The sequence below is a fragment of the Bacillus sp. NMCC4 genome (assembly GCF_002998555.1).
Taxonomy (GTDB): domain Bacteria; phylum Bacillota; class Bacilli; order Bacillales; family Bacillaceae; genus Bacillus.
Map to the genome: position 1 here is coordinate 346,030 of NZ_PVRA01000004.1, position 41,295 is coordinate 387,324.

Sequence of the window (41,295 nt, forward strand, 5' to 3'; positions counted from 1 at the left end):
ACTAATGGAGAGCTATCAAAAGAAATCGATTCTGATAACATATCTCGTTTCTTACACAACAATTTGGTAGGTATAAGAGTACTAATAAAAACTGATTACAGTAAAAAAGAATTAGAAGGCATCATTTCTCTAGCACTTTCAGTGTTGGACTAGCTTTCTTTTTTTACCCTTTTTAGAATGTTCATTCTAAAATAAGCATGAAACAAACCATCATAATGCATAGTTATAAATCGTTTTTTAATTTCTAAGGAGGAACACAAAAATGAGAAATTTTAAAATACCAACAGAATCAGAATTTATTGAAGCAGAAGGAACTCGTTACGCATATAGGAGATTTGGTACAAAAGATGGTATACCAGTAGTATTTCTTGTTCACTTTAGAGGAACGTTGGAAAGCTGGGATCCAGACATGCTTGAACCTATTGCAAATAAACGCCCAGTAATCTTATTTGACAATAAAGGGGTTGGTGAGACCGATGGACTAACGCCTACTACAATTGCTGATATGGCAAAAGATACAGCAACATTTATAAAAGCACTTGGATTAGAACAAGTCGACATTCTTGGTTTTTCCATTGGTGGCATGGTTGCACAAGAGCTAGCTTTACAAGAAGGAGATTTAGTAAGAAAAATGATTTTGGCAGGTACTTCACCTGAATCTGGTATTAATCCAAATCCAGAGATTCTTGAAAGAATGAATCGTCACGGCGGAACGGAAGAAGATGGAATAAATGATTTTATGTTCTTTTTCTACGAACAAACCGAAACAAGTAAATCAGCAGGAATAGCTTCACTACAAAGAATTTTTAATCAGAAAAAAGTAAATAGTTCGGAACAAGTAAAAGAGGCACAATTACAAGCTATTGCAAAATGGGCTAAACAAAAATCTAATCATGATTATGAATGGTTACAAAACATCAAACACCCTGTACTTGTCACTAATGGTGTTAATGATGTGATGGTACCGACTAAAAACAGCTATATCTTAACAGAGAAATTACCCAAAGCACAGTTGATTATATATCCTGATTCTGGTCACGGGCATCTGTTTCAATTTCCAGAACTATTTGCAGAACACGTAAATTTATTTCTTGATTCTAATTCTTATTAAAAAGGAGTATTCATATGAGCAGATTATTTGAAAAAGTTCGTATCGGAAACATTGACTTAAAAAACCGCATAGGTATGGCTCCGATGACTAGAAATAGAGCTTTACCAGATGGTACGCCGAGCGATTTAGTAGCTGAGTACTATGGTCAGCGTGCTTCAGTCGGTTTAATTATAAGCGAAGGAACCCAACCTTCAGATGATGGGCAAGGTTACACGAATACACCTGGTATTTATACAGAAAATCATATTAGAGGGTGGAAAAAAGTAACTTCTAAAGTTCATAGTGAAGGCGGTCATATTTTTATTCAGCTTATGCATGTAGGACGTGTATCACACCCTGATAACACACCTCACCACCGCCAAGCAGTTGCACCGTCAGCTATTGCACCTGGTGTAGAAATTTTCACGGCAGAAGGAATGAAAGAAATTCCAACACCAAGAGAACTGAGTGAGCTTGAGATAAAAGATGTTATCAATGAGTTTCGTTTAGCAGCACGTTCAGCAATTGAAGCTGGTGCAGACGGAGTTGAAATTCACGGAGCGAATGGTTATCTGATCCAACAATTCCTTAGTGAAAACTCCAATCATCGTCAAGATGCATACGGTGGTACGATTGAGGGGCGTTCTCGATTCGCAATTGAAGTAGCTAAAGCAGTTGTTGATGAAATAGGAGCAGAAAGAACAGGCATCCGTTTTTCTCCTCAAGGAACACTGCAAGGCATTGATGAGGGGGAGAATAGCCTGGAGATGTATCGCTATTTAATAAGTGAATTAAATAAGCTTAACCTTGCTTATCTGCATTTAATGCACTTTGGAAACGAGCAATTCCTAAAAGATGTGCGTCAACTTTGGGACCAAGCACTTCTTGTTAACCGTCCAGGTCGTCCTCTAGATCAACTTTCGTCTGATGTAGATAATAATATTGCAGATGTTGTCACAGTAGGCACTTGGGTACTAGCTAATCCAGACTTTGTAGAACGGATTCATTCAGGTGCTCCTCTAAACGAACCTGATAAAAACACGCTCTATGCAGGAGGAAAAGAAGGCTATACAGATTATCCTTTCTTAAAATAATTTAATTAATTATGAATATCCCATCTAGGGATATTCATATCTTTTTTTCTTAGATTCTTTATAAATAGATACATGTGCGTTAAGTAAAAATGTGAAGGATTGTCATGAAAGTTTTAGCGATTGAAAACTACGGTGAAAAACCAAATTTTTTTAGACTTCCCTAAGCCCAAAATAAATAATGGCGAGGTCTCAGTTGAGATATATGCGGCAAGTATAAATCCTCTTATACAAAAATTACAATTATCGATAACCTACATCCATAGTAACAACTCGCAGTAAGAAACGCTGTAAAACGTTTTAAAGGTTTAATTAAACTAAAAATGGAGGTGTGCTGTAAAATGAAAAAAACTGTTCTTATCACCGGGGTATCGGGTGGAATTGGCAAAGAGTTGGCGGATCGTTTCGCCAAGGGAGGATATAATTTGGTGCTGGTGGCGCGTAGCGAGGGTAAGCTTTTGGAGCTCGCAAAGGAATATAGGAAAAGATATGGCAGTCAAGCGACGGTCATCGCAAAGGATGTGGCTTCACCCGGTGTGCCGAAAGAGATTTTTGCGGAGCTCAAGGAGAAGGGGATCGTCGTCGACTATCTTGTCAATAATGCCGGCTTCGGTTTGTACGGGACGTTCTTGGAGACGCAGTTAGAACAAGAGACGAATATGATTGACGTCAATATCAAGGCTCTGACTGTTATGACGAAACTGTTCTTGCCGGATATGGTCAAACGAGGCCAAGGAGGCGTGATGAATGTGGCTTCGTTGGTGGCTTTCTTCCCGGGACCTATGATGTCGGTTTACTACGCAACGAAGGCGTACGTGCTGTCGTTCACTGAGGCTTTGGAGAACGAACTGAGCGGTACAGGGGTGACTGTGACGGCACTATGTCCGGGACTGACGTCAACCGGCTTTGTTGAACGTTCGGGTATTGGGGAATCGAAGTTGTTCCAGAGTGGTGCTATCATGGAGGCCGGGCAGGTGGCTGAGGAAGGGTACCGAGGCTTCTTACGCGGCAAGACGTTCATAATGCCAGGGGCTCGAAACCGGTTCATGGCATTCCTTCCACGACTGATGCCGCGCAAAATGGTGACCCGTATGGTCAGATCCACACAGCAAAGAACAGGGCATTGACCTAATTGAGGGTGACCAGGTGGGAGTGGCAGTTGATTATGATCTGCCATCTAGCCAAGATCTCGTATTGGAATAAATCGTTCACTAAAAAAGTTACAGAGATTTTTATAAAGACGGAAACCTTCTTATTTGATCTACTGAAACATGGTCAAGAACAAGGAGAAATATTTTTAAGGAGAGAATAATATGAAGTACACAGTTATTACAGGAGCAAGCTCAGGTATCGGATATGAGACAGCATTAGCATTTGCTGCTCGTGGCAAAAACTTAATTATTGCAGCTAGAAGATTAGATAAATTAGAAGAACTTAAATCAACCATTCAGAATCTAAATCCTAGTTTAGATGTTATTATTCGGACAAGTGACCTATCTGTCAAAGATCAGGCATATACACTGTATAACAGTTTAAAGGAGTATCAAATTGAGACTTGGATTAATAATGCTGGTCTTGGTGAAACCTCTTCTGTCATAGATCAGAATTTAGATAAAGTAGAAACCATGTTACGCGTGAACATAGAATCCTTGACAATCCTTTCTACACTATTTGTAAGAGAATATGCTGATGTAGAGGGAACTCAATTAATTAACGTATCCTCAGCACTTGGATATGTAATTGCTGTTGGCAGTGTTGCTTACTCTGCTTCTAAATATTATGTTAGTGCCTTCACCGAAGGGCTTGCAAAAGAACTTGAACTGAAAGGTGCGAAAATGAAGGCAAAAGTTTTAGCACCAGCAATGACGGAAACAGAATTCGCAAAACATGCAAATGATATAAAAGAGTTTGATTACAAAGCAAATCTCCCTATGTACCACACAGCTAAGCAAATGGCAGGTTTTATGATGGAGGTTTATGACAAAGATGAAGTGGTTGGGGTTGTAGATGAAAACTATGAATTTAAGTTGAGAAAGCCGATCTTTCCAATACTAGAAAGCCTTTAAATCTAATTTTTATATATATGGTAACATAATCGTTTAGCGATGGCACCAATGACACGTAGCAGAGCGCAAGAGATAAGTATAACTTATGGCAAATATCAAGGTTCCACAAACAGTTTGGGACTGGGAAGTGACTCTCTATTTTTGTAACAAAAAAAAGGGAATGAAAAGTAGTTTTTAAATTGAACCTGCAAAATGGACAGTAATGCTTAAAAAAGGCATACAACTGAAAAATGCTTGACGCATGAATTGCGCTACACTGGCTGACGTGTACTGCATTCGAACGCTATGGGCTGATGAACTCTAACATCTGTTCTACTGATTGAGTGTGGGAACACCAGCTGTAATAATCTCAAGGAAGGATGCTAATGAAAAAATGAAAACACTCATGAAAGCAGCTCAGATCACCAAGTATTCAAAAAATATCCATGCCAAAGTCAATGACATTCCAATTCCAGAAATCGATGAAAACGAAGTCTTGGTAAAGGTCAAAGCTGCGGCAGTCAATCCACTCGAAATGTTAATTATTACAGGCAGCGTGAAACTGATTCAAGATTATGAATTCCCATTAACGCTTGGTAATGAATTGACAGGAGTTATCGAAAAAATCGGAAAAAATGTGACAGAATTTCACGTAGGAGATGCCATCTATACACGTCTTCCCCTTAAAAAAATTGGTGCTTTTGCGGAATATGCCGCAATTGATGCTGCCGCAATTGCACCCATGCCAAAAAATTTGTCTTACGTGGAAGCCGCTGCTGTACCACTGGCTGGACTCACAGCGTATCAAGGTCTACATGAAGAACTTGAGGCACAGTCAGGTAAATCTGTCTTCATTCCAGGTGGATCAGGCAGCTTTGGTCAAATGGCTGTACCAATAGCAAAGGAAATGGGCCTAAATGTCATTGTTAGTGGCAACTCAGAAGCGCGCGAACGCACTTTGGAAATGGGTGCAGACCAATATTTGGATTATGCAATAGAAAACTATGTTGACTTGTTGTCGAATGTGGATTACGTGATTGATACACTGGGACCTAAAGAATTTGACAGTGAATTGAGTATCATCAAACCGGGCGGAAGATTGCTCTCTCTCCGTACAGGACCAAATAAACGTTTCGGGAAATACCTAAATTCCCCATTGTGGAAACGAATATTATTTTCCCTTGCTGGCGCAAATTATGACCGCAAAGCTAAGAAACAAAACGTGGAATATCATTTTATTTTCGTTCGTTCTGACGGCGCACAACTTAAAGAGATTACCAAAATCATTGAAGAAAACAACATTGTTCCAGCAATTCATCCAATACTATTTACTATAGACAACGTAAATGAAGCGCTAGAACTAGTCGCAAATGGACGACCAAAAGGGAAAGTGATTATTAATTTTTAAGGGGAATATGAAGAAAGCAGTCAAAAAATTGAGATCATTTATGTAAAGGATTTTGAAAGGATAGAAAAACTTCAGCAAGCCGGAGTTCTGTATCAGTAATTATAAAACATGGAGAACTAGCCATCCAATTTTTCCTATAAAAAAGTTGGATTTAAGACAGGTGGTTACTTTAACAGACATGCCACGACATGGTAATTACTGTCTGTTTATAAAAAACACTATATTTAGACTAGAGATTAAAATTCTTAATCAATAAGATGAAAAAGTAAAGAACGATCCTTGTTTTGACTTACCATTTTAACCATAATTCACATAAACGTATAGAAACGATGGCAAATGAATATAAGGAGTGTAATGGAATTAAGCTCCATAACCAATGATATGGTTTTATTATGTTGAGTGCTTAGTGGAATGAAAAGAAGCCGGAATTTAGACCGGCTTCTTTGATATTATTTCCCCTTCTCCCGCTTCCGTTTCTCCTTCTCCGCCCGGTAAAATTCATGAAACATCTTCATCAGCGCCCGCTTCTCAATACGGGATACATAGCTCCGCGAAATCCCGAGCTCCTTTGCTATTTCCCGCTGCGTTTTTTCTTTCTTTAAATCAAGACCGAATCGGCCGACGATGACTTCTTTTTCTCGGCCGTCGAGAATGTCGATATACTCCTTTACTTTTTCAAGCTCCATGTTGAGCTGAATGGTATCGATCACATCTTCACTTTCTGATTTTAAGACATCAATTAAAGAAATTTCGTTGCCTTCTTTATCCTGACCGATGGGGTCATGTAAGGAGACATCCTTTTTAGTTTTTTTGAGTGCGCGTAAATGCATCAGAATTTCGTTTTCAATACACCGCGCCGCATACGTTGCCAGCTTTGTTCCTTTTCCAGAGGAATAGCTTTCGATGGCTTTAATGAGTCCGATCGTCCCGATGGAGATGAGGTCTTCAGCGTCTTCCCCGGTATTTTCAAATTTCTTGACAATATGGGCGACGAGCCGAAGGTTATGTTCAATCAGCATATTTCTCGCGTGTTCATCGCCCTGTGCCATAAGGGCTAAGTATTTTTTTTCATCATCTCCTGAAAGGGGCTGTGGAAAGGCATTGTTTTTGACATAGGACACTAAGAACACCAATTCTTTGACCATCAATCCCATCGCTGTAAATACTCCTGCCACGATTTTCACCTCCACCATGTTTAGGCCACTGCCTATATCCTCAAATGTATGTGAAGGGGGGATTGTCTGTGTCTGTACGATGAAAAAATCATCTTTTTCGAAAAAAACGGGCTTCTGTTCGTCTGTTTTTGCTGCCCTTCTCATATGTTTGCGGTTTCTTTGCGGTGCTTGGCGGTCAAGAAGCGTGCTAAAATATGTAATATTAGACCGAAAAGGAAGGGGTTTTTTCGGAACATGGGGAAGGTTCTTTCTTCACATGTAGGTATGAAAATTAATGAATGGTATCGAATGATACGGCAGTTCAGTGTTCCAGATGCGGAAATCCTGAAAGCAGAAGTAGAAGCGGAAATTGAACGGATGGAAGAGGACCAGCATTTACTGATTTATTATCAGCTCATGTGTTTTCGGCACCAAATCATGCTTGACTATATACACCCTTCAAAATATCAACCTTTCTCAGTATCTAATCTTGTCGATAAAATCGAAAATTCCAATCATGAGTTATCTGATATGCTGCATTATTACCATGCATTTTTTCGTGGCATGCATGAGTTTAGTCAAAAAGAATATTTAGAAGCCGTCAAATATTATCGAGTGGCAGAAAAACAGCTGTCCATGGTATTTGATGATATTGAGCAGGCTGAGTTTCATTTTAAAGTAGCAGAAGCCTACTATATAATGAAGCAAACGCATGTCTCGATGCATCATATTTTAAAGGCGCTGGAAATATACGATCAGCATGATGCCTACTCTATTCGCATCATTCAGTGCCTTTTTGTTATCTCAGGAAACTATCAAGATCTAAAACGAAAAGACCGGGCACTGCCTCATTTAAAAAAAGCAAAACAGCTCGCATCACAGATTGATCACCCGCGGATATACAGTTCAGCGCTTTATAATTTAGGAAAATGTTATGGGGAGCTGGGCTATAGAGAGGAAGCAGAACGCTATTTAACGGAATCGGCTGATATTGCCTGTAAAGAGCAGCTTCCCACGCTTCCGCATACGCTCTATACGCTGGCAAAACTGCTTTTTAGACAAAATGAACAAGTGGAAGCACGCCGCATATTAGAAGATGGAAAATTAGCTGCAAAGAAGCATGAAGACCAGCTGTTTTGTCATATGTTTGAGTATCTGGATGCTTTATATGTTCAAGGAATGAATGAAGAACAACTGCAAAAAACCATTGATTATTTGGAAAAACTTAGCCTATACTCTTATATAGAGGATATCTCACTAGAAATTGCGACAGCCTTAGAAGCCTCTCAACAATACCAGAAGTCCAACCAGTATTATCAGAAATTATTATGGGCTCAAAATCAAATCCAAGAAGGAGAGTGTCTGTATGAATTCTAAGCAACGTTCGACAGTTGAAGAGAGAAACCAAACGTGAAACAAAAAGCGGGCCTGATGGGCCGGCTTTTTTTATGTCAAAAAAGAAGTCAGAGATGCGGACCGTGACTATGAATGCTGAATGATTCATCAAAAAGCGGGCAATTTAATCTGTAAGAATGTTCTGTGGAGGCGGTCAAATGAGAGGGTTGCATGTCTTGATGTGTATATTACTGCTATGCACGTTTGTTCCTAATAAAATAGAGGCTCGAACATTAAAAAGGATCGACCTAGAAAAAACAGGACGAGCTTTTTGGGACATGAGACAGGAACGAAAAAAGATTGCACTGACCTTTGATGATGGACCTCATCCAGTGTACACGAATCAAGTATTGGATGTGCTGAAGGAGCATCAAGTGAATGCCAGCTTTTTTGTTGTAGGCAGCCGTATTCATACATATCCAGAGATTGCGGAACGAATCGTAGGCGAGGGAAATGAGCTTGGCAATCACACGATGAATCATACGTATTTTGACCTGTTATCATCAAAGGAGATCAAGCAGGAATTAAAAGAATCAGCGGCTCATATCGCTTCACTTCAGCCTGGCGGACCCTTATTATTTCGCCCCCCTGGTGGCCGCTTGACGATGACATCATTCCGCATTTTGTCAAAGCAAGGATATGATGTGGTCATGTGGTCCTTTACGCAAGATCCGAAGGACTGGTCAAGACCAGGCTCACGCAAAATTGCGAGCCGGATTATTGATCATATTCAAGGCGGCGATATCATTCTTTTGCATGATGGCGGGGGCAATCGGAAGCAGACGGTAGAAGCACTGAAACAAGTGATTCCTGAATTAAAGGATCGAGGCTATGAATTTGTCAAAGTGAGCGAACTGCTGCATCATGACAAAGCGTATGTACCTGTTCACCTGCAATAGGAAGCATTCGTCAAAAACAGTCATTCATTGAAACCAAAAGTCTTGTCGTTTACTATATGAAGAGGGCTTTTGGAGGTGAATGTTGTGAAGAAATGTGTTGTCCTTTTTATCCTGCTTTGTGTCGCTGCTGGGTGCTCAAAGCCAGAACAAGAAAGTGTCATTGCATTTGGCGACAGCAATACAAGGGGATCAAACTGGGACTTTCGAGATTATCCAACATCTGAAAAATGGGTGAATCTCATGAAAAACGTCGAGCGCGGCCAAATTCAAGTGAAGAATGCAGGCATTGGTGGGCAGACAACTGAAGACGCGAAGCTTCGCTTTGAGCAGGATATTTTAAAGCAGAAACCAACTTACGTCCTCATCATGTTCGGTACGAATGATGCGGCGATTTTAGATGGGAAACATCCCCGCGTGACGAAAAAACGATTTAAAGAAAATGTATCCTACTTCATTTCTGAAAGTAGAAAAGAAGGCATTACCCCGATTCTCATGACCTGTGTACCTGTTGTAGAAGGCGGAAAAAAGGGCTTGTATTACTACTCTAGGTATAAGTCATCTTATTTTGCTGAGAGAGGCGGGGCAAGAGCTTGGCAAAATTCCTATAATGACATTACGAGAGAAATAGCCAAGGATCAGCAAGTACCGCTTGTCGACAATTGGAAAGCGTTCATCCGAGAAGCTGGTGAAGATAGTGACAATGCGCTGATTCAATCAGGTTTGATCGACCCTTCTGGCAATCATATGACGCCAAAAGGGGCAAGAATTATTTATAACGAAATCAAAGAGCGTGATGTCATCAAACATTTTTAAATGATGGCCATCTGCCTAAACAAGACCATCCATCCAGCATAGTCTAACAGTATATCTTCCTAGAAGGAGGTAACTGATATGTGGGGATGCCCTTATCCTTACCCTGCGTGTTCACCTTATCCAGCTCAAGGAGCAGGAATCGGTTACGCTTTTCTTGTTGTGTTCCTTGTGGTCATTTTGGTCGTAGGCGGAGGGTTATGGTTTTGGAATGAACAGCCTTGCAAATAAGACACCTCTTCTTTGATGAGAAGGGGTGTTTTTTACGGAAAATAGTAGTAAGCCTATAGCGCAAGTGATATAATATCAGTCACCTGAGTTTAAAAAAGGAGAGTGCTCGGGAGGCATGGTTCCTGCGAAATGGAATTAAGAGGAAACAGAGAGCATATGCCCGAGCGAACGTCTTTTCATTTCTGTCTCAATTAATTCAATGAAGTCGCGATTTAAGTTCATTTCATTTGCTTTATAATACGATTCTATAAGTAAATCATCTGACAGCTTTTTCATACTAGAAACCCATATGATGGGAAAAACACCTCCCCTGAAAAAGTTGGCATAAAACTTAAGGAAAAGACATATCATCATAGGTTGATCGAATGTCTCTGAAGTACCTTTAATCTACCATGAATGGGAAACAAGAACAATCGTTCTGTTATCCACATGGTGAAGTGGATAACTTGTGGGTAGAGTGTTTATAATTGAATGAAAGCGTGATGAAATATAGGTGGATAATGTGTGTAAAATTATCCACACCTGTTGAAGGTCCTCATCATATGTCGAAAACTTTTTCATTGTATTCGATAGACAGACAAATTGTGATTTGATTCGACACAATCGCTGAAAAACCAATGGAAGAAAGGGTGCAAATTGTGCTAAAGAAGTATTTCTTACCGGATGAATTTGTGAAAAGCATTTTCCACATTTCACCGCAAAAACTAAAAGAACGAAATGTAAAAGGAATTATTACCGATTTAGATAACACACTAGTAGAATGGGACCGTCCAAGTGCGACGCCCCGCTTAATTGAATGGTTTCAAGAAATGAAGGATCACGGGATACAAGTGACGATTGTATCGAACAATAATGAAAAAAGGGTCAAGCTTTTTTCTGAACCAGTTCATATCCCGTTTATTTATAAAGCGAAAAAGCCTATGGGAAGAGCCTTTAATAAGGCAGTCTCTGATATGCAATTGAAAAAAGAAGATGTGGTGGTCATTGGGGATCAGCTCATGACCGATGTACTAGGCGGGAATCGTCATGGCTTCCATACGATTTTGGTCGTCCCTGTCGCTGCCTCGGACGGATTTTTCACCAAGTTTAACAGGCAGATTGAACGCAGAATTTTAGGAGCCTTAAAGCGTAAGGGCCACATTCAGTGGGAGGAAGAGTAATAATGGAAAAGGTTGTTTGTATTGGCTGCGGTGTAGCCATTCAGACGGAAGATAAAGATCAATTAGGATATGCGCCGGCAGCATCTCTATTGAAAGAAGATGTGATCTGTCAGCGCTGTTTTAGGTTAAAGAACTACAATGAAATACAAGATGTTTCTTTAACAGAAGACGACTTTTTAAATATATTGCACAGCATTGGAGAGACAGATTCTCTGATTGTAAAGGTCGTTGATATTTTTGACTTTAACGGAAGCTGGATCAATGGGCTGAGTCGTATTGTCGGTGGTAATCCGATTTTACTCGTCGGCAACAAAGTGGATATTTTACCGAAATCCGTGAAAAAGGATCGTCTGATTCATTGGATGAAACGGGAAGCAAAAGAAAATGGATTAAACCCGATCGATGTTTTCTTAATCAGTGCAAGCAGAGGTCAGGGTGTACCTGAGGTGATGGAAGCGATCGATCATTACCGTGAGGGAAGAAATGTCTATGTCGTCGGCTGTACGAATGTTGGAAAATCCACATTTATCAATCGAATCATCAAAGAAGTATCTGGCGAAGAGAACGTGATCACCACATCCCAATATCCAGGTACAACACTTGATGCCATTGAGATCCCGCTTGATGACGGATCTGCTCTATTTGATACGCCGGGCATTATCAACCGTCATCAGATGGCGCACTATGTCAGCAAAAATGACTTGAAGATCTTAGCGCCGAAAAAAGAATTGAAACCGAGAACGTTCCAATTAAATGAAGCACAAACACTTTATTTTGGCGGGCTTGCTCGATTTGATTATGTAAAAGGCGGCAGAACGTCATTTGTCTGTTATATGCCAAATGAGCTGAACATACACAGAACAAAGTTAGAGAACGCAGATGATTTATATGAAAAACATGCCGGGGAACTGCTATCACCGCCATCAAAAGAGGGGATGGAAGATTTCCCTCCGCTCGTTCCGCATACCTTTACGATTGATCAGCCGAAAATGGACATCGTCTTTTCAGGCTTAGGATGGGTAACGGCAAATGATGCAGGGAAGCAAATCAAAGTCTATGCGCCAAAAGGCGTTCATGTGTTTATGAGACGTTCGTTAATTTAAATGTTCAAAGGGGGAGAGACCTTGAAACCTTTATACGGATTAATCGGTAACCCTGTTGGTCATTCAATGTCTCCGGATATTCATAATGCAGCATTGAAGGATGCTGGGATTGATGGACATTATCATGGCTTTCAAGTAGAAGACGAAGACCTTAAAGATGCCATTCACGGTATGAAAGCCTTAGGAATCAGCGGCTTTAACGTCACTGTTCCGCACAAGGTAGACATTATGCAGTACCTTGATAAAATTGATGTGACAGCTGAACGCCTGCGTGCAGTCAATACGGTGCGGCTCGAAGGAGGTCAGCTCGTTGGGTACAACACAGATGGAGAGGGCTTTCTTCATTCATTGCTTGAAGCCTTGGATCAGCCATTATCAGAGCTGTCATTTCTTATGATTGGTGCTGGCGGAGCGGCAAGAGCGATTTATACGACAATCGCTGAGTATGCACCGAAAAGCTTTGATATCACCAACCGAACCATTGAAAAAGCTGAGGCTTTAATTGAAAGTGCAGATGGGAACATTACTTCTAGTGCCATTATTTTAAAGACAGCAGAAGAACGACTTGGGGAATATGATGTCATCATCCATACGACCTCAATCGGTATGTACCCGAATGTTGAAGAAACCCCGATTTCTTTAGCAAACGCAAAAAAAACAGCGGTCGTTTGTGATATTGTGTATAATCCAATAGAAACAAAGCTGCTCAAAGAAGCAGCCGGGTTAGGTTTGAAAACAGTAGATGGTGTCGGCATGTTTGTTGGACAAGCAGCAAGAGCCTTTGAACTGTGGACAGGCATCACGCCTGACGCCAGAAAAATGAAGTCAATTGTGATAGAGAAATTAGGAGGAACACCATGTTAAAAGGGAAACAAAAACGTTTTTTACGTGCAAAAGCACATCATTTATCACCTATTTTTCAAGTAGGAAAAGGCGGGGTAAATGACAATATGATCAAGCAAATTTCCGAGGCGCTTGAAGTAAGAGAACTGTTAAAGGTCAGCGTATTACAAAACTGCGACGAGGACAAAACGGAAGTTGCGAAAGCACTTGTAAAAGGTGCAAAAGCTGAACTTGTTCAAACGATCGGAAATGTGATTGTCCTTTATAAAGAATCAAAGGAAAATAAACAAATTAAGCTGCCGTAAAGGTGGATGTGATATGAAAAAAATAGGGTTGTTTGGCGGTACGTTTGATCCTCCTCATAATGGGCATTTGCTGATGGCGAATGAGGTGCGTTTTCAAGTAGGGCTTGATGAAATGTGGTTTATCCCAAATCACAAGCCCCCTCATAAAACAGACCGGAAACGAGCAGATAGTCGTCACCGGGTGAAAATGGTGGAAGCGGCGATCCAGTCAAATCCACATTTTCGGCTGGAGCTCATTGAAATGGAGCGAGAGGGTCCATCTTATACAGTGGATACGGTGGAGCTTTTAAAGAAGCGTCATCCTGAAGATGAGTTCTTTTTTATGATTGGAGCTGACATGGTCGAGTATTTGCCAAAATGGCATCGGATTGATGATTTGCTTCAGATGATCACCTTTATTGGGATGAAAAGACCGGGTTATGCCGGAAGTACGGCATATCCTCTTTTATTTGCAGATGTTCCAGCTTTTGATGTATCATCGACATTGATTAGGCAGCGAATAAAGCAGGAAAAACCTGTCGATTATTTGATACCGAAAGCTGTTGAGCGTTATATAAAGGAGCATCATTTATATGAATCGTGAAGAAGCATTGAACTGTGTCAAAGAGCAGTTAACAGAGCATAGATATACGCATACACTCGGGGTCATGAGTGCAGCCATTTCATTAGCGGAACGGTTCGGTGCAGATGTGAAAAAAGCAGAGATCGCCGCTATTTTTCATGATTATGCGAAATTTAGACCAAAGGAAGAAATGAAGGGAATTATCCAGAAGGAACAGATGAACCCTCTATTGCTTGAATATTCGCCTGAGCTTTGGCATGCCCCGGTTGGTGCTTATCTGGTTAAAAAGGAAGCAGGCATTGACGATCAAGACATTTTAACTGCCATTGAATTTCATACATCAGGCAGGCCAAACATGACATTACTTGAAAAGGTCATTTATGTCGCTGATTATATCGAACCAGGACGTCATTTCCCTGGTGTTGAAGAAGTAAGAGAGTTAGCAGAGCATGATTTGGATAGCGCGCTGGTTCAGTCACTAAAAAACACCATCAGCTTCTTATTGAAAAAGAATCAGCCAGTCTTTCCAGATACATTGGCTACTTACAACTCGCTTGTGCATAAGAACAATTAAGGAGGTATTTGGATGGATTCATCATCAATTTTAAACGTCGCGGCAGGAGCATGCGATGATAAACGGGCTGAGGATATTATTGCCCTTAATATGCAAGGAATCTCACTTGTTGCCGATTATTTTCTCATTTGTCACGGGAACTCTGATAAGCAAGTGCAGGCCATTGCAAGAGAAGTAAAACATCTTGCAGAGGAAAGTGGAATCGAAGTGAAGAAGATGGAAGGCTTTGATGAAGCAAGATGGGTATTGATTGATCTTGGTGATGTCATTGCTCATGTGTTCCACAAAGAAGAAAGAGGATACTACAACCTAGAGAAGCTATGGGGAGATGCGCCGAGAGAAACGCTTTCACTTGGCATTAACTCATGATTTATCAAGGGTTTGCAGGTGTGTATGACGAGCTCATGACACATGCACCTTATGATGAATGGGTTCAGTGGATCCAGCAGTACATCAAACCGAATGCTGCCATTATTGATGTTGGCTGTGGAACTGGAGAAATTTCTCTTCGGTTAGCTGAAAAGGGCCACGCAGTCACAGGAATTGACCTCAGTGAAGAAATGCTGGCCTTCGCGCAGCAAAAAGCACAGGCGAAAAGGCAGTCAATTCAATTTTTACTCCAAGATATGAGAGAGCTTACGGGTTTTGAGCAAGTCTTTCAAGCAGCGGTTATTTGCTGTGATTCCTTGAATTACTTAAAAAACGAAAATGACGTCAAAAAAACCTTTAAAAACATGTTTCAGCTTTTAGAGGCAGATGGGGTTTTACTCTTTGATGTTCATACACCTTATAAAATGGAAGAGGTATTCCCAGGTTCGACTTATGCCGATCAAGATGAAGAGATCAGCTATATTTGGCAGAGTGATAAAGGGGATGACGTGTATTCGGTCATTCACGATTTAAGCTTTTTTGTAAAGGACGGAGACGTGTATCAGCGTTATGATGAGACACATGAACAGCGTACATTTCCATTTGAGACATATGCGGCGTTCCTTGAGTCCGCTGGCTTTGAACAGATAGAAGTGACTGCTGATTTTACAAATGAAGCGCCCGGGGAGTTTGCCGAAAGATATTTCATTTCAGCTAAGAAACCAAAAACCATCGTTTAATGGAACGATGGTTTTTTAAAACCCTTTTTTCGCTTGTTGCAGAGATGATTAATTTCTGCGATCATCAGTAAACACACTTGGCGGGTATTGATGCGCAACCGCTTCAAGGTCTTCATCGAATTTTTCATGGGTGTTTTGAAAGAGGCGGTGAAACATATCTTGAACACCTGCTTCAAGTGCTTTAATCCCTTCACCAGTGACGCCGCCTTTAACACACACTTTGTCTTGCAGTGTCGGAAGGGTATAGACTCTTTTTTCAATCAAACGGCCAAGTCCTACAAGCATATCTTCTGATAAGGTGGTGGCTTCTTCTTTAGAAATATCTGTTTCTTCGACAGCTGCTTCAATCATTTTCTGAACGAGAAAGCTGATAAAGGCAGGACCGCAGCTGACGATATCTGACGCCGCTCTTGTAATCGAATGATGAATCTCAACGGGTGTTGAAATGCAGGAAGCTAACTGTCTTAACGCTGTTTTCGTCGCGACATTGCATGACGATCCAAATGTTAAAAGTGACGCCCCTGATAAAGCGCGGTTCGTAATGCTTGGAATCAGCCGTGCTGTTTGACAAGGAACGATATCCTGAAGCTGTTCAGGATGTACCGGGCTTGTGATGATGACAATGGTTTGGTGCTCTGTTAAAAGAGGGCTCAGCTCTTTTAAAAGTGGATAAATATCAAGCGGTTTGACACAAACAAAGATAAAATCTTTATTCGTGACAGCTCCTGTAAGCTGTTTCGTAACTTCAAGCTCTGGGTGGTTCTTTTTTATATTGAACGCTTTTTCAATGGTCCGGTTTGTGATGGTGATGGATGAGGGATTGACTGCCTTTGATTCAATAAATGCCTCAGTAAGTATGGTACCCATGTTTCCTGTACCGATTATCCCTATATTCAAACGTTCTCCCTCCTTAGACGCATAGGATCTGTTATCTTCTAAACAGTATGTTGAGCAATAGAAAAATATGATTGAAAGAAGCGTGAGCACGTGAAGCGACTCATTCCATTGAAAAAATACAGTCTTTATATCGGAGCTGGGCTCATGGTCGTGATCATCATCACTTTCTTCCTTTTCGCAGGAAATAGGGAGAGCAGCAGAGAGCCAAGTGTATTGAAGGAAGATAAAGACATACAAGTCACATTAGAAGACAAACGAGAAAAGACCGATCATGAATCATCTCCCATTTTTGTAGAGGTCAAAGGAGCTGTGAAAAAGCCAGGGGTTTATACGTTTCAATCTGATGCACGGGTAGAAGAAGCGGTTCGGAGAGCAGGGGGCTTTACTAGTAAAGCAGACACGGTTGAAATCAATCAAGCAGCAAAATTAGAGGACAGTATGATGATTTATGTCCGGAAGCAGGGAGAAGCGGAGAGGCAGACACAAATATCAGCTGCTGACGCTCCATCGGGTAATGAAAAGAGTCAAGGTGTCAATGTCAATCAGGCTGATGCGGCGGAATTGCAAACCATTAACGGAATAGGGCCAGCTAAAGCAGAAGCCATCATTACGTACAGAGAGGAACACGGAGAATTTCAACAAATTGAAGATTTGCGGAACATTTCAGGTTTTGGGGAGAAGACCATTGAACGGCTGAAAAGTGAATTGACCGTTAAGTAGAATTGACGGTATAGAAGGAAGGCATGTACACTTAATACCAATCATCATTCTGGAGGGATCAGCTCGTGGAAAGAATTTCATGGAATCAATATTTTATGGCACAAAGCCATTTGCTTGCTTTACGAAGCACCTGTGAGCGGTTAGCTGTTGGGGCGACCATCGTCAGAGACAAGCGTATCATTGCAGGGGGATATAATGGCTCAATTGCTGGTGATGTCCACTGTGCAGATGTGGGATGCTATGTCATTGATCATCACTGCGTTCGCACCATCCATGCGGAAATGAACGCTATTTTACAATGTGCCAAATTTGGTGCACCTACAGCGGATGCTGAAATATATGTCACGCATTTTCCTTGTTTGCAGTGCTGTAAAGCCATTATTCAAGCAGGTATTCGAACCGTGTACTATGCAAAGGATTATAATAATCACCCATATGCCGTTGATTTATTTGAGCAGGCAGGTGTTCAAACGGAACAAGTTGAACTGGATGAAATGATCATCGACTTAAAAAATCAAGAAAAATTGGCCTTTGTTGCAGATTTAATTGGCAAGCTAAGTGAATCAGGACTTAGTGAAACAGAAATTCGCGTTATGCATGAGAAGGCGAATCAATTATTTACTTCCTATGTTTAATTATTTGCCGTTTTGGGCAATTTCAGCAGCTGTTGGAATTGCTCTGGCTGCATATCATCTTCATATGTATTTCCTTCTCTTTCTTCTCATCATATTACTTCTCAGCCTACTGAAAAAAATTCCCCGGCTCTTTCTGATGGTCAGCCTATGTGGAGCTGTTTATACTCTTATTTTTATGGTTCATGAGTTTTTTGAAACGGATCAACCTGTACAAGAAAAATTTCTTTCCGGCTCCGTTGTGATTGAAAGTATTCCGAAAACAGATGGCAATCGTTTTTCAGCAACTGTGTCAACAGAACATGAACGGCTAGCCGCTTTCTATACCATTCAAACAGAGCGTGAAAAAGAGGCGCTAAAAGATGTAGAGCCAGGTATGAGCTGTCATATGACAGGTGATGTTCGGCCGCCTAAACACGCAACCATTCCTAACGGGTTTCAATACGATCAATTTCTAAAATCAAAAGGCATTAGCGCCATTTTCTTACCGCAGTCAATCAAAGGCTGTACAAAAAAAGACAGACCTTCCTATTATCTTCAAGCGATGAGACAAAAGGGCTTAAAATTCTTAGAAGATCATGTGCCGAAAAACTCTGTAGGCATTGTACAGGCCCTTATTTTTGGTGATCGTGAGTTGATTGATCCTGACACATTAAGAGACTATCAAATGCTCGGCATTATTCATCTGTTAGCGATCTCAGGACTGCATGTGCAAACGCTTCTTGCCTGTTTATTTTGGTGTCTGCTTCGTGCCGGTGTGACAAGAGAGACAGCACGTATTCTTCTATTATTCTTTCTTCCTGTTTATGCTTGTTTGACTGGTGCTGCACCATCGGTTTTAAGAGCTTGTCTCATGGCAGGAATCTATTTAGTGATGACGGGCCTGCCGAAAGAAATGAAACAGCCTTCTGCTGTCGTATTAAGCGCAACGTTTTTACTCTTATTAGCGATTCATCCTCTATATCTATTTGATATCGGATTTCAGCTTTCATTCGTGGTAACGTTCTTTATTTTGTTATCGACCAAAATCTTATCACAAGCGAAAAGTGCAGTGATGCAGTTATTCCTTATATCCTTTGTTGCGCAGCTTGCCTCACTTCCTGTTCTTTTATATCATTTTCAGCAATTTTCTTTGCTGAGCATCCCATTGAATATGATGTTTGTCCCTTTTTATACGACGGTTGTCCTGCCTCTGTCCTTACTCTTTTTTCTTTTGTCCATCATTTATCTCCCTTTTGGACAAGCATTGTTCCAGCTGCTTGATTCGGTCATCCAGCTAAGTCATCAGTTGTCAGCACATATGGCAGTTTTTGATGGGTTTAACTTGATTTTTATGAAATCTACTTGGTGGCATATTCTTCTGGAAGTGAGTGCCATTGTTTTTCTGCTGTTTGTGATGGAGTGCAAAGCTTCTGTGAAATCCTATTCTGTGCCAATTCTTTTTTTCATTGGTGTTTTGAGTGTACACTTTTTTACTCCGAACTTTCTCCAAAAAGGGGAGGTCACGATGCTGGATGTAGGGCAGGGGGATAGTTTGTTTATTCAACTGCCCTATCGAAAGGGGCATCTGCTTGTGGATACAGGGGGCAGACTTTCTTTTGAAGAGGAACCGTGGAAAAAAAGACGTAAAGTATCTACGATCGGTGATCAAACGCTGATCCCGTTTCTGCATTCTAAAGGTATAGCAAAACTTGATGTGCTGATTCTCACGCATGCTGATCAAGATCACATGGGAGAAGCGGTTCGTTTAATCAACCGAAATAAAGTAAAGCGGCTGGCCATACCAAAAGGCTTTGCCCGAAGTCCAGAGGACGCAAAGCTGCTAAAAGAAGCAGCTAAAAAAGGGATATTTATTGATGAATTAGAAAGAGGAGATCAGCTCCGAGTTGGAGAGCACATATTTGAGGTTCTGCACCCTTTGCAAGACCGAGTGACAAGTAAGAACAATGATTCACTCGTTCTGGCTTTTACTCTTGGCGGAAAACGTTTTCTGTTCACTGGAGACCTTGAACAAGAAGGGGAACGAGACATCATAGAAGCCTATCCCCACCTGCGAGCGGATGTCTTAAAGGTTGGGCATCATGGGAGTAAAGGGTCAACAAGTGAGGAGTGGCTTCGACATCTGGAGCCGTCCTATGCACTCATTTCGGCTGGTGAACGCAATCGTTATCAGCATCCTCATCAGGAAGTTTTGAAAAAACTAAAGGATCATCAAATGGAGGTGTACCGCACAGATCGAGACGGTAGTGTGACCTATGAATTTCTTGAGAAGAAAGGAACGTTTTACACGCAACCTCCATATGATATCTTACAAAATCAATAAAAAAACTGCCTAAACGGCAGTCATTTAGCAATCATGAAGTTAAGATCCAACGAGGTGTATAATTGTTGCCAAAATAAACATTGAGGCGAAAAATCCGAATGTGACGATAAAACCAACGGCTGAGTCGGTCACATCATTCCGCTTGCTTTGAACATTTTTTTCAAATTCATTCATTTTCATCCCTCCTGGCTAATTTTAGTATACTTGAACTCATTTGGAATTGCTAGAAGGTAAAGTAACCGTTTTCCATTTTCATGATCATTTTATGAATATCGTCTGACAGCGAGCTGACCCGGGAGCTTGCACCAGACGTTTACTATAAATGAGGAGGCGGCACTTTCAGCTTCCTCTTTACTAATGTCTTCACACACTTTAGGATAGAGGAGGAAGTGAAAGAGAGGGATTCAATTTATGGTCTTTGAAGTTTGGAACAATTTAAAAAGAGGGGATATCCATCCCGTTTATTGCTTATATGGAAAAGAAACGTATTTACTGCAAGAAACAGCAGCTAAATTAAGACAAGCTGTAGTAGACGAGGAGACGAAGGATTTTAATTACTCCGTCTTTGATATGGAAGAGGTGCCGCTTGAACAGGCTGTGACGGATGCAGAAACCTTTCCGTTTATGGGAGAAAGACGGCTCGTTGTGATCAAGAATCCTTATTTTCTTACAGCGGAAAAGAAAAAGGAGAAGATTGAGCATGAGCTTTCTGTGTTAGAAGCTTATTTAGAAAAGCCGGCGCCTTATACCATTCTCGTGTTATTAGCACCATATGAAAAGCTGGATGAACGGAAGAAAATCACCAAATTGCTAAAAAAGAAAGCGGCTATGGTTGAGGCAAAAGAGTTAAACCCAAAAGAAACAACGGATTTCACCATTACACTGGTGAAAACAGAAGGAAAGGCGATGACATCTGAAGCGGCTGAGCAGCTTGTGATGCTATGCGGTGGGAGTCTATCCTCATTGTTTCAAGAGGTCAGGAAGCTGAGTACATATATTGGAGAACGAGAAGAAATTGAATTAGCGGATGTCAATCAGCTCGTTGCAAGAAGCTTAGAGCAGAATATTTTCGAATTAATTAACCAAATTGTCAACAGACGCCGCTCTGAGGCCATGCAGATGTTTTATGATTTGCTGAAACAAAATGAGGAACCCATTAAAATATTAGCACTCATATCAACTCAATTTCGATTGATTTTGCAGACGAAGTATTTCGCTCAGCAAGGATATGGGCAAAAACAAATTGCTTCAAATCTAAAAGTCCACCCATTCCGCGTCAAACTTGCTATGGATCAGGCAAGGCTGTTTTCAGAAGAAGAGCTCAAGCAGATTGTCAAAGAGCTATCAACGATCGATTATGAAATGAAAACCGGTAAAAAGGACAAGCAGCTATTGTTAGAATTGTTCCTGCTTCGACTATTGGGCGCTTGAACATAAAAAAACGACCTTCTAAAAAGAGGGTCGTTTTTGTTTAGATGTATAATTGCCAGTCTGTCCTAATGGCTGAGCCGGTCAGGACGGACGTACAGTTAAACAGTTGCCTCATCACTGAGGCGTTGCAAGCATTATGCAGAAAGTCCGTTTACTTGTTTAGCAAGTCTTGACTTGTAACGCGCAGCTGCGTTTTTGTGTACAAGACCAGTTTTAACGGCTTTGTCAATGCGTTTTGCAGCAGAAGAAAGAGCAGCTTTTGCTTGCTCAGCATCGTTGTTAGCTACAGAAACTTCAACTTGTTTAATCGCAGTACGCATCGCAGACTTGATTGTTGCGTTGTGTGCACGGCGTTCGTTATTCGTTTTTGTACGTTTGATCGCTGATTTAATATTTGGCATGTGTTTCACCTCCTAAGATACAACCTAAACACAATTGTCTTAAGGTTAAATCTTCACAATAGAACAAGTTGTATTCTATCAAACACACCTTTAGAATGCAATATAAATGTAAAGTATTTTTCATTGATGAAGCGCTCGAATGTTTCTTTAAAGAGATGGAAAGACTACTGTTAATTACTTGGTGGAAGGAGTCTTTTTATGGAGAAACAGAAACTTGATTTAAGTGCTTATCAAATCCGGACAGACTTGGCTGTTGAAACAAAAGAGATACTAGAACAAGAGAACGATCCGAATGTCGTCAAAAAGGACGGAATTCAAGGGATTGTCGAAAAGGAAAAAGAGGAGCACGGCATCCGTATACGCACAGTGGAGATCACGAAAGAAGGGGAGGAGCTGACCAGCAAAAAGGCAGGAACATACTTGACGCTTGAGGCGCAGGGCATTCGGGAGAAAGATTCTGAGATGCAGGAAAAAGTCGTCGAAGTATTTGCGCGTCATTTTGCTCAGTTTTTAAAAGACCGAGGCATTCAGGCTGATGCGAGCTGTCTTGTAGTAGGACTAGGAAACTGGAATGTCACGCCAGATGCGCTAGGCCCGCTCACGGTTGAAAGCCTGCTTGTGACCCGGCATCTCTTTGAATTGCAGCCGGAAAATGTACAGGAAGGGTATCGCCCAGTGTCCTCTTTATCACCGGGAGTGATGGGACTGACCGGTATTGAAACAAGCGACATTATACAAGGTGTAATCGAGCGGTCCAAACCTGATTTTGTCATTGCAATCGATGCTCTTGCTGCTCGTGCAGTGGAACGGGTGAATACCACGATTCAAATCTCTGATACAGGCATCCATCCCGGTTCAGGTGTAGGGAATAAGCGGAAAGAATTAAGCAAAGAAACGTTGGGAATTCCAGTGATTGCGATTGGCGTTCCAACAGTGGTAGATGCAGTAACCATTGCAAGTGACACAATTGATTATGTCTTAAAGCATTTTGGTAGAGAACTGAAAGATGACCGGCCGTCCCGCTCTCTTGTGCCGGCTGGTTTGACTTTTGGGAAGAAAAAAGTGCTAAACGAAGAAGACTTACCAGATGAGGAAACGCGTCAATCATTTTTAGGTATCGTAGGGACTCTTCCGGAAGAAGAGAAACGGCAGCTGATCCATGAAGTACTTGCGCCGCTAGGGCAAAATTTAATGGTCACGCCTAAGGAAGTGGATACATTCATTGATGATATGGCAAACGTACTCGCCAATGGATTAAATACAGCACTCCATCAAAAAATCTCTCAAGATAACATGGGTTCTTATAATCATTAATCGGTTCTACTTTCTCTAGCTCGCTCATAGTGTAATTACTAGAAAGCGTGCTGGAGGGAGTAAATCATGAAAAAAAGACCCCGCCGTCCTCGACAGTTGGTCGTTGCGATTAATGGAACAAAAGTAGTGAAAAGCATTTTCTTATTTATAGCCTCGCTTGTTGTGGTGTTTGTGATGTCAGGGGCGTTGACATCTTTAAAGCCAGAGCTGAGGCCGCAAGCCTCACTATATGGTGTAGCAGATGAGCTTTCCGGAGCGTTCTTCGCTACATTAATGGGTATGGAAAATCAATATTTCGCCTCAGCAGTCCCGAAAGATCAAAAAGGGTTTCATTTCTCTGGACTGTCACTCAAGCTTGCGACTAGTATCAATTTAGAAGACCCGCGTAGTTTTCTAGGGAGAGAACTCCCAGGTTTTGAACATTTTGATACAAAAATCATCTTAGCGGGTGAAGGAACAGACTATACCAACATGCCAATGGAATCGCCGCCGCCAAGTGAAGTCATCCAAGATGAAAAAGAAGCAAATTTGGCAGAGCTGGACAAGCTCGACAAAGATGTGCCGAAAAAGCCTGCGAAAGAGCCGGACCGGTCGACAGGAAAACGAAAAGCCGTGTACATTTACCACACGCATAATACGGAATCATATTTACCATTTTTAAAAGGAGAAACGAATCCAAACAATGCACGGCACTCAAAAGTGAATGTCACCCTTGTCGGCGACATGTTCGGAAAGGCGCTTGATCAGCAAGGCATCGGGAATACGGTCGACAAAACGGAAGTTGAAAAAAGGCTCCTGCAAAAAGGATTAAAGTATCCCCAGTCTTATAATGAATCAAGATTGGTCGTAAAAGAAGCCTTAGCGAAAAATGATGACCTCGAATACTTAATTGATATCCACCGTGACTCAAGAAGAAAGAAAGACACCACTGTCGAGATCAAAGGGAAAAAATATGCGAGAATTGCGTTTGTTGTAGGGAAGAAGAATCAAAGCTATGAGAAAAACCTCAAGCTTGCGACGGAGTTCCACCATTTGATGGAGAAAAAATATAAAGGGCTCAGTGTCGGTGTGTTTGCCAAAGGAGAAATTGGCGATAATGGAATTTATAATCAAGATTTATCCGACAAAGCCCTTCTTTTAGAATTTGGCGGAGTGGATAATAATATGGAAGAATTGAAAAATGCATCCAATGCAGCAGCTGATGTCTTCAGCGACATTTTCTGGGACGCGGAAAAGGTAAACGGCAAAGCAAAGGATGAGAAAAAACGCTCTTAAGGTGGTGACGGTGCATGGGATCATTTATTGGAAAAACCATTATTTTAGGACTAGTCTTGCTGTTTGGCGTCTTTTTAGGAATGCAGCAGGCGAATAATGGCATGCTGCAAATGAAGGGTTACCATGACCCGCAATTAAAAGGCGCGTTCTCCATCCAAATGAACGAAGATGAAGAACGAGAAGCCTCTATCTTAGGAACGGCTGTTACAGAAAAGGATCTTGCCGAAAAACAAAAGCAGCTTGAGGAAATAGAGAGCTTTAATGCCTTCTCCAAGGCAGGAAAAGCGCTGTCTGATGGCATGACACATGCAGCCCGTTCTCTTTATGATTGGATGAATGGGAAATAAACAAATCAACACTATATGACTAAAGCCGCTGACCGATGAGCGGCTTTTCTTGATTTCGATTGAATCTTTACAGCCCTATTGATATAATCTAAGCTAGCGCAACCCGCGTTTTATAGTAGGAGTGATAGATTGTGACAGATAAAGAAAAACGATTAGAACGGCAATCAAGAATTCGAAATTTCTCCATTATCGCCCATATTGACCATGGGAAATCCACATTGGCGGACCGTATTTTGGAAAAAACAGCGGCGATTACTCAGCGAGAAATGAAAGAACAATTACTTGATTCCATGGACTTAGAGCGTGAACGCGGCATAACGATTAAATTAAACTCTGTCCAGCTGAAATATAAGGCGAAGGATGGAGAAGAATATATTATGCACCTGATTGATACACCAGGGCATGTCGACTTCACCTATGAGGTATCTCGAAGCCTAGCTGCCTGTGAAGGTGCAATTCTTGTAGTAGATGCAGCACAAGGAATTGAAGCACAGACACTTGCGAACGTTTATTTAGCTCTTGATAACAACTTAGAGATTCTTCCGATTATCAATAAAATCGATCTGCCAAGTGCAGAGCCTGAGCGTGTAAGAGAAGAAATTGAAGATGTCATCGGGTTGGATGCGTCTGAAGCTGTTCTCACCTCTGCTAAGGCGGGTATTGGGATCGAAGATATTTTAGAACAAATCGTCGAAAAGGTCCCGGCACCTGCTGGAGACCCAGAAGCACCGCTTCAAGCTCTTATTTTTGATTCTCTCTACGATGCGTATCGCGGCGTTATTGCGTACATACGGATTGTTGAAGGAACCGTCAGACCAGGTCAGAAAATCAAAATGATGGCGACGGGCAAAGAATTTGAAGTGCTTGAAGTCGGCGTATTCACACCAAAAGCGATGCCGACAGATGAACTCACTGTTGGAGATGTTGGCTACTTAACAGCAGCGATTAAAAATGTCGGTGATACACGTGTGGGGGATACGATCACAAGTGCGGAGAACCCAGCGAAAGAAGCGCTGCCAGGATACAGAAAGCTGAACCCAATGGTGTACTGCGGACTTTATCCAATTGACACAGCGAAATATAATGACTTACGTGAAGCCTTAGAAAAGCTTGAATTAAATGATTCTTCCCTTCAATATGAGGCAGAGACGTCCCAAGCACTTGGCTTCGGTTTCCGCTGCGGCTTTCTTGGAATGCTTCATATGGAAATCATCCAAGAACGGATTGAACGTGAATTCAAAATCGATCTTATTACGACAGCACCAAGTGTTATTTACGATGTGTATATGACAGACGGAGAAAAAATCGTCGTAGATAACCCGTCGAATCTGCCTGATCCGCAAAAGATTGAGAAAATTGAAGAACCATACGTGAAAGCAACAATGATGGTGCCCAATGACTATGTAGGCTCTGTCATGGAGCTTTGCCAAGGAAAGCGCGGCAATTTCATTGATATGCAATACCTTGATGCAAACCGAGTGAGCATTGTGTATGAAATTCCTTTGGCGGAGATCGTGTACGAATTCTTTGATCAGCTAAAGTCCAACACAAAAGGCTATGCGTCCTTTGACTATGAGCTGATTGGCTATCGCCCATCTACTCTAGTGAAAATGGATATCATGCTGAATGGCGAAAAAATCGATGCCCTTTCCTTTATTGTTCACCGTGATTACGCATATGAACGAGGCAAGATCATCGTAGAAAAGCTGAAAGAACTCATTCCACGCCAGCATTTTGAAGTACCAGTTCAAGCAGCGATTGGACAAAAAATCGTGGCTCGTTCTACCATTAAAGCGATGCGTAAAAACGTACTTGCTAAATGTTATGGTGGAGACATTTCCCGGAAAAGGAAGCTTCTTGAGAAGCAAAAAGAAGGGAAAAAGCGCATGAAGCAAGTGGGCTCTGTTGAAGTCCCGCAAGAAGCATTTATGGCTGTGCTGAAGATGGACGACAGCACACCGAAAAAATAACATCCTCCTCAAGGCAACCTGCTTTACAATGTCAGCCTTGGCGTTTATAGTCGAAAACAAACAAAGGTGCCGCAGCGATAAACTGCGGCTCTTTACCTGTAAAGAAGGTGTCATCAAATGAAAGCAGCATACATTCACATTCCATTTTGTGAGCACATTTGCCACTATTGTGATTTCAATAAATTTTTCATTAAAACGCAGCCAGTCGATGAATACTTAGCGGCTCTTGAAAAAGAGATGCAGCACACGATCGAGCAAAAGGGCGAGCAAGAACTAAAGACGATCTTTATTGGCGGGGGAACGCCGACATCACTGACCGTCAGCCAGCTAGACCAGCTCATGAACAGCATTCACCGAGTGTTAAAACCGGCAAAACATCTGGTTGAATTTGCAGTGGAAGCAAACCCAGATGAATTATCACTCGAGAAGCTGCATGTGTTAAAAGCAGCCGGCGTCAATCGGCTAAGCTTTGGGGTGCAAACCTTTGAAGACGATTTACTCAAAAAAATCGGACGAGTTCATCAAAAGAAAGATGTCTTCACGTCTTTCCAGCGAGCAAGAGCCGTTGGATTTGACAACATTAGCCTCGACCTCATGTTTGGATTGCCGCATCAAGAAAAGCATCATGTGATGAATTCACTTGAGACAGCTTTCTCATTAGGGGCAGAGCATTATTCTGTCTACTCACTGATAGTGGAGCCGAAAACAGTTTTTTACAACTTAATGCAAAAAGGCAAACTGCATTTACCGCCGCAAGAACGTGAGGCTGAAATGTATGAGCTTGTGATGGATGAAATGGAGCGACATGGATTAAAGCAATACGAAATTAGCAATTACGCAAAACCTGGCTTTGAAAGCCAGCATAACCTGACCTATTGGAGCAATGAAGACTACTTCGGTTTCGGTGCAGGAGCACACGGGTATGTAGATGGCATCCGAAATGTGAACGCAGGGCCTGTGAAGCATTACTTGGAACTGATTGAGCAAACTGGGTTCCCGTATAAGGAAACTCATCAGGTCACAAAAGCAGAGCAGATAGAAGAAGAAATGTTCTTAGGCCTTCGAAAGATCGAAGGGGTGAAAAGTGCCGACTTCCAAGCCAAATATGGTGCTGCACCAGAAGCTCTTTTTTCCACTGTTCTTGAAGAATTAGAAGAAAAAGGTCTCATTGTAAAAGATGACATCGGCATTCGTTTAACAAGAAAAGGGAAATTGTTAGGAAATGAAGTATTTCAAGCGTTTCTCGGTGAGTTATAATTGACATTTTAATTTGAGTTTGGTAATTTTGTTTATACAATTAGCACTCGTTGAAAGAGAGTGCTAACAGGGGTGATGATGATGTTAACAAATCGTCAGCTTTTGATTCTGCAAGTCATCATTAATGACTTTATTCGTTCGGCGCAGCCAGTTGGGTCAAGGACTCTTTCTAAAAAAGAGGACATCACATTCAGCTCTGCGACGATTAGAAACGAAATGGCTGATTTGGAGGAACTTGGTTTTATTGAAAAGACCCATTCTTCATCTGGAAGAATTCCTTCAGAAAAAGGATATCGTTATTATGTAGATCATTTGCTCTCTCCGCGAAAACTGTCGTCTAAAGAACTTGTGCTCATCCAGTCGGCTTTTCAGGAGAAAATTTTTGAGCTGGAAAAAACAGTTCAAAAATCGGCGGAAATTTTATCAGATCTCACAAACTATACATCGATTGTGCTTGGTCCAAAGCTGAGTGAAAATCGATTAAAGCAAATTCAACTTGTCCCCGTTCAGCCAAACAAAGCAGTAGCGATCATGATTACAGATAGCGGGCATGTTGAAAACAAAACCATTACCTTCTCTGAGCATCTCGATGTCTCCGATATTGAGAAGCTGATGAATATTTTGAATAGCCGATTAGCTGGCGTTCCAATGGACCAGCTGAAGGACAGGATGTATAAAGAAGTGGTCATGCTTCTGCGCACACATTTAAAAGATTATGATCACATTTTAGATGCGCTGGGCAGCACATTTACATCGACACAAAATGAATCAAAACTTTTCTTTGGCGGGAAGATTAATATGTTGAATCAGCCAGAGTTTCATGACATCGACCGCATTCGCTCACTCATGATGCTGATTGAGCAAAAGAATGATGTCATGCAGCTGTTTCATCCAAATCAGCAAGGAATCACCATTAAAATCGGTTCAGAAAACAATTTGGAAGCAATGGAGAACTGCAGTTTGATCACAGCCACTTATTCGATTGATCAAAAATCACTTGGCTCCATTGCCATCATCGGTCCAACCCGCATGGATTACGGGCGAGTCGTTAGTCTTTTGCATCATGTATCAAAAGACTTGTCAAACGCACTTTCCAATTTGTATGATGAGTAGGGTGATAAAAGATAGGGGCATTGCCCCTTCGTATTCTTGAATCTTTTGAGGGAGGTGAACACAATGTCAGAAGAAAAACAGACACCTGAGCAAGAAGCAGAGGTTGAAGCACAAGAAGAAGCAGTTCAAGCAGATACTGAGGAAGTAACACATGATGAACAGTCTGCCTTCCAAGAGAAAATCGATGAATTGCAGCAGCTTCTAGATGAAAAAGAAAACAAAATTCTGCGTGTTCAAGCAGATTTTGAAAACTATAAACGCCGTGCTCGAACTGAAGTGGAGACCGTGCAAAAATATCGTTCTCAACATGTTGTCAGCGATCTTCTCCCAGCTCTTGACAACTTTGAAAGAGCGCTTGGAATTGATCCAGACAATGAGCAGACGAAAAGTTTGTTAGAAGGAATGCAAATGGTTTACCGCCAGCTGGTAGAAGCGTTGAAAAATGAAGGCGTTGAACCGATTGAAGCTGTCGGCAAAGAGTTCGATCCAAACCTTCATCAAGCCGTCATGCAAGTTGAAGATGAAAATGTCGATTCAAATATCGTAGTAGAAGAATTGCAAAAGGGCTATAAACTCAAAGACCGAGTTATTCGTCCATCAATGGTAAAAGTAAATCAATAACTACATAATGGGAGGTCATCGATTATGAGTAAAATCATTGGGATTGACTTAGGAACAACAAACTCATGTGTTGCAGTACTTGAAGGCGGAGAGCCAAAAGTTATTGCAAACGCTGAAGGAGCACGTACAACACCATCTGTTGTCGCTTTTAAAAACGGAGAGCGCCAAGTTGGTGAAGTAGCGAAACGTCAATCAATTACAAACCCGAACACGATCATGTCTGTTAAAAGACATATGGGTACAGATTATAAAGTAGAAGTTGAAGGCAAGAACTATACACCGCAGGAAATCTCTGCAATCATTCTTCAACACCTTAAATCTTATGCTGAAGGCTATCTTGGCGAAGAAGTAACAAAAGCTGTTATCACAGTTCCTGCTTACTTCAACGATGCAGAACGCCAAGCGACAAAAGATGCTGGTAAAATTGCTGGTCTTGAAGTAGAACGTATCATCAACGAACCAACAGCAGCTGCACTTGCGTATGGTTTAGATAAAACAGAAGAAGATCAAACGATTCTTGTATACGACCTTGGCGGCGGTACATTTGACGTATCAATCCTTGAGCTTGGAGACGGGGTCTTTGAAGTACGCTCAACTGCTGGTGACAACCGTCTTGGTGGAGACGATTTTGACCAAGTCATCATTGATCACCTAGTAGCTGAATTCAAAAAAGAAAATGGTATTGACCTTTCTAAAGATAAAATGGCGCTTCAGCGTTTAAAAGATGCTGCTGAAAAAGCGAAAAAAGATCTTTCAGGTGTATCTTCTACACAAATCTCATTGCCATTTATCACAGCTGGAGAAGCAGGTCCTCTTCACCTTGAATTAACGCTGACGCGTGCTAAATTCGAAGAGCTTTCTGCAGATCTTGTAGAGCGCACAATGACACCTGTACGTCAATCTTTGAAAGATGCTGGTTTATCTGCTAGCGAGATTGATAAAGTCATCCTTGTTGGTGGATCAACTCGTATTCCTGCAGTACAAGAAGCAATCAAAAAAGAAACAGGCAAAGAGCCTCATAAAGGTGTAAACCCTGATGAAGTGGTTGCTCTTGGTGCGGCGATCCAAGGTGGAGTCATCACAGGAGATGTCAAAGACGTTGTTCTTCTTGACGTAACACCACTTTCTTTAGGAATTGAAACAATGGGCGGCGTATTCACGAAGCTGATTGAACGTAATACAACCATTCCAACAAGTAAATCTCAAGTATTCTCAACGGCTGCTGACAACCAAACAGCGGTAGACATCCATGTCCTGCAAGGTGAGCGCCCAATGGCAGCAGATAACAAAACATTAGGCCGTTTCCAATTGACTGACATCCCGCCAGCACCACGCGGCGTACCACAAATCGAAGTATCTTTTGATATCGATAAAAACGGTATTGTCAACGTACGTGCGAAAGATATGGGTACAGGCAAAGAGCAAAACATCACAATCAAATCTTCTTCAGGTCTTTCTGATGATGAGATCGAAAAAATGGTAAAAGAAGCAGAAGAAAATGCTGAAGCAGATGCGAAGAAAAAAGAAGAAATCGAAGTGCGCAATGAAGCAGATCAATTAGTGTTTACAACTGAAAAAACATTAAAAGATCTAGAAGGCAAAATCGATGAAGAGCAAGTGAAAAAAGCAAACGACGCGAAAGATGCACTAAAAGCTGCGATCGAAAAAGGCGAGCTTGAAGACATCAAAGCGAAAAAAGATGAGCTGCAAACAATCGTTCAAGAACTAACGACAAAGCTCTATGAAGAAGCTGCAAAACAAGCACAAGCTCAGCAAGAAGGCGGCGCTGAAGGTGCTCAAAAAGCAGATGACAATGTAGTGGATGCAGAATACGAAGAAGTAAACGACGATCAAGAGAAAAAATAATCACCTTTACTTTTGAAAAAGACTGCTGAAACGTACTCGTCAGAAAGTCAAAGTCAGGATCTCTTGGCTTTGACTTTTTTTCTTTCCAATGATGAAAGCAATTGAAAAAGGTCAAATCAAAATGATACAATCGTATTTATGTGAGAAATCGGGAGTGTGAAGAGATGAGTAAGCGTGATTACTATGAAGTGCTTGGCGTGAGTAAGAGCGCCTCAAAAGACGAGATCAAAAAGGCATACCGCAAGCTTTCAAAAAAGTATCACCCTGATATTAATAAAGAAGCTGGCTCAGATGAGAAATTCAAAGAAGTAAAAGAAGCCTATGAAACCCTTTCTGACGATCAAAAACGTTCGCAATATGACCAGTTCGGTCATACCGATCCAAACCAAGGCTTTGGCGGCGGCGGTTTTGGCGGAGGAGGAGACTTTGGCGGCTTCGGCGGCTTTGATGACATTTTCTCTAGTATTTTTGGCGGCGGAGCCAGAAGAAGAGATCCAAATGCACCGCGTCAAGGAGCAGACTTGCAATATACAATGACGCTTTCATTTGAAGAAGCAGCATTTGGGAAAGAAGCAACGATTGAAATCCCTCGCGAGGAATCATGTGAAACATGTCATGGATCAGGGGCAAAGCCTGGGACAGAAGCAAAGACTTGTTCACATTGCGGCGGCTCTGGTCAATTAAATGTTGAGCAGTCAACTCCGTTTGGTAAAGTGGTCAATCGCAGAGTATGTAACTACTGCAGCGGAACAGGAAAACAAATCGATCACAAATGTTCTACATGTGGCGGCTCTGGTAAAGTGCGTAAGCGTAAGAAAATCAATGTGACGATTCCAGCAGGAGTTGACGATGGTCAGCAGCTCAGAGTGTCTGGTCAAGGGGAACCAGGTGTAAATGGAGGGCCTCCAGGCGATCTATTTGTTGTGTTCCATGTGCGTTCGCATGAATTCTTCGAACGTGACGGAGATGACATTTACTGCGAAATGCCGCTAACCTTTGCACAGGCTGCATTAGGTGACGAAATTGAAGTGCCGACATTACACGGTAAAGTAAAATTGAAAGTCCCTGCTGGCACGCAAACTGGCACGAAGTTTAGACTCAAAGGAAAAGGTGTGAAAAATGTACGCGGCTATGGCCAAGGCGATCAGCATATCGTTGTACGAGTCGTCACACCGACAAATTTAACGGACAATCAAAAAGATATCATTAGAAAATTTGCTGAAGTGAGCGGAAATAAACCGGACGAACAAGAAATGAGCTTCTTCGATAAGGTGAAACGCGCATTTAAAGGCGAGTAAGACGGATAAGGAGTTGGTAGTATTGAAGTGGTCAGAAATTAGCGTCCATACAACAAATGAAGCGGTGGAACCGATCACCAATATTTTGCATGAAGCAGGTGCAAGTGGTGTCGTGATTGAGGACCCGCTTGATTTAGTCAAGGAACGTGAAAATGTATACGGTGAGATCTACCAGCTCGATCCGAATGACTATCCTGATGAAGGGGTCATCGTCAAAGCCTATCTTCCAATGAACAGCTTTTTGATGGAAACGGTAGATGAGATCAAAGAAGCCATCAACAATCTTCTTCTATACGATATTGACCTTGGACGAAACACGCTGTCTATTTGTGAAGTAAATGAAGAGGAATGGGCCACCGCATGGAAGAAATACTATCATCCTGTGAAAATCTCTGAAAAATTCACCATCGTTCCAACATGGGAAGAATATACTCCGGTTCATTCTGATGAACTGATTATTGAAATGGACCCAGGAATGGCATTTGGAACAGGGACACATCCAACAACCGTTCTTTGTATTCAGGCGCTTGAGCGCTATGTGAAGGAAAACGATACGGTGATTGATGTTGGAACAGGCTCTGGGATTTTAAGTGTGGCAGCAGCGATGGTTGGTGCAAAGGACATTCAAGCCTTTGATCTCGACACCGTTGCGGTTGAAAGTGCGAAGCAAAACATCGAACTAAATGGTGTAAGCGAACAAGTGACGGTCAAGCAAAACAACTTACTTGATGGGATTTCAGGTGAACGTGATGTGATCGTCGCCAACATTCTCGCAGAAGTGATTTTGCGCTTTACAGATCAAGCCTATGACTTATTGAAGAAAGATGGCTATTTCATTACATCAGGCATCATTGGACAAAAGAAATTACAAGTCAAAACAGCACTAGAAGAAGCAGGTTTTGACATTGTTGAAGTGCTGTCAATGGAAGATTGGGTCAGCATTATAGCGAAAAAATAAAGCGAGTAGGTGTCAGGACACGTATGCAACGATATTTTATCGACCTCACGAAAGAAGAAGTGATCGCAAAGGGATCTATCGTCATAAAAGGTGAAGATGTACATCACCTTTCCAACGTCATGCGCATGAAAGCAGGGCAGGAAATCCTTTGCTTAACGACAGACGGCTTTGAAGCGCTCAGTAAAATTGATACAATAACAAAGGAAGAAGTCATTTGTCACGTTGAAGGCTGGACAAATCAGGACAGAGAGCTTCCGGTAAAAGTAACAATTGCGAGCGGTCTCCCAAAAGGAGATAAGCTTGAGCTGATTATCCAAAAAGGCACAGAGCTTGGCGCAAGTGCATTTATCCCGTTTCAAGCGGCTCGTTCCATTACAAAGCTTGACCAAAAGAAGTCACATAAAAAACGAGAACGCTGGGAGAAAATCGCGAAAGAAGCAGCTGAGCAGTCCTACCGGAATATCATTCCTCGTGTTGATCCAGTATCAACGTTTAAAGAGCTGACTCAATTAGCTGGTGAATTCGATAAATGTGTCGTTGCATACGAAGAATCATCGAAAGAAGGAGAGCAAAGCCGCTTTCAAACTGTGCTCCAACAGATGAAAGGCGGACAAACCTTACTCGTGGTTTTTGGCCCTGAAGGCGGTTTGGCAGAAAAGGAGATTGACGAGCTTGAAACGCTTGGTGCAGTCATTTGCGGGCTCGGACCACGCATTTTAAGAACGGAAACAGCTCCTCTTTACGCGCTTTCTGCTATATCTTATCAAACAGAGTTATTAAGAGGTGAATCATGATGGGAACAGTAGCGTTCCATACACTTGGCTGTAAGGTCAATCACTATGAAACAGAAGCGATCTGGCAGCTGTTTAAAGAAGCAGGCTATGAAAGAAAAGAGTATGAATCAAAAGCAGACGTATATGTCATTAATACATGTACGGTCACGAATACAGGCGATAAGAAAAGCCGCCAAGTTATTAGAAGAGCCATTCGTCATAACCCGGATGGTGTCATTTGTGTAACAGGCTGTTATGCGCAAACATCTCCAGCAGAAATTATGGCGATTCCTGGTGTTGATATTGTCGTTGGAACACAAGACAGACATAAATTACTCGGTTACATTGAAGAATATCGCAGAGAAAGACAGCCGATTAATGGGGTTGGCAATATCATGAAAGCACGTGTGTTTGAAGAACTCGATGTTCCTGCATTTACAGACAGAACACGCGCTTCATTAAAAATCCAAGAAGGCTGTAACAATTTCTGTACATTCTGCATTATTCCTTGGGCTCGCGGACTTCTTCGTTCTCGTAATCCAGAAGAGGTCATCAACCAAGCGCAGCAGCTTGTGGATGCCGGCTATAAAGAAATTGTATTAACAGGTATTCACACAGGCGGATACGGAGAAGACTTAAAGGATTATAACTTTGCAAAGCTTCTGAAAGAATTAGATGAACGTGTCATCGGTTTAAAACGAATCCGTATTTCATCTATCGAAGCAAGCCAAATTACAGATGAAGTGATTGAAGTGCTTGATCAGTCAGATAAGATTGTCAGACACTTGCACATCCCGCTTCAATCTGGCTCGAATACAGTCCTGAAAAGAATGCGCCGTAAATATACGATGGAATTCTTTGCAGAGCGTTTAACAAAGCTGAAAAAAGCATTGCCAGGCCTTGCTGTCACCTCTGATGTGATTGTTGGATTCCCTGGGGAAACAGAGGAAGAGTTTTTGGAAACGTACAATTTTGTCAAAGACCATCAATTCTCTGAACTACACGTATTCCCTTACAGCAAACGTACAGGTACGCCAGCTGCAAGGATGGAAGATCAAGTGGATGAAAATGTGAAAAACGAACGCGTCCACCGCTTGATTGCTCTTTCTGACCAGCTTGCGAAAGAATATGCATCAGCTTATGAAGGAGATGTCCTAGAGATTATTCCGGAAGAATCCTTCAAAGAACAAGAAGGAAAGCACAATCTTTATGTGGGATATACGGATAACTATATGAAGGTTGTTTTTGAAGGAACAGAGGACATGATCGGCCGTTTGGTCAAAGTGAAAATCATGAAAGCGGGTTATCCTTATAACGAAGGACAATTCGTTCGTATCAGTGATGATGTGCAAACAGACAAAGTGAGAATGACCTCATAATAGATAAAAAAACCGGCTGCCAAAAGGGCAAGCTGGTTTTTTTATTTTGACTGATTTGGTAAAAGACATAAGATCAATGTGTGAAATGGATGAATGAACGGGAAGAAAAGCAAAGAGCTTGCCACATTAAACAGCAGGCTGAAGTGCGCAATTTGCTGGGCTGGAGCGTTTGCAAGAAGGGCGACGAATTCCGTCATCATGGCGAGAAATGGGAGACATAAAAGCACGCCGAGCACATTAAACAAAACGTGTGCATAAGCCGTTTGACGTGCTGCATAGCCGCCAGATATGGCAGCCATTACGGCTGTAATACATGTCCCGATATTTGACCCTAACACAAAGCTTATGCCTTCCTGAAGCCCAACAGTTCCTTCATTCATAAACCCCATTAAAATGCCGATACAGACGGAGCTCGAATGAACAATCGCTGTGAAAATGGTACCCGAAAGCAGCGCCGTCCAGTCAGAATGCTGCATCATTTCAAGAAAGCGCAATGTCTCAGGCTGACTTGTCATCATACCTGCAATTTTAGAAAAGCCTTGAATGCAGAAAAAGATCATCCCGAGCCCAAATATACTTTTTCCTGCATGCCTAAAAGATTTTCTGCCAAACATGATGCATATTAGACCAGCTAGGATTAAGACCCACATGAAAACATCCATTTTAATGGCGATAAATTCTGTTGTAAACGTGGAGCCAATATTGGTGCCAAGAATCATTGGAATGGATTTTTTAAAAGAGAGAATGCCTGTACTGACAAAGCCGATCACGATGACCATAAACGCTGAACTGCTTTGAAGAATCCCTGTAAATACGATGCTGACCAAGAATGCTTTTATTGGGTGATCTGTAAAGAGAAGAAGTGATTTCTCAATACGAGACGACGCAAGCGCCATTAATCCTTTTCTCAGCAAACCCATTGACCATAAAAAAATGAAAATAAGTGCACAAAAATAAATGATCGCCATCATAGAAAAGTCCTCCTCTTACCAATGAATATATGGACTTGTCTACCTGCTCATGACGAAAATATATTTCCAAATCACTTAGTTGACCTCACACTAGGCTTATATTATAATGTCTAGGTACATGTTTTGCATGTATATCTTTTTTTAATGCAGTCGATTGGTGTATTCGGAGGGAGGGAAAGAGAATGTCAAAAACGGTCGTTAGAAAAAACGAATCGCTTGAAGATGCTCTTCGTCGCTTTAAACGCAGTGTATCCAAAACTGGAACATTGCAAGAAGCAAGAAAGCGTGAATTTTATGAAAAGCCTAGCGTAAAGCGCAAGAAAAAGTCTGAAGCTGCTAGAAAACGTAAATTCTAAAGAGGGTGGATTTTATGAGTCTTCTTGAGCAATTAAATACTGATATGAAGCTTTTTATGAAAAACCGTGAGAAAGACAAGCTTGTTGTCATTCGTATGGTAAAGGCTTCGCTCCAAAATGAAGCAATTAAGCTTAAGAAAGACAGTTTGACCGGCGATGAGGAACTAACCGTCCTTTCCCGCGAGATTAAGCAACGTAAAGACTCCCTCCATGAATTTTCGAAAGCTAATCGCTTAGATTTAGTAGATAAAGTTCAAAAAGAGATTGACATCTTAGACGTTTATTTACCTGAACAGTTTTCTGAAGAAGAACTGCAAACGATCGTGAAAGAAACGATCGCTGAAACAGGTGCTTCATCGAAGGCTGATATGGGTAAAGTCATGAGCGCTATTATGCCAAAAGTAAAAGGTAAAGCTGATGGTGCTGTCATTAACAGACTTGTCAGCGAGCAGCTGTCTCAATAAAAAAGTATCCTTCTATTGTTAGAAGGGTACTTTTTTTATACCTTCATCATTCTGTCATATAAAAATGAAACCTATGATACATTTGTAACGTATGTAAAGGAACGGTAAAATGGAAGATAGAGAGGAGGGATCACCAAATAGATGAAAAAAATAAAAATTTCTATTGCTCTCTTCAGTTGTTTTATAATATGCTTGTTTTTAGGGGTTCAATTGACCGCGAAATCAGTAGATCAGAAAGTTCATGTTATCCCAATTGAAGATACAGTAGAAAAAGGACTTTCTAAATTTATTGAACGATCATTTGAGCAGGCAAAGTCCGAACGAGCGAAACATATCATTCTAGACATCAATACACCAGGTGGTGCAGTCGATGCGGCGCTTGAGATTGCAGATACCATTCGTGCGTCTGATATCCCTGTGACAGCATTTGTGAATCATAGAGCGCTTTCAGCCGGGGCATTCCTTGCACTAAATGCCGACGAGATTTATATGACCCCAAATGGAAAGATGGGAGCTGCTGCGATCATTGATGGGGAAGGCAATGCTGCCGATCAAAAATCTGAATCGCTATGGCTTGCTGAAATGAGTGATGCTGCCGAAAAGCAGGGGCGTGATCCGAAATATGCGCTTGCGATGGCTGATCCAGACATAGATGCGAAGAATGCTGGTGCACCAAAAGGAGAACTGCTCACCTTTAATACGGATCGAGCGCTTCAATTTGGTTACGCAGAAGGTGAAGCGAAGAATTTAGATGACTTGCTTCAGAAGCTGAAATTAGCAGACGCTTCTGTTCAATACGATGAAGTGAGCTTTGCTGAAAAGGTTGCGCGCTTTCTCACGCACCCAATCGTCATTCCAATCCTTTTATCCATCGCAAGCTTAGGGTTAATTGTTGAGCTCTATTCTCCTGGCTTTGGGGTTCCAGGCACCATGGGAGTGACAGCGCTTCTTTTATTCTTTTATGGACATCTCGTGGCTGGTTTTGCAGGATATGAGACGTTGTTCCTGTTCTTAGCAGGGATATTGCTCATTATTCTGGAATTGTTTTTGCCGGGGGGAATCGTAGGTGTCATTGGACTGATCTGTGTTGTTGCCAGCTTATTTTTAGCAGCTGGAAGCTTTACAGAAATGGCGATTTCCATCTTGATTGCCACTGCTGTTTCAATCATAGCAGTTATTTTATTGACAAAGGTGTTGGGGAAACGTATGAAATTTTTTAAAAAGTTCATTTTAACCGATTCAACCAATAAAGAAAGCGGTTATGTCTCAAATGAAACAAGAGAGGATCTTGTTGGACAGATCGCTGTTACATTAACAGCGCTTCGCCCATCTGGGACGGCTGTACTCGGAGATGAGCGCATTGACGTTGTGTCAGAAGGTGCGTTTATTGACAAGGATGAACAGGTTAAAATCGTCAAAGCGGAAGGCTCACGCATTGTCGTGAGGAAAGTATAGATAACTGATTTTATAGGAGGAATAAAATGGATCCATCTACTTTACTATTATTTGTGATTATCGCAGCAGGTCTGATCGTTCTATCGATCTTCTTCACCTTTGTACCGGTGATGCTGTGGATTTCTGCCTTAGCGGCTGGCGTAAGAGTGAGCATTTTTACACTTGTAGGAATGAGACTTCGCCGAGTCATTCCAAACCGAGTGGTCAATCCGCTCATCAAAGCACATAAAGCAGGTCTTGATGTGACGATTAACCAATTAGAAAGTCACTACCTGGCAGGTGGTAACGTTGACCGTGTTGTGAACGCATTAATCGCAGCTCAACGTGCGAATATCGAATTGAACTTTGCACGTTGTGCAGCGATCGACCTAGCAGGCCGTGACGTACTTGAAGCTGTACAAATGAGTGTAAATCCTAAAGTCATTGAAACACCATTTATCTCTGGTGTGGCAATGGACGGGATTGAAGTAAAAGCCAAAGCACGTATTACAGTTCGCGCAAACATCGAACGACTTGTCGGTGGTGCAGGGGAAGAAACAATCATTGCTCGTGTAGGTGAAGGAATTGTCTCTACAATCGGTTCATCAAATAATCATAAAAAGGTTTTAGAAAATCCAGATATGATTTCTCAAACGGTTCTTGGTAAAGGATTAGATTCAGGTACTGCGTTTGAAATTCTCTCGATTGATATCGCAGATGTGGATATCGGTAAGAACATCGGGGCGATTCTGCAAACGGACCAAGCAGAAGCAGACAAAAACATCGCACAAGCGAAAGCGGAAGAACGCCGCGCAATGGCTGTTGCCCAAGAACAAGAAATGCGTGCAAGAGTTGAAGAAATGCGCGCGAAAGTCGTAGAAGCAGAGGCTGAAGTACCACTTGCAATGGCTGAAGCATTACGCGAAGGTAATATTGGAGTCATGGACTACATGAACATTAAGAATATCGATGCTGATACGGATATGAGAGATTCATTTGGTAAAATGACAAAAGGTCCATCTGATAATGAAAACAAATAAGCATCCTCTCACGCTTTAAGGAGGGAGCCCAATGGACATTCTATTTGAAAATCCGTTACTAATTGCGATTATCATCGGTATCATCTCTGCTGTATTTGGGAAAATCGGCAAACAAGAGGAGAAGGAACAAAACAACCAGCAACATAAGCCGGCTCCTCAGAATAAGCCTATGCCTCAAAAGAAAGCAGAACAAACCAGCCCGAACCCAGTCAAAACAGACCAGTTGGACGATTTCGGCGATGTACATGATCATGGCGGGATGAAGAAACAAGGTTCACAGTCCTTACAGGATCGTTATACCGCTACACTAGCTGAAATGGAAGAAAGAAAAAGCGAGCTGAATAAAGAGTTCAAATCTCTTGAAAGGCAGCTGACCAGACCGAAAGCTTCTGCTGCGGAAATGAAGCCGCACGTCATTAACAGGCTTAACCAAAATACTGTTGTTCAAGGCATGCTTCTTGGAGAAGTATTTGGAGAGCCGCGCGCGAAAAAGCCGCACAGAACGATGAAACGGCCATATAAAAGATAAAGAAGAAAGTCCCTTTATATGGGACTGACCCCATAAGATGAGACAAATAAAAAACACCTTCAAGTTTGAAAATGGATCGTTGTGATCCGAAATAAAACATGGAGGTGTTTTTTCTATGGGGACAAGAGTGAGTTATCCGGTTGAAGT

45 protein-coding genes (1 of these 45 only partly in view) are annotated in these 41,295 nt (G+C 41.7%); 39 read left to right on the plus strand and 6 right to left on the minus strand.

From position 1 onward, the window contains the following. From C6Y02_RS11455 to C6Y02_RS11480, 6 genes are all read left to right on the plus strand, one after another. A protein-coding gene (locus C6Y02_RS11455) for a TetR/AcrR family transcriptional regulator (RefSeq protein WP_003217451.1) crosses the window boundary here: on the plus strand, positions 1 to 153 show its end. 423 nt of this gene lie to the left of the window's left edge; only the last 153 of its 576 coding nucleotides appear in the window; its start codon lies beyond the left edge, outside the window; it ends in the stop codon at positions 151 to 153. Between the two features lie 109 nt (positions 154 to 262). Then, the gene (locus C6Y02_RS11460) at positions 263 to 1,111 is read left to right on the plus strand and encodes an alpha/beta fold hydrolase (RefSeq protein ID WP_106031282.1); all 849 of its coding nucleotides are present in this window, start codon (positions 263 to 265) and stop codon (positions 1,109 to 1,111) included. A gap of 14 nt (positions 1,112 to 1,125) precedes the next feature. Next, positions 1,126 to 2,184 (plus strand): alkene reductase, encoded by a 1,059-nt coding sequence (locus C6Y02_RS11465; RefSeq protein WP_106031283.1) that lies wholly within the window; start codon positions 1,126 to 1,128, stop codon positions 2,182 to 2,184. Between the two features lie 338 nt (positions 2,185 to 2,522). Continuing rightward, a complete protein-coding gene (locus tag C6Y02_RS11470; protein ID WP_003217300.1) occupies positions 2,523 to 3,308 on the plus strand; it encodes an SDR family NAD(P)-dependent oxidoreductase in 786 nt (261 codons plus the stop codon). A 186-nt stretch (positions 3,309 to 3,494) separates the two neighbouring features. Then, positions 3,495 to 4,247, plus strand: coding sequence for an SDR family NAD(P)-dependent oxidoreductase (locus C6Y02_RS11475; protein ID WP_106031284.1), 753 nt, complete (start codon positions 3,495 to 3,497; stop codon positions 4,245 to 4,247). A 373-nt stretch (positions 4,248 to 4,620) separates the two neighbouring features. Then, positions 4,621 to 5,634, plus strand: a complete 1,014-nt coding sequence (locus C6Y02_RS11480) for an NADP-dependent oxidoreductase (protein WP_003217281.1) — start codon at positions 4,621 to 4,623, stop codon at positions 5,632 to 5,634. 449 nt (positions 5,635 to 6,083) lie between these two features. Here C6Y02_RS11480 and sigK read toward each other — a convergent pair whose 3' ends face one another. Continuing rightward, on the minus strand, positions 6,084 to 6,809 hold the full coding sequence (gene sigK, locus C6Y02_RS11485; RefSeq protein ID WP_034620857.1) for an RNA polymerase sporulation sigma factor SigK: 726 nt from the start codon (positions 6,807 to 6,809) through the stop codon (positions 6,084 to 6,086). Positions 6,810 to 7,043: 234 nt separating this feature from the next. Between sigK and C6Y02_RS11490 the strand changes: the two genes are divergently transcribed. The 4 genes from C6Y02_RS11490 (at position 7,044) to C6Y02_RS19335 (ending at position 10,123) form a co-directional block, all read left to right on the plus strand. Beyond that, positions 7,044 to 8,165, plus strand: coding sequence for a Rap family tetratricopeptide repeat protein (locus C6Y02_RS11490; RefSeq protein ID WP_034661385.1), 1,122 nt, complete (start codon positions 7,044 to 7,046; stop codon positions 8,163 to 8,165). A gap of 176 nt (positions 8,166 to 8,341) precedes the next feature. Next, the gene (locus C6Y02_RS11495; protein ID WP_106031285.1) at positions 8,342 to 9,082 is read left to right on the plus strand and encodes a polysaccharide deacetylase family protein; all 741 of its coding nucleotides are present in this window, start codon (positions 8,342 to 8,344) and stop codon (positions 9,080 to 9,082) included. A gap of 84 nt (positions 9,083 to 9,166) precedes the next feature. After that, entirely contained in the window at positions 9,167 to 9,895 is a 729-nt protein-coding gene (locus C6Y02_RS11500; RefSeq protein WP_223249890.1) for an SGNH/GDSL hydrolase family protein, read from the plus strand. Between the two features lie 78 nt (positions 9,896 to 9,973). Then, complete coding sequence (locus tag C6Y02_RS19335) at positions 9,974 to 10,123, plus strand: hypothetical protein (RefSeq protein ID WP_003217499.1); 150 nt, start codon at positions 9,974 to 9,976, stop codon at positions 10,121 to 10,123. 135 nt (positions 10,124 to 10,258) lie between these two features. Here the strand turns inward: C6Y02_RS19335 and C6Y02_RS11505 are convergent, their stop codons facing one another. Next, on the minus strand, positions 10,259 to 10,399 hold the full coding sequence (locus C6Y02_RS11505; RefSeq protein ID WP_003217327.1) for a sporulation histidine kinase inhibitor Sda: 141 nt from the start codon (positions 10,397 to 10,399) through the stop codon (positions 10,259 to 10,261). Between the two features lie 362 nt (positions 10,400 to 10,761). Between C6Y02_RS11505 and C6Y02_RS11510 the strand changes: the two genes are divergently transcribed. Genes C6Y02_RS11510 through C6Y02_RS11545 form a run of 8 tightly spaced genes read left to right on the plus strand, consistent with a single transcriptional unit; the run spans position 10,762 to position 15,779 of the window. After that, entirely contained in the window at positions 10,762 to 11,283 is a 522-nt protein-coding gene (locus C6Y02_RS11510) for a YqeG family HAD IIIA-type phosphatase (RefSeq protein ID WP_034662006.1), read from the plus strand. A 2-nt stretch (positions 11,284 to 11,285) separates the two neighbouring features. Then, positions 11,286 to 12,386, plus strand: a complete 1,101-nt coding sequence (gene yqeH / locus C6Y02_RS11515) for a ribosome biogenesis GTPase YqeH (RefSeq protein WP_106031286.1) — start codon at positions 11,286 to 11,288, stop codon at positions 12,384 to 12,386. A 21-nt stretch (positions 12,387 to 12,407) separates the two neighbouring features. Further along, complete coding sequence (gene aroE, locus C6Y02_RS11520) at positions 12,408 to 13,250, plus strand: shikimate dehydrogenase (RefSeq protein ID WP_106031287.1); 843 nt, start codon at positions 12,408 to 12,410, stop codon at positions 13,248 to 13,250. Beyond that, complete coding sequence (gene yhbY / locus C6Y02_RS11525; RefSeq protein ID WP_034661378.1) at positions 13,244 to 13,534, plus strand: ribosome assembly RNA-binding protein YhbY; 291 nt, start codon at positions 13,244 to 13,246, stop codon at positions 13,532 to 13,534. The genes aroE and yhbY overlap by 7 nt, the downstream gene beginning before the upstream one ends. Before the next feature lie 13 nt (positions 13,535 to 13,547). Continuing rightward, complete coding sequence (locus tag C6Y02_RS11530) at positions 13,548 to 14,117, plus strand: nicotinate-nucleotide adenylyltransferase (RefSeq protein ID WP_060596641.1); 570 nt, start codon at positions 13,548 to 13,550, stop codon at positions 14,115 to 14,117. Continuing rightward, positions 14,107 to 14,670 (plus strand): bis(5'-nucleosyl)-tetraphosphatase (symmetrical) YqeK, encoded by a 564-nt coding sequence (gene yqeK / locus C6Y02_RS11535; protein WP_034661375.1) that lies wholly within the window; start codon positions 14,107 to 14,109, stop codon positions 14,668 to 14,670. Before C6Y02_RS11530 ends, yqeK begins: the two co-directional genes overlap by 11 nt. Before the next feature lie 12 nt (positions 14,671 to 14,682). Further along, positions 14,683 to 15,039, plus strand: a complete 357-nt coding sequence (gene rsfS / locus C6Y02_RS11540) for a ribosome silencing factor (RefSeq protein ID WP_003217467.1) — start codon at positions 14,683 to 14,685, stop codon at positions 15,037 to 15,039. Beyond that, a complete protein-coding gene (locus C6Y02_RS11545; protein WP_106031288.1) occupies positions 15,036 to 15,779 on the plus strand; it encodes a class I SAM-dependent DNA methyltransferase in 744 nt (247 codons plus the stop codon). The genes rsfS and C6Y02_RS11545 overlap by 4 nt, the downstream gene beginning before the upstream one ends. 48 nt (positions 15,780 to 15,827) lie before the next feature. Here C6Y02_RS11545 and comER read toward each other — a convergent pair whose 3' ends face one another. Next, a complete protein-coding gene (comER, locus tag C6Y02_RS11550; RefSeq protein WP_060596644.1) occupies positions 15,828 to 16,676 on the minus strand; it encodes a late competence protein ComER in 849 nt (282 codons plus the stop codon). Between the two features lie 90 nt (positions 16,677 to 16,766). On the opposite strand from comER, the gene C6Y02_RS11555 reads away from it, so the two are divergent. The 3 genes from C6Y02_RS11555 (at position 16,767) to C6Y02_RS11565 (ending at position 20,351) form a co-directional block, all read left to right on the plus strand. After that, the gene (locus C6Y02_RS11555) at positions 16,767 to 17,396 is read left to right on the plus strand and encodes a helix-hairpin-helix domain-containing protein (RefSeq protein ID WP_106031289.1); all 630 of its coding nucleotides are present in this window, start codon (positions 16,767 to 16,769) and stop codon (positions 17,394 to 17,396) included. Between the two features lie 65 nt (positions 17,397 to 17,461). Next, positions 17,462 to 18,031, plus strand: coding sequence for a ComE operon protein 2 (locus tag C6Y02_RS11560; RefSeq protein ID WP_106031290.1), 570 nt, complete (start codon positions 17,462 to 17,464; stop codon positions 18,029 to 18,031). Next, a complete protein-coding gene (locus C6Y02_RS11565) occupies positions 18,024 to 20,351 on the plus strand; it encodes a DNA internalization-related competence protein ComEC/Rec2 (protein ID WP_106031291.1) in 2,328 nt (775 codons plus the stop codon). Before C6Y02_RS11560 ends, C6Y02_RS11565 begins: the two co-directional genes overlap by 8 nt. Positions 20,352 to 20,390: 39 nt before the next feature. Here C6Y02_RS11565 and C6Y02_RS11570 read toward each other — a convergent pair whose 3' ends face one another. Then, complete coding sequence (locus C6Y02_RS11570) at positions 20,391 to 20,525, minus strand: YqzM family protein (protein ID WP_012010638.1); 135 nt, start codon at positions 20,523 to 20,525, stop codon at positions 20,391 to 20,393. Positions 20,526 to 20,762: 237 nt separating this feature from the next. On the opposite strand from C6Y02_RS11570, the gene holA reads away from it, so the two are divergent. After that, positions 20,763 to 21,782, plus strand: a complete 1,020-nt coding sequence (holA, locus tag C6Y02_RS11575; protein ID WP_060596647.1) for a DNA polymerase III subunit delta — start codon at positions 20,763 to 20,765, stop codon at positions 21,780 to 21,782. Between the two features lie 134 nt (positions 21,783 to 21,916). Here the strand turns inward: holA and rpsT are convergent, their stop codons facing one another. Further along, entirely contained in the window at positions 21,917 to 22,183 is a 267-nt protein-coding gene (gene rpsT / locus C6Y02_RS11580) for a 30S ribosomal protein S20 (protein ID WP_008342485.1), read from the minus strand. A gap of 198 nt (positions 22,184 to 22,381) precedes the next feature. On the opposite strand from rpsT, the gene gpr reads away from it, so the two are divergent. The 12 genes from gpr (at position 22,382) to mtaB (ending at position 36,354) form a co-directional block, all read left to right on the plus strand. Beyond that, the gene (gpr, locus tag C6Y02_RS11585; RefSeq protein WP_034661368.1) at positions 22,382 to 23,497 is read left to right on the plus strand and encodes a GPR endopeptidase; all 1,116 of its coding nucleotides are present in this window, start codon (positions 22,382 to 22,384) and stop codon (positions 23,495 to 23,497) included. A 66-nt stretch (positions 23,498 to 23,563) separates the two neighbouring features. Further along, the gene (locus C6Y02_RS11590; protein WP_034661367.1) at positions 23,564 to 24,772 is read left to right on the plus strand and encodes a stage II sporulation protein P; all 1,209 of its coding nucleotides are present in this window, start codon (positions 23,564 to 23,566) and stop codon (positions 24,770 to 24,772) included. Positions 24,773 to 24,786: 14 nt separating this feature from the next. After that, positions 24,787 to 25,119: a YqxA family protein gene (locus tag C6Y02_RS11595; RefSeq protein WP_060596648.1), complete on the plus strand. Its 333-nt coding sequence runs from the start codon at positions 24,787 to 24,789 to the stop codon at positions 25,117 to 25,119. Between the two features lie 131 nt (positions 25,120 to 25,250). Then, positions 25,251 to 27,089: a translation elongation factor 4 gene (gene lepA / locus C6Y02_RS11600; protein WP_060596649.1), complete on the plus strand. Its 1,839-nt coding sequence runs from the start codon at positions 25,251 to 25,253 to the stop codon at positions 27,087 to 27,089. Positions 27,090 to 27,206: 117 nt separating this feature from the next. After that, entirely contained in the window at positions 27,207 to 28,346 is a 1,140-nt protein-coding gene (hemW, locus tag C6Y02_RS11605) for a radical SAM family heme chaperone HemW (protein ID WP_106031292.1), read from the plus strand. A gap of 81 nt (positions 28,347 to 28,427) precedes the next feature. Then, positions 28,428 to 29,459: a heat-inducible transcriptional repressor HrcA gene (gene hrcA / locus C6Y02_RS11610; protein WP_034661363.1), complete on the plus strand. Its 1,032-nt coding sequence runs from the start codon at positions 28,428 to 28,430 to the stop codon at positions 29,457 to 29,459. A gap of 63 nt (positions 29,460 to 29,522) precedes the next feature. Beyond that, positions 29,523 to 30,080, plus strand: coding sequence for a nucleotide exchange factor GrpE (gene grpE, locus C6Y02_RS11615; RefSeq protein WP_034661362.1), 558 nt, complete (start codon positions 29,523 to 29,525; stop codon positions 30,078 to 30,080). A gap of 24 nt (positions 30,081 to 30,104) precedes the next feature. Continuing rightward, entirely contained in the window at positions 30,105 to 31,946 is a 1,842-nt protein-coding gene (gene dnaK / locus C6Y02_RS11620) for a molecular chaperone DnaK (protein ID WP_034661361.1), read from the plus strand. A gap of 164 nt (positions 31,947 to 32,110) precedes the next feature. Beyond that, a complete protein-coding gene (gene dnaJ, locus C6Y02_RS11625) occupies positions 32,111 to 33,244 on the plus strand; it encodes a molecular chaperone DnaJ (RefSeq protein WP_003217525.1) in 1,134 nt (377 codons plus the stop codon). A gap of 22 nt (positions 33,245 to 33,266) precedes the next feature. Next, a complete protein-coding gene (gene prmA / locus C6Y02_RS11630; protein WP_060596652.1) occupies positions 33,267 to 34,202 on the plus strand; it encodes a 50S ribosomal protein L11 methyltransferase in 936 nt (311 codons plus the stop codon). A 23-nt stretch (positions 34,203 to 34,225) separates the two neighbouring features. Continuing rightward, positions 34,226 to 34,996 (plus strand): 16S rRNA (uracil(1498)-N(3))-methyltransferase, encoded by a 771-nt coding sequence (locus tag C6Y02_RS11635; protein ID WP_060596653.1) that lies wholly within the window; start codon positions 34,226 to 34,228, stop codon positions 34,994 to 34,996. Then, a complete protein-coding gene (mtaB, locus tag C6Y02_RS11640) occupies positions 34,996 to 36,354 on the plus strand; it encodes a tRNA (N(6)-L-threonylcarbamoyladenosine(37)-C(2))-methylthiotransferase MtaB (RefSeq protein WP_034661359.1) in 1,359 nt (452 codons plus the stop codon). The genes C6Y02_RS11635 and mtaB overlap by 1 nt, the downstream gene beginning before the upstream one ends. Positions 36,355 to 36,395: 41 nt before the next feature. On the opposite strand, the gene C6Y02_RS11645 is transcribed toward mtaB, so the two are convergent. Next, the gene (locus C6Y02_RS11645) at positions 36,396 to 37,325 is read right to left on the minus strand and encodes a Na/Pi symporter (protein WP_034661358.1); all 930 of its coding nucleotides are present in this window, start codon (positions 37,323 to 37,325) and stop codon (positions 36,396 to 36,398) included. A gap of 182 nt (positions 37,326 to 37,507) precedes the next feature. On the opposite strand from C6Y02_RS11645, the gene rpsU reads away from it, so the two are divergent. From rpsU to C6Y02_RS11670, 5 genes are all read left to right on the plus strand, one after another. Continuing rightward, positions 37,508 to 37,681 (plus strand): 30S ribosomal protein S21, encoded by a 174-nt coding sequence (gene rpsU, locus C6Y02_RS11650; protein ID WP_003152957.1) that lies wholly within the window; start codon positions 37,508 to 37,510, stop codon positions 37,679 to 37,681. A 14-nt stretch (positions 37,682 to 37,695) separates the two neighbouring features. Further along, positions 37,696 to 38,145, plus strand: coding sequence for a GatB/YqeY domain-containing protein (locus C6Y02_RS11655; protein WP_060596656.1), 450 nt, complete (start codon positions 37,696 to 37,698; stop codon positions 38,143 to 38,145). A 141-nt stretch (positions 38,146 to 38,286) separates the two neighbouring features. After that, positions 38,287 to 39,600, plus strand: coding sequence for an NfeD family protein (locus C6Y02_RS11660; protein WP_106031293.1), 1,314 nt, complete (start codon positions 38,287 to 38,289; stop codon positions 39,598 to 39,600). A 26-nt stretch (positions 39,601 to 39,626) separates the two neighbouring features. After that, positions 39,627 to 40,619: a flotillin-like protein FloA gene (gene floA, locus C6Y02_RS11665; RefSeq protein WP_034661354.1), complete on the plus strand. Its 993-nt coding sequence runs from the start codon at positions 39,627 to 39,629 to the stop codon at positions 40,617 to 40,619. 31 nt (positions 40,620 to 40,650) lie between these two features. Beyond that, complete coding sequence (locus tag C6Y02_RS11670) at positions 40,651 to 41,148, plus strand: hypothetical protein (RefSeq protein WP_060596658.1); 498 nt, start codon at positions 40,651 to 40,653, stop codon at positions 41,146 to 41,148. The last annotated feature ends 147 nt before the right edge of the window (positions 41,149 to 41,295 follow it).

Excerpts from the sequence above, each read along its gene's own strand:
- rpsT (WP_008342485.1), bottom strand. The coding sequence starts at position 22,183 with ATGCCAAATATTAAATCAGCGATCAAACGTACAAAAACGAATAACGAA.
- C6Y02_RS11645 (WP_034661358.1), bottom strand. The coding sequence starts at position 37,325 with ATGATGGCGATCATTTATTTTTGTGCACTTATTTTCATTTTTTTATGG.
- C6Y02_RS11595 (WP_060596648.1), top strand. The coding sequence starts at position 24,787 with ATGGGATCATTTATTGGAAAAACCATTATTTTAGGACTAGTCTTGCTG.
- C6Y02_RS11590 (WP_034661367.1), top strand. The coding sequence starts at position 23,564 with ATGAAAAAAAGACCCCGCCGTCCTCGACAGTTGGTCGTTGCGATTAAT.
- dnaJ (WP_003217525.1), top strand. The coding sequence starts at position 32,111 with ATGAGTAAGCGTGATTACTATGAAGTGCTTGGCGTGAGTAAGAGCGCC.
- yqeH (WP_106031286.1), top strand. The coding sequence starts at position 11,286 with ATGGAAAAGGTTGTTTGTATTGGCTGCGGTGTAGCCATTCAGACGGAA.
- C6Y02_RS11565 (WP_106031291.1), top strand. The coding sequence starts at position 18,024 with ATGTTTAATTATTTGCCGTTTTGGGCAATTTCAGCAGCTGTTGGAATT.
- gpr (WP_034661368.1), top strand. The coding sequence starts at position 22,382 with ATGGAGAAACAGAAACTTGATTTAAGTGCTTATCAAATCCGGACAGAC.
- floA (WP_034661354.1), top strand. The coding sequence starts at position 39,627 with ATGGATCCATCTACTTTACTATTATTTGTGATTATCGCAGCAGGTCTG.
- C6Y02_RS11530 (WP_060596641.1), top strand. The coding sequence starts at position 13,548 with ATGAAAAAAATAGGGTTGTTTGGCGGTACGTTTGATCCTCCTCATAAT.
- holA (WP_060596647.1), top strand. The coding sequence starts at position 20,763 with ATGGTCTTTGAAGTTTGGAACAATTTAAAAAGAGGGGATATCCATCCC.
- hrcA (WP_034661363.1), top strand. The coding sequence starts at position 28,428 with ATGTTAACAAATCGTCAGCTTTTGATTCTGCAAGTCATCATTAATGAC.
- rpsU (WP_003152957.1), top strand. The coding sequence starts at position 37,508 with ATGTCAAAAACGGTCGTTAGAAAAAACGAATCGCTTGAAGATGCTCTT.
- C6Y02_RS11655 (WP_060596656.1), top strand. The coding sequence starts at position 37,696 with ATGAGTCTTCTTGAGCAATTAAATACTGATATGAAGCTTTTTATGAAA.
- C6Y02_RS11570 (WP_012010638.1), bottom strand. The coding sequence starts at position 20,525 with ATGAATGAATTTGAAAAAAATGTTCAAAGCAAGCGGAATGATGTGACC.
- C6Y02_RS11495 (WP_106031285.1), top strand. The coding sequence starts at position 8,342 with ATGAGAGGGTTGCATGTCTTGATGTGTATATTACTGCTATGCACGTTT.
- rsfS (WP_003217467.1), top strand. The coding sequence starts at position 14,683 with ATGGATTCATCATCAATTTTAAACGTCGCGGCAGGAGCATGCGATGAT.
- C6Y02_RS11475 (WP_106031284.1), top strand. The coding sequence starts at position 3,495 with ATGAAGTACACAGTTATTACAGGAGCAAGCTCAGGTATCGGATATGAG.
- C6Y02_RS11660 (WP_106031293.1), top strand. The coding sequence starts at position 38,287 with ATGAAAAAAATAAAAATTTCTATTGCTCTCTTCAGTTGTTTTATAATA.
- grpE (WP_034661362.1), top strand. The coding sequence starts at position 29,523 with ATGTCAGAAGAAAAACAGACACCTGAGCAAGAAGCAGAGGTTGAAGCA.
- C6Y02_RS11670 (WP_060596658.1), top strand. The coding sequence starts at position 40,651 with ATGGACATTCTATTTGAAAATCCGTTACTAATTGCGATTATCATCGGT.
- C6Y02_RS11505 (WP_003217327.1), bottom strand. The coding sequence starts at position 10,399 with ATGAAAAAGCTGTCAGATGATTTACTTATAGAATCGTATTATAAAGCA.
- mtaB (WP_034661359.1), top strand. The coding sequence starts at position 34,996 with ATGGGAACAGTAGCGTTCCATACACTTGGCTGTAAGGTCAATCACTAT.
- dnaK (WP_034661361.1), top strand. The coding sequence starts at position 30,105 with ATGAGTAAAATCATTGGGATTGACTTAGGAACAACAAACTCATGTGTT.
- hemW (WP_106031292.1), top strand. The coding sequence starts at position 27,207 with ATGAAAGCAGCATACATTCACATTCCATTTTGTGAGCACATTTGCCAC.
- C6Y02_RS11545 (WP_106031288.1), top strand. The coding sequence starts at position 15,036 with ATGATTTATCAAGGGTTTGCAGGTGTGTATGACGAGCTCATGACACAT.
- C6Y02_RS11480 (WP_003217281.1), top strand. The coding sequence starts at position 4,621 with ATGAAAACACTCATGAAAGCAGCTCAGATCACCAAGTATTCAAAAAAT.
- C6Y02_RS11490 (WP_034661385.1), top strand. The coding sequence starts at position 7,044 with ATGGGGAAGGTTCTTTCTTCACATGTAGGTATGAAAATTAATGAATGG.
- yhbY (WP_034661378.1), top strand. The coding sequence starts at position 13,244 with ATGTTAAAAGGGAAACAAAAACGTTTTTTACGTGCAAAAGCACATCAT.
- C6Y02_RS19335 (WP_003217499.1), top strand. The coding sequence starts at position 9,974 with ATGTGGGGATGCCCTTATCCTTACCCTGCGTGTTCACCTTATCCAGCT.
- yqeK (WP_034661375.1), top strand. The coding sequence starts at position 14,107 with ATGAATCGTGAAGAAGCATTGAACTGTGTCAAAGAGCAGTTAACAGAG.
- C6Y02_RS11460 (WP_106031282.1), top strand. The coding sequence starts at position 263 with ATGAGAAATTTTAAAATACCAACAGAATCAGAATTTATTGAAGCAGAA.
- C6Y02_RS11465 (WP_106031283.1), top strand. The coding sequence starts at position 1,126 with ATGAGCAGATTATTTGAAAAAGTTCGTATCGGAAACATTGACTTAAAA.
- C6Y02_RS11635 (WP_060596653.1), top strand. The coding sequence starts at position 34,226 with ATGCAACGATATTTTATCGACCTCACGAAAGAAGAAGTGATCGCAAAG.
- C6Y02_RS11470 (WP_003217300.1), top strand. The coding sequence starts at position 2,523 with ATGAAAAAAACTGTTCTTATCACCGGGGTATCGGGTGGAATTGGCAAA.